Annotated in this window: 47 protein-coding genes, 4 tRNA genes and 1 riboswitch (1 of these 52 running past the window's edge); of the genes, 24 read left to right on the top strand and 27 right to left on the bottom strand. The window is 71.7% G+C overall.

Annotation, left to right across the window (positions count from 1 at the left end; genetic code table 11):
* The 3 genes from M4486_RS02300 to M4486_RS19895 form a co-directional block, all read left to right on the top strand.
* A protein-coding gene (locus M4486_RS02300) for a multifunctional oxoglutarate decarboxylase/oxoglutarate dehydrogenase thiamine pyrophosphate-binding subunit/dihydrolipoyllysine-residue succinyltransferase subunit (RefSeq protein ID WP_429798316.1) crosses the window boundary here: on the top strand, nt 1–3,709 show its 3' portion. It extends 206 nt beyond the left edge of the window; 3,709 of the gene's 3,915 nt are visible here — the last part of the coding sequence; its start codon lies off the left edge, out of view; its stop codon occupies nt 3,707–3,709.
* A 12-nt stretch (nt 3,710–3,721) separates the two neighbouring features.
* Nucleotides 3,722–4,399: a GDSL-type esterase/lipase family protein gene (locus M4486_RS02295; RefSeq protein ID WP_249479364.1), complete on the top strand. Its 678-nt coding sequence runs from the start codon at nt 3,722–3,724 to the stop codon at nt 4,397–4,399.
* A 63-nt stretch (nt 4,400–4,462) separates the two neighbouring features.
* Nucleotides 4,463–4,537 carry a 50S ribosomal protein bL37 gene (locus tag M4486_RS19895; protein WP_370645926.1) on the top strand — a complete coding sequence of 25 codons (75 nt, stop codon included), beginning with the start codon at nt 4,463–4,465 and terminating at the stop codon, nt 4,535–4,537.
* Between the two features lie 144 nt (nt 4,538–4,681).
* Here M4486_RS19895 and rsrA read toward each other — a convergent pair whose 3' ends face one another.
* Nucleotides 4,682–5,005, bottom strand: coding sequence for a mycothiol system anti-sigma-R factor (gene rsrA / locus M4486_RS02290; protein ID WP_249479363.1), 324 nt, complete (start codon nt 5,003–5,005; stop codon nt 4,682–4,684).
* Complete coding sequence (locus M4486_RS02285) at nt 5,002–5,643, bottom strand: sigma-70 family RNA polymerase sigma factor (protein ID WP_249479362.1); 642 nt, start codon at nt 5,641–5,643, stop codon at nt 5,002–5,004. The genes rsrA and M4486_RS02285 overlap by 4 nt, the downstream gene beginning before the upstream one ends.
* A 370-nt stretch (nt 5,644–6,013) precedes the next feature.
* Between M4486_RS02285 and M4486_RS02280 the strand changes: the two genes are divergently transcribed.
* From M4486_RS02280 to M4486_RS02255, 6 genes are all read left to right on the top strand, one after another.
* The gene (locus M4486_RS02280; protein WP_249479361.1) at nt 6,014–6,667 is read left to right on the top strand and encodes a hypothetical protein; all 654 of its coding nucleotides are present in this window, start codon (nt 6,014–6,016) and stop codon (nt 6,665–6,667) included.
* Nucleotides 6,668–6,670: 3 nt separating this feature from the next.
* On the top strand, nt 6,671–7,993 hold the full coding sequence (gene aroA, locus M4486_RS02275) for a 3-phosphoshikimate 1-carboxyvinyltransferase (RefSeq protein ID WP_249479360.1): 1,323 nt from the start codon (nt 6,671–6,673) through the stop codon (nt 7,991–7,993).
* Nucleotides 7,990–9,033 (top strand): ribosome small subunit-dependent GTPase A, encoded by a 1,044-nt coding sequence (gene rsgA, locus M4486_RS02270; RefSeq protein WP_249479359.1) that lies wholly within the window; start codon nt 7,990–7,992, stop codon nt 9,031–9,033. The genes aroA and rsgA overlap by 4 nt, the downstream gene beginning before the upstream one ends.
* A gap of 69 nt (nt 9,034–9,102) precedes the next feature.
* Nucleotides 9,103–9,894: an inositol monophosphatase family protein gene (locus M4486_RS02265; RefSeq protein WP_249479358.1), complete on the top strand. Its 792-nt coding sequence runs from the start codon at nt 9,103–9,105 to the stop codon at nt 9,892–9,894.
* 139 nt (nt 9,895–10,033) lie between these two features.
* Nucleotides 10,034–11,254, top strand: a complete 1,221-nt coding sequence (locus tag M4486_RS02260) for a pyrophosphate--fructose-6-phosphate 1-phosphotransferase (protein ID WP_249479357.1) — start codon at nt 10,034–10,036, stop codon at nt 11,252–11,254.
* Between the two features lie 16 nt (nt 11,255–11,270).
* The gene (locus tag M4486_RS02255; protein ID WP_249479356.1) at nt 11,271–12,077 is read left to right on the top strand and encodes a calpain family cysteine peptidase; all 807 of its coding nucleotides are present in this window, start codon (nt 11,271–11,273) and stop codon (nt 12,075–12,077) included.
* Nucleotides 12,078–12,092: 15 nt separating this feature from the next.
* On the opposite strand, the gene M4486_RS02250 is transcribed toward M4486_RS02255, so the two are convergent.
* A complete protein-coding gene (locus M4486_RS02250) occupies nt 12,093–12,734 on the bottom strand; it encodes an SGNH/GDSL hydrolase family protein (protein WP_249479355.1) in 642 nt (213 codons plus the stop codon).
* Between the two features lie 294 nt (nt 12,735–13,028).
* Here M4486_RS02250 and M4486_RS02245 point away from each other — a divergent pair, with 294 nt between their 5' ends.
* The 5 genes from M4486_RS02245 (at nt 13,029) to M4486_RS02225 (ending at nt 16,763) form a co-directional block, all read left to right on the top strand.
* Nucleotides 13,029–13,664 (top strand): peroxidase-related enzyme, encoded by a 636-nt coding sequence (locus M4486_RS02245; protein ID WP_249479354.1) that lies wholly within the window; start codon nt 13,029–13,031, stop codon nt 13,662–13,664.
* On the top strand, nt 13,661–14,275 hold the full coding sequence (locus tag M4486_RS02240; protein WP_249479353.1) for a peroxidase-related enzyme: 615 nt from the start codon (nt 13,661–13,663) through the stop codon (nt 14,273–14,275). The genes M4486_RS02245 and M4486_RS02240 overlap by 4 nt, the downstream gene beginning before the upstream one ends.
* A gap of 59 nt (nt 14,276–14,334) precedes the next feature.
* Nucleotides 14,335–15,342 carry a PLP-dependent cysteine synthase family protein gene (locus tag M4486_RS02235; protein ID WP_249479352.1) on the top strand — a complete coding sequence of 336 codons (1,008 nt, stop codon included), beginning with the start codon at nt 14,335–14,337 and terminating at the stop codon, nt 15,340–15,342.
* Nucleotides 15,339–16,199 (top strand): SDR family oxidoreductase, encoded by an 861-nt coding sequence (locus M4486_RS02230; RefSeq protein WP_249479351.1) that lies wholly within the window; start codon nt 15,339–15,341, stop codon nt 16,197–16,199. The genes M4486_RS02235 and M4486_RS02230 overlap by 4 nt, the downstream gene beginning before the upstream one ends.
* 69 nt (nt 16,200–16,268) lie before the next feature.
* Nucleotides 16,269–16,763 (top strand): nuclear transport factor 2 family protein, encoded by a 495-nt coding sequence (locus M4486_RS02225; protein WP_249479350.1) that lies wholly within the window; start codon nt 16,269–16,271, stop codon nt 16,761–16,763.
* Nucleotides 16,764–16,869: 106 nt separating this feature from the next.
* On the opposite strand, the gene M4486_RS02220 is transcribed toward M4486_RS02225, so the two are convergent.
* Nucleotides 16,870–16,943 (bottom strand) — tRNA-Met (locus M4486_RS02220).
* Nucleotides 16,944–17,131: 188 nt separating this feature from the next.
* Complete coding sequence (locus M4486_RS02215; RefSeq protein ID WP_249479349.1) at nt 17,132–20,275, bottom strand: UPF0182 family membrane protein; 3,144 nt, start codon at nt 20,273–20,275, stop codon at nt 17,132–17,134.
* Nucleotides 20,276–20,421: 146 nt separating this feature from the next.
* Here M4486_RS02215 and M4486_RS02210 point away from each other — a divergent pair, with 146 nt between their 5' ends.
* The gene (locus M4486_RS02210) at nt 20,422–20,967 is read left to right on the top strand and encodes a PPA1309 family protein (RefSeq protein WP_249479348.1); all 546 of its coding nucleotides are present in this window, start codon (nt 20,422–20,424) and stop codon (nt 20,965–20,967) included.
* Nucleotides 20,968–20,992: 25 nt separating this feature from the next.
* Here M4486_RS02210 and M4486_RS02205 read toward each other — a convergent pair whose 3' ends face one another.
* Both M4486_RS02205 and M4486_RS02200 read right to left on the bottom strand, forming a co-directional pair.
* Nucleotides 20,993–21,577 carry a single-stranded DNA-binding protein gene (locus tag M4486_RS02205; RefSeq protein WP_249479347.1) on the bottom strand — a complete coding sequence of 195 codons (585 nt, stop codon included), beginning with the start codon at nt 21,575–21,577 and terminating at the stop codon, nt 20,993–20,995.
* Nucleotides 21,578–21,932: 355 nt separating this feature from the next.
* Nucleotides 21,933–22,559 carry a superoxide dismutase gene (locus M4486_RS02200; protein WP_228359569.1) on the bottom strand — a complete coding sequence of 209 codons (627 nt, stop codon included), beginning with the start codon at nt 22,557–22,559 and terminating at the stop codon, nt 21,933–21,935.
* 303 nt (nt 22,560–22,862) lie between these two features.
* On the opposite strand from M4486_RS02200, the gene M4486_RS02195 reads away from it, so the two are divergent.
* Nucleotides 22,863–27,671 carry an ATP-dependent helicase gene (locus tag M4486_RS02195; RefSeq protein WP_249481051.1) on the top strand — a complete coding sequence of 1,603 codons (4,809 nt, stop codon included), beginning with the start codon at nt 22,863–22,865 and terminating at the stop codon, nt 27,669–27,671.
* Nucleotides 27,671–28,633, top strand: a complete 963-nt coding sequence (locus M4486_RS02190) for a DNA-formamidopyrimidine glycosylase family protein (protein WP_249479346.1) — start codon at nt 27,671–27,673, stop codon at nt 28,631–28,633. Before M4486_RS02195 ends, M4486_RS02190 begins: the two co-directional genes overlap by 1 nt.
* 62 nt (nt 28,634–28,695) lie before the next feature.
* Here M4486_RS02190 and M4486_RS02185 read toward each other — a convergent pair whose 3' ends face one another.
* The 5 genes from M4486_RS02185 to M4486_RS02165 form a co-directional block, all read right to left on the bottom strand.
* Complete coding sequence (locus tag M4486_RS02185; protein WP_249479345.1) at nt 28,696–29,667, bottom strand: nucleoside hydrolase; 972 nt, start codon at nt 29,665–29,667, stop codon at nt 28,696–28,698.
* Between the two features lie 63 nt (nt 29,668–29,730).
* Nucleotides 29,731–30,525, bottom strand: a complete 795-nt coding sequence (locus M4486_RS02180) for an energy-coupling factor ABC transporter ATP-binding protein (RefSeq protein WP_249479344.1) — start codon at nt 30,523–30,525, stop codon at nt 29,731–29,733.
* The gene (locus M4486_RS02175; RefSeq protein WP_249479343.1) at nt 30,506–31,381 is read right to left on the bottom strand and encodes an energy-coupling factor ABC transporter ATP-binding protein; all 876 of its coding nucleotides are present in this window, start codon (nt 31,379–31,381) and stop codon (nt 30,506–30,508) included. The genes M4486_RS02180 and M4486_RS02175 overlap by 20 nt, the downstream gene beginning before the upstream one ends.
* Nucleotides 31,372–32,223: an energy-coupling factor transporter transmembrane component T family protein gene (locus M4486_RS02170; protein WP_249479342.1), complete on the bottom strand. Its 852-nt coding sequence runs from the start codon at nt 32,221–32,223 to the stop codon at nt 31,372–31,374. The genes M4486_RS02175 and M4486_RS02170 overlap by 10 nt, the downstream gene beginning before the upstream one ends.
* A gap of 5 nt (nt 32,224–32,228) precedes the next feature.
* Nucleotides 32,229–32,891, bottom strand: a complete 663-nt coding sequence (locus M4486_RS02165) for a hypothetical protein (RefSeq protein ID WP_249479341.1) — start codon at nt 32,889–32,891, stop codon at nt 32,229–32,231.
* 209 nt (nt 32,892–33,100) lie between these two features.
* Between M4486_RS02165 and M4486_RS02160 the strand changes: the two genes are divergently transcribed.
* The 3 genes from M4486_RS02160 to M4486_RS02150 all read left to right on the top strand — a co-directional run bounded on the left by M4486_RS02160 (nt 33,101) and on the right by M4486_RS02150 (nt 36,087).
* Nucleotides 33,101–33,173, top strand: a tRNA-Arg gene (locus tag M4486_RS02160).
* Between the two features lie 256 nt (nt 33,174–33,429).
* On the top strand, nt 33,430–34,938 hold the full coding sequence (locus M4486_RS02155; protein WP_249479340.1) for an FAD-dependent oxidoreductase: 1,509 nt from the start codon (nt 33,430–33,432) through the stop codon (nt 34,936–34,938).
* Between the two features lie 99 nt (nt 34,939–35,037).
* Nucleotides 35,038–36,087 (top strand): SDR family NAD(P)-dependent oxidoreductase, encoded by a 1,050-nt coding sequence (locus tag M4486_RS02150; protein WP_249479339.1) that lies wholly within the window; start codon nt 35,038–35,040, stop codon nt 36,085–36,087.
* Between the two features lie 30 nt (nt 36,088–36,117).
* On the opposite strand, the gene M4486_RS02145 is transcribed toward M4486_RS02150, so the two are convergent.
* The 4 genes from M4486_RS02145 to M4486_RS02130 all read right to left on the bottom strand — a co-directional run bounded on the left by M4486_RS02145 (nt 36,118) and on the right by M4486_RS02130 (nt 39,888).
* Nucleotides 36,118–36,711 carry a DUF7010 family protein gene (locus tag M4486_RS02145; RefSeq protein WP_249479338.1) on the bottom strand — a complete coding sequence of 198 codons (594 nt, stop codon included), beginning with the start codon at nt 36,709–36,711 and terminating at the stop codon, nt 36,118–36,120.
* A 50-nt stretch (nt 36,712–36,761) separates the two neighbouring features.
* Nucleotides 36,762–37,508: a thiamine phosphate synthase gene (locus M4486_RS02140; protein ID WP_249479337.1), complete on the bottom strand. Its 747-nt coding sequence runs from the start codon at nt 37,506–37,508 to the stop codon at nt 36,762–36,764.
* Nucleotides 37,505–38,434: a hydroxyethylthiazole kinase gene (thiM, locus tag M4486_RS02135; protein WP_249479336.1), complete on the bottom strand. Its 930-nt coding sequence runs from the start codon at nt 38,432–38,434 to the stop codon at nt 37,505–37,507. Before thiM ends, M4486_RS02140 begins: the two co-directional genes overlap by 4 nt.
* Entirely contained in the window at nt 38,431–39,888 is a 1,458-nt protein-coding gene (locus M4486_RS02130) for an MFS transporter (protein ID WP_249479335.1), read from the bottom strand. The genes thiM and M4486_RS02130 overlap by 4 nt, the downstream gene beginning before the upstream one ends.
* Nucleotides 39,880–39,972: riboswitch (TPP riboswitch) on the bottom strand. (Overlaps the previous gene by 9 nt.)
* 61 nt (nt 39,973–40,033) lie before the next feature.
* Here M4486_RS02130 and orn point away from each other — a divergent pair.
* On the top strand, nt 40,034–41,956 hold the full coding sequence (orn, locus tag M4486_RS02125) for an oligoribonuclease (protein WP_249479334.1): 1,923 nt from the start codon (nt 40,034–40,036) through the stop codon (nt 41,954–41,956).
* A gap of 39 nt (nt 41,957–41,995) precedes the next feature.
* On the opposite strand, the gene M4486_RS02120 is transcribed toward orn, so the two are convergent.
* On the bottom strand, nt 41,996–42,337 hold the full coding sequence (locus M4486_RS02120; protein ID WP_249479333.1) for a thiamine-binding protein: 342 nt from the start codon (nt 42,335–42,337) through the stop codon (nt 41,996–41,998).
* A 251-nt stretch (nt 42,338–42,588) separates the two neighbouring features.
* Here M4486_RS02120 and M4486_RS02115 point away from each other — a divergent pair.
* Nucleotides 42,589–42,664, top strand: a tRNA-His gene (locus M4486_RS02115).
* 806 nt (nt 42,665–43,470) lie between these two features.
* A complete protein-coding gene (locus M4486_RS02110; RefSeq protein ID WP_249479332.1) occupies nt 43,471–46,059 on the top strand; it encodes a polysaccharide pyruvyl transferase family protein in 2,589 nt (862 codons plus the stop codon).
* A 49-nt stretch (nt 46,060–46,108) separates the two neighbouring features.
* Here the strand turns inward: M4486_RS02110 and M4486_RS02105 are convergent, their stop codons facing one another.
* Nucleotides 46,109–46,498, bottom strand: coding sequence for a MerR family transcriptional regulator (locus M4486_RS02105; protein ID WP_249479331.1), 390 nt, complete (start codon nt 46,496–46,498; stop codon nt 46,109–46,111).
* 55 nt (nt 46,499–46,553) lie between these two features.
* Between M4486_RS02105 and M4486_RS02100 the strand changes: the two genes are divergently transcribed.
* The gene (locus tag M4486_RS02100; RefSeq protein WP_249479330.1) at nt 46,554–47,258 is read left to right on the top strand and encodes an SDR family oxidoreductase; all 705 of its coding nucleotides are present in this window, start codon (nt 46,554–46,556) and stop codon (nt 47,256–47,258) included.
* A gap of 128 nt (nt 47,259–47,386) precedes the next feature.
* Here the strand turns inward: M4486_RS02100 and M4486_RS02095 are convergent, their stop codons facing one another.
* From M4486_RS02095 to M4486_RS02055, 9 genes are all read right to left on the bottom strand, one after another.
* Nucleotides 47,387–48,595: a hydroxymethylglutaryl-CoA synthase gene (locus M4486_RS02095; protein WP_249479329.1), complete on the bottom strand. Its 1,209-nt coding sequence runs from the start codon at nt 48,593–48,595 to the stop codon at nt 47,387–47,389.
* Nucleotides 48,592–49,662 carry a hydroxymethylglutaryl-CoA reductase gene (locus tag M4486_RS02090; protein ID WP_249479328.1) on the bottom strand — a complete coding sequence of 357 codons (1,071 nt, stop codon included), beginning with the start codon at nt 49,660–49,662 and terminating at the stop codon, nt 48,592–48,594. The genes M4486_RS02095 and M4486_RS02090 overlap by 4 nt, the downstream gene beginning before the upstream one ends.
* Nucleotides 49,659–50,846 (bottom strand): type 2 isopentenyl-diphosphate Delta-isomerase, encoded by a 1,188-nt coding sequence (fni, locus tag M4486_RS02085; RefSeq protein ID WP_249479327.1) that lies wholly within the window; start codon nt 50,844–50,846, stop codon nt 49,659–49,661. Before fni ends, M4486_RS02090 begins: the two co-directional genes overlap by 4 nt.
* A complete protein-coding gene (locus M4486_RS02080; protein ID WP_249479326.1) occupies nt 50,843–51,940 on the bottom strand; it encodes a phosphomevalonate kinase in 1,098 nt (365 codons plus the stop codon). Before M4486_RS02080 ends, fni begins: the two co-directional genes overlap by 4 nt.
* Nucleotides 51,937–52,932 carry a diphosphomevalonate decarboxylase gene (gene mvaD, locus M4486_RS02075; RefSeq protein WP_249479325.1) on the bottom strand — a complete coding sequence of 332 codons (996 nt, stop codon included), beginning with the start codon at nt 52,930–52,932 and terminating at the stop codon, nt 51,937–51,939. Before mvaD ends, M4486_RS02080 begins: the two co-directional genes overlap by 4 nt.
* Nucleotides 52,929–53,891, bottom strand: a complete 963-nt coding sequence (mvk, locus tag M4486_RS02070) for a mevalonate kinase (RefSeq protein WP_249479324.1) — start codon at nt 53,889–53,891, stop codon at nt 52,929–52,931. The genes mvaD and mvk overlap by 4 nt, the downstream gene beginning before the upstream one ends.
* A 242-nt stretch (nt 53,892–54,133) precedes the next feature.
* The gene (locus M4486_RS02065; protein WP_249479323.1) at nt 54,134–55,030 is read right to left on the bottom strand and encodes an NAD-dependent epimerase/dehydratase family protein; all 897 of its coding nucleotides are present in this window, start codon (nt 55,028–55,030) and stop codon (nt 54,134–54,136) included.
* Between the two features lie 222 nt (nt 55,031–55,252).
* Nucleotides 55,253–55,326 (bottom strand) — tRNA-Lys (locus tag M4486_RS02060).
* Nucleotides 55,327–55,451: 125 nt separating this feature from the next.
* Nucleotides 55,452–56,978 carry an MFS transporter gene (locus tag M4486_RS02055; RefSeq protein WP_249479322.1) on the bottom strand — a complete coding sequence of 509 codons (1,527 nt, stop codon included), beginning with the start codon at nt 56,976–56,978 and terminating at the stop codon, nt 55,452–55,454.
* Between the last annotated feature and the right edge of the window lie 147 nt (nt 56,979–57,125).

The raw sequence follows: 57,125 nt of genomic DNA, 5'->3' as shown, positions 1-57,125 counted from the left end.
GGCCTCTCCCGCTCCCGCCGAGCAGTCGGCACCCTCGGAGCAGCCCCCCGCGGCCGCGCAGGCGACGAAGCCCGCGCCCGACCCCGCGCCGGCCTCCACGGCTGCTGCTCCCGCCGCCGAGGAGCCCGCCCCCGCGGCGAAGGCCCCGAAGACCGCGCCGGCCCCGGCGCCCGAGGCGACCTCGAAGCCCGCGTCCGACGGCGCCTCCCGCTCCGCACCCGCCGATGCCTCCCCGTCCGCACCCTCTTCTGCGAAGGACTCCCCTGCCGTGAACGACGCTCCCGCCGCGAAGGTCTCCGACACCTCCGACCGGCCGATGCGGTCCACCACCCCGAGCTCGACCATCCCCGAGCGCGAGTTCACCGAGCCCGTCCCGACCAAGCTGCGCGGCCCGGCCGCCGCGGTGGTGCGGAACATGGACGAGTCGCTCACGGTGCCGACGGCGACGTCCGTGCGCGACGTGCCGGTCAAGCTGCTGTTCGACAACCGCATCGTCATCAACAACCACCTCAAGCGGAACCGCCGCGGCAAGGTCTCCTTCACCCACCTCATCGGCTGGGCCATGGTCGAGGCCATCACCGAGATGCCCGACATGAACAACGGCTTCGACGTCGACGAGAAGGGCAAGCCGCTCCTGCTCCAGCGCGAGGACGTGAACTTCGGCCTCGCGATCGACATGCCCCGTCCCGACGGCTCGCGCTCCCTCGTGGTGCCCTCGATCAAGGCCGCGCAGCAGCTGGACTTCTTCACCTTCTGGGCGAGCTACGAGGAGATCGTCAAGCGCGCCCGCGCCGGCAAGCTCACGATGGACGACTTCACCGGCACCACCGTGACCCTCACGAACCCCGGCGGCATCGGCACCGTCCACTCGATCCCGCGCCTGATGTCCGGCCAGGGCACGATCGTCGGCGTCGGCGCGATGGACTACCCGGCGCAGTTCCAGGGCGCGAGCCAGGCCACCCTGGCCGAGCTCGCGGTCTCGAAGGTCATGACGCTGACCTCGACCTACGACCACCGGATCATCCAGGGCGCCGCCTCCGGCGAGTTCCTCAAGAAGATGGCCGACAAGCTCCTGGGCAAGGATGGCTTCTACGACCGCGTCTTCGCCTCGCTGCGGATCCCCTACGAGCCCGTGCGCTGGATCGCCGACAACCCGCTGCACGACACCGAGGCCGAGAAGCTCGCGCACGTCATGGATCTCATCCATGCCTTCCGCGTGCGCGGCCATCTGATGGCCGACACGGACCCGCTGCAGTACCGCGTGCGCACCCACCCCGACCTCGACGTGCAGACCTACGGCCTCACCCTGTGGGACCTGGACCGCACCTTCCCGACCCGCGGGCTCGGTGGCCGCAAGGAGGCCACCCTCCGCGACATCCTCGGGATCCTGCGCGACGCCTACTGCCGCACCGTGGGCGTGGAGTACATGCACATCGCCGATCCGGAGGAGCGCCTCTGGATCCAGGAGCAGTTCGAGTCACCCAAGAAGCAGTACGACAAGGACCAGGTCACCCACATCATGGACCGCCTCAACGCCGCCGAGGCGTTCGAGACGTTCCTGCAGACCAAGTTCGTGGGCCAGAAGCGCTTCAGCCTCGAGGGCGGCGAGTCCGTCATCCCGCTGCTGGACTCGATCCTCTCCGACGCCGCCCATGGCGACATCGCGGAGGTCTGCATCGGCATGGCCCACCGCGGCCGCCTCAACGTGCTCTCGAACCTGGCCGGCAAGAGCTTCGGCCAGATCTTCCAGGAGTTCGACGGCTCCTCGGGCGGCCTGGGCTCGGGAGACGTCAAGTACCACCTGGGCACCGAGGGCACGTACACCGCCGAGGACGGCACCACCACCAAGGTGTACCTCGCGGCGAACCCCTCGCACCTCGAGGCCGCGAACCCCGTGCTCGAGGGCATCGTGCGCGCCAAGCAGGACCAGCTCGAGCGGGTCACCGACTTCCCGGTGCTGCCCATCCTCATCCACGGCGACGCGGCCTTCGCCGGCCAGGGCGTGGTCACCGAGACCCTGAACCTCTCGGAGCTGCGCGGCTACCGCACGGGCGGCACCGTCCACGTGATCATCAACAACCAGATCGGCTTCACCACGCTGCCGGACTCCTCGCGCTCCTCGTTCTACTCGAGCGACGCCGCGAAGACCACGCAGCTGCCGGTCTTCCACGTCAACGGCGACGACCCCGAGGCCTGCGTGCGGGTCGCCGAGATCGCCTTCGCCTACCGCGAGAAGTTCCACCGCGACGTGGTCATCGACATGATCTGCTACCGCCGGCGCGGCCACAACGAGGGCGACGACCCGGCCATGACGCAGCCGCTCATGTACAACCTCATCAAGGACCGCCCCTCCGTCCGCAAGCTCTACACCGACTCCCTCATCGAGCGCGGCGACCTCACCGAGGACGAGACCGGCGCCCTGGTGAAGAACTTCCAGCAGCACCTGGACCAGGCCTTCGCCGACGCCCGCAACGCCAGCAGCGAGGCCGACCCGAAGAACTCGGTGCAGGGGCTGGACCTGCCCAGCTCGCAGCACACCGGCGAGATCGTGGTGCCCTCGGCGACCGCCGTCTCCGCGTCTGTGCTCGAGCGCATCGGGGACGCCCACATGGCCGCACCCGAGGGCTTCACCGTGTACCCGAAGCTCACCGGCCTGCTCGAGAAGCGTCAGGAGATGTCCCGCACGGGCGGCATCGACTGGGCCTACGGCGAGCTGCTGGCCTTCGGCTCCCTGCTCATGGAGGGCACTCGCGTGCGCCTGGCGGGCCAGGACTCGCGCCGCGGCACCTTCGTGCAGCGCCACAGCGTCCTCATCGACTCCCTGAACCAGGACACGTTCACCCCGCTGCTGCACCTGAGCGAGGACCAGGCGCGCTTCAACGTCTACGACTCCTCGCTCTCCGAGTTCGCCGCGCTCGGCTTCGAGTACGGCTACTCCGTGGAGAGCCCGAACGCCCTGGTGCTGTGGGAGGCGCAGTTCGGCGACTTCGTCGACGGCGCGCAGACCATCATCGACGAGTTCGTCTCCTCCTCCGAGCAGAAGTGGGGACAGCAGTCCTCCGTGGTGATGCTCCTCCCCCACGGCTACGACGGCCAGGGCCCGGACCACTCCTCCGCCCGCATCGAGCGCTTCCTCGTGCTGTGCGCCGAGGAGAACATGCGTGTGGCGATGCCCTCGACGCCGGCGAGCTACTTCCACCTGCTGCGCCGCCAGGCCCGCACCGAGCCCCGCAAGCCGCTGATCGTCTTCACCCCGAAGTCGATGCTGCGCAACAAGGCCGCCGTGAGCTCCGTCGAGGACTTCACCTCGGGCACCTTCGAGCCCGTGCTCCCGGATCCGACCGTGGAGCCCTCGAAGGCCAAGAAGGTGCTGCTGACCAGCGGGAAGTTCTACTGGGAGCTCGTGGCCGCGCGGGAGAAGCAGGGCATCGACGACGTCGCGATCGTGCGCCTCGAGCAGTACTACCCGCTGCCGGAGGAGGAGCTGCGCGAGACGCTCTCCGCCTACCCGGACGCCGACCTCGTCTGGGTGCAGGAGGAGCCTCTGAACCAGGGCGCCTGGGGCTTCATGGCCCTCAACTTCCCGGCCGCCGTGGGGCGTACCCTGCAGGTCGTGGCGCGACCGGCCTCCGCCTCGCCGGCCACCGGGTCCGCCAAGACCCACAAGGCCGAGCAGGAGACCCTGGTCGCGCAGGCACTGCAGAACTGACGAGGAGACGACGTGGAACAGCCCGCCCCCCGCTCGGTCCCGGTCCAGCGGACCGTCCCGGCCAGCCCCGCCCCCGCGAGCGACAGGCCGATCCGCCTGGTGGCCCTCGGCGAGGAGCTCCTCGCCGGCGTGGGCGACGCCCGGGCGCTCGGCTGGCTCGGCCGGGCCGTCGCCAAGGAGCAGGGACCGAGACCGCGGGTCGAGCTGTACACGAGCGCGGTCCCCTCGGAGACCTCGGCCGACCTCTCCGAGCGCTGGGACGAGGAGGTGCGTCTGCGCACCGACGCCGAGGGCCTCGCCCAGGGCACCGTGGAGCATCGCGTGGTGCTGGGCCTGGGCGGCGGGGACGTCGATGCCGGCATCTCGCTGGCCCGTTCCCGTCTGAACCTCGCCAAGGTCCTCGACGGTCTCGAGCGGCTGCGGATCCCGGCGTTCGTCGTCGGCCCGCCGCCCAGCGCCGACCGCGCGCGCACCGACGCCCTCGTCGAGCTCTCCGGGGCCTTCGACGACGTCTGCGCGCGGCGCCGCGTGCCCTACGTGGACACCGTGCGCTCCCTCGAAGGCCACGAGCAGTGGACCTCGGACCTCGCCCGCAGCGGCGGCGACCACCCCGGGCAGACCGGCTACGGCCTCATGGCCTGGCTGGTCCTGCATGGTGGCTTCGGTCGCTTCCTGGGCACCTCCGACTGAACCAGCCGATCCCCTGTGACAGAATGCTGAGGTTGTCTGTCCGGGCGAAGGAAGGAGAGCGTGATGAGCAAGCGCGGTCGCAAGCGCCGGTCCCGTCGCAAGAACGGCGCCAATCACGGCAAGCGTCCCAACACCTGAGGCGCGCTCGCGCAGCGTGAGGGCGAGCCGATCCGTCGGCCCCGACGCGCAGCACCCCGAGCATCGACGAGGCCCCCTCCATCCGGAGGGGGCCTCGTCGCGTCAGGGGCCGGACCCGCCGGGGCAGGCCCAGGTCAGCCCGGGTCAGCCCAGGGTGTCGCGGCGCACCGTGGTGGAGCGGAAGGTGGCGCCGTCGGGCCCGTGCTCGACCTCGAGACGCTGGTACTGCACGCTGCGGTACTGCACGCTGATGCGCTCGCGCAGGGTCTGCGGGGCGGTGTCGTTCGCGCAGCAGCGCCGCACCAGGTCCTTCATGGCGCGCAGGCGCTCGAGCTCGTCGGCGCACTCGGGGCAGTCCTCGGCGTGGCGCGTCATGCGCTCGACCACGTCGCGCGGGAGCTCGCCATCCAGCGCCTCCTCGAGCCCGAACCGCAGGTCGCGGCGGGTCTCGTCATGCTCCTCGGTCATCGTCCCTCCTCCCCGTCGTCTGCTCCGTCCCGCAGGAACCCGCTGCTGCGCGCGTAGTCGCTCAGCGCTTCGCGCAGCTGGCGGCGTCCGCGGTGCAGCCGGGACATGACGGTGCCGATCGGCGTGTCCATGATCTCGGCGATCTCCTTGTAAGCGAAGCCCTCGACGTCGGCGAGGTAGACCGCCATGCGGTAGTCCTCGCGCAGGTCCTGCAGGGCCGTCTTCACCGCGGTGTCGGGCAGGCGGTCCAGCGCCTCGGCCTCGGCCGAGCGTAGACCGCGGCTCGAATGGGACTCGACCTCTGCGAGCTGCCAGTCCTCGACCTCGTCGGTCCACGACTCCCGCGGCCGACGCTGCTTCTGCCGGTACGTCGAGATGTACGAGTTGGTCATGATGCGGTACAGCCAGGCGCGCAGGTTCGTGCCCGGCGTGAAGCGATCGCGCGCCCGCAGCGCCTTGAGGTAGGTCTCCTGGACCAGGTCCTCGGCGTCCTGCGGATTGCGGGTCATGCGCAGCGCGCCGCCGTAGAGCGAGTCGAGGTGCGCGAGCGCCTCCGCCTCGAAGTCGAAGTCCTCGGGAGCCGTGTCCTCGGGGGCGGCGCCGGGGGCTCGGTCGCCGTCGTGATCAGTGGTGGTCATCAGGCTCCACGGTACGGCACCGGTCGGTGCGAGGACGGTCGTGCACGAGGTCCCGCGCAGGGACGAGCGGCGCGAGGGGAGGGCCGACGGGGGCCGCGTCCGCAGGCACGTGGTCATCGGCTCTCTCCTCTCCCTGCGCCGCAGGGCGCGCTGGTGCGAACGGTGGGGACGGTCCGCGCGGCGGCGGATGCTCATCGGCGACGAGGCCGGTCCGCTCCTGCGCTTCCCGTCAGGGTCCGCTCGGTGCAACGCGCACGACCCCTCGGCTGTTCCCCGGCGGCCGGACGCACGGGGCGGGGTGCGCGATAGGCTGATCACAACGCCGGGCCCCGCCCGGCAGAGTCCATCGAACCCGAGACGTGAGGACACCATGTCGCTCATCCGCCGCATCGCCCGCCCTGCTCTCGCCGCCCCCTTCATCTTCGAGGGCGTGCGCACCGCGATCTCCCCCGAGCGTGAGATCGAGGTCGCGCCCTCCGCCTTCGCCCAGGTCGACAAGGCCCTCGAGAGCACGTCGGCCCCCTCCTTCGTCGACTCCCGCACCGTGCTGCGCGCCACCGGCGCCGTCGCCGCCGTCGCGGGCCTCTCCTACGCAACCGGCCGCGCGCCCCGCACCGCCGCCGGTGTGCTGCTCGTGACCACGAGCGTGGGCCTGGCCGGGCGCAAGAAGGTCTGGCAGCTGCGCGGCGAGGAGCGCATGGACGAGATCAAGTCGATCCTCGCCGACGTCGGCCTGCTGGGCGGCGTGATGATCGCGGTGCTGGACCGCGAGGGCCGCCCGTCGCTGGGCTACCAGTGGGGCCAGTTCGTCGAGCGCAGCCAGAAGAAGGCCGCCGCCACCCAGCGCGACCTCGAGAAGAAGGCCGATCGGCTGACCAAGAAGGCCGGCAGCTCCTCGGGCTCGCTCTCGAAGAAGGCGAGCAAGAAGGCCGACGAGCTCAGCAAGAAGGCCTCGAAGAAGGCCGACGAGGTCGCCAAGCAGGCCAGGAAGTCCAGCGAGAAGCTCGCGGACCAGCTCGGCTGATCGATGTCGGAGGTCACCTGGACCGCCCTCGTCGCGGGCGGTCCCGTGGACGCGCTCGTGCGCGTCCCCGGCTCGAAATCGCTCACGGCGCGCTGGATGATGCTCTCGGCGATCGCCGATGCGCCCACGGCGCTGACGGGGGTGCTGGTCTCGCGTGACACGCGCCTGATGCGCGATGCCCTCGAGCGCCTGGGGGCGACGCTGAGCGTGGAGGGCGAGGCGCTGCGGGTCACGCCGCTCCCGCCGCCCGCGGAGCATGCCGAGGGGCCGATCGAGATCCACACGGGACTCGCCGGCACCGTCATGCGCTTCGTGCCGCTGCTCGCGGCCCTGCACCACGGCGATGTCTCCTTCACCGGGGACGAGTCGGCGCTGCTGCGGCCCATGGGACCGGCGATCCAGGCGCTGCGATCGCTCGGCGTCGAGGTCACAGAGACGGGCGAGCCCGGACATCTGCCGTTCGTCGTGCACGGACGCGGGCGCCTGGCCGGCGGGAGCATCGACGTGGACGCGTCGGCCTCGAGCCAGTTCATCTCGAACCTGCTGCTGGTCGGCGCGCGCTGCGATCAGGACCTGCGGGTGCGGCACGTCGGCGACTCCCTGCCCTCGCTCCCCCACATCGAGATGACGATGACGGAGATGCGCCGCGCGGGCATCGACGTCTCCCACAGCCAAGAGCCCGACGGCACCCATGTCTGGACCGTCCGCTCCGGACCGATCGCCTTCGGCGACGTGCGCATCGAGCCGGACCTCTCCAACGCGGGTCCGTTCCTGGCCGCCGCGCTGGTCGCCGGCGGGGAGATCGAGATCGCCGACTGGCCCCGCCGCACCGACCAGCCGGGTGACGCCTTCCGCACCCTGCTCGCGCGCATGGGCGGGGAGTTCTGGCGCGAGGACGAGGACGTGTGCGTGCGCGGCACCGGCGTCATCCACGGGATCGACGCGGACCTCTCGGCGACCGGCGAGCTGACGCCCACGATCGCCGCCCTCGCCGCCCTCGCGGACTCCCCCAGCCACCTGCGCGGCATCAAGCATCTGCGCGGCCACGAGACCGACCGCATCCATGCCCTCGCCACGGAGCTCTCGAAGCTGGGCTGCCGCACCGTCGAGCACGAGGGATCCCTCGAGATCCATCCCGGGCCCCTCACCGGCTGCGAGTTCGAGACCTACCAGGACCATCGCATGGCGACCGCGGGCGCGATCATCGGCCTCCGCGTGCCCGACGTGCGCGTGGTCGACGTCGCCACCACGCAGAAGACCCTCCCGGACTTCGTGGGCATGTGGCTGGCCATGCTGCACACGGACGAGGCGGGCGAGGCGCGGTGAGTCGCCGGATCCGCGACCTGGACGAGTCCGACGTCCGGATCCGGCCCAACCGCCGCGGCTCGCGGCCGCGCACGAAGATCCGCCCGAGCCACGACGACGCGATCCCGGCGTTCGTCACCGCCGTCGACCGCGGGCGCTGGCGCACCGTCGTCGGCTCCGGGACGCCCGGCGAGCACGTGGTCACCGCGATGCGGGCCCGCGAACTGGGCCGCACCCCGATCGTCCCCGGCGACGTGGTGGGTCTGGTCGGCGACACCAGCGGGACGGAGGGATCGCTCGCGCGCATCGTGAAGGTGCACGAGCGCTCCTCCTTCCTGAGGCGCAGCGCCGACGACGACGATCCGACGGAGCGCCCGCTGGTCGCGAACGCCGACCTCATGGTCATCGTCACGGCGCTCGCGGACCCCGAGCCGCGCGGCGGCATGATCGACCGCTGCCTGGTCGCGGCCTGGGTCGCCGGGATCGACGCCCTGCTCTGCCTGACGAAGTCCGACCTGCGCGATCCCGTCGACTTCCTCGCCCAGTACGCGCCGTTGGGCGTCGAGCACGTGGTCACGCAGCTGGACGCGGAGGGGGAGGTCGTCGGCGTCGAGGAGCTCGACGCGCATCTCCACGGCCGCACGAGCGTGCTCATCGGCCATTCCGGCGTGGGCAAGTCGACGCTGCTGAACGCGCTGGTTCCCGGTGCCGACAGGGCGACGGGACACGTCAACGACGTCACCGGCCGCGGTCGCCACACCTCGTCCTCGGCGCTCGCCCTGCGCCTTCCCGACCAGTCGGGCTGGGTGATCGACACCCCGGGCGTGCGGTCCTTCGGACTCGGGCACGTCTCCCCCGAGGAGCTGCTCGAGGCCTTCGCCGATCTCGCCCCGCTCGCCGAGGAGTGCCCGCGCGGCTGCACCCACGCCGCTGACGCCCCCGACTGCGCGCTCGACGCCGCGGTCGAGGAGGGGCGCGCGGGCTCGGCCGGTCCTGAGCGCCTGGCCTCGTACCGCCGTCTCGACGAGGCGCTGCGCCGCAACGACCCGTGGGAGGCGTGAGGGCGGCGGACCTGCGCGCGGCGTGGGAGGTGCCGGGAATCGGGGCGCCCAGGCCGTAGGGTTGGGCGCATGTCCTCTCGATTCGCCGACGATCTGCGGCTCGCCCATGTCCTCGCCGATGCGGTCGATCAGCTCACCATGTCCCGCTTCAAGGCCCAGGACCTCACGGTCGAGACCAAGCCGGATCTGACGGAGGTCACCGACGCGGACACCGCGGCGGAGGAGCTCGTGCGGGCCCAGCTCGCCCGCTCCCGCTCGCGCGATCAGGTGATCGGCGAGGAGTTCGGCTCCACCGGCCACTCCCCGCGCCAGTGGATCATCGACCCGATCGACGGCACCTCGAACTTCGTGCGCGGAGTGCCCGTGTGGGCGACGCTCATCGGACTCGTCGAGGACGGCGAGACGGTGGTCGGCCTGGTCTCCGCGCCCGGGCTCTCGCGCCGCTGGTGGGCGGGCTCCGGGACCGGCGCGTGGACGGGCACGCGCCTGAACGCGGCGACGAAGATGCAGGTCTCGGACGTGCGGACCATCGAGGACGCCTCGCTGTCCTACTCGTCGCTGCACGGGTGGGCGGACCTGGACAGGCTCCCCCAGATGCTCAACTTCATGCAGCGCTTCTGGCGCACCCGCGCCTACGGCGACTTCTGGTCGTACATGCTGCTGGCCGAGGGCGCTGTCGACGTCGCGACCGAGCCCGAGCTCAAGCTCCACGACATGGCCGCGCTCGTCCCGATCGTCACGGAGGCGGGCGGCCGGTTCACCTCTCTCGACGGCGAGGACGGCCCCTTCGGCGGCAATGCGGTGGCCACCAACGGCCACCTGCACGAGGAGACGCTCGAGGCCCTCGCACCGCGCGACTGACGCGCCGCGCCGAGGGGTCCGACGCGCGGGCCGCCGGCGCGTGTCCGCGCACCCGGCCGATACGATGGCCGTGTTGTCCACGCGCTGCGCGGTCCGCATCCGTGCGCGCACGTCACGTACACCGCGAAGGACCTGACCCATGACGATCAAGCGCGTCGCACTGCTCACCGCCGGCGGCTACGCCCCCTGCCTCTCCTCCGCCGTGGGAGGACTGATCGAGCGCTACACCGAGCTCGTGCCCGACGTCGAGATCATCGCCTACAAGCACGGCTACTGGGGCCTGCTCTCCGGCGAGAAGATCGTCGTGGACGACGAGGTGCGCAAGCACGCCGGGATCCTGCACAACTACGGCGGCTCCCCCATCGGCAACTCCCGCGTGAAGCTCACCAACACCGCCGACCTCGTGAAGCGCGGCCTCATCCAGGAGGGCGAGGACGCGCTCGAGGTCGCCGCGAACAAGCTCAAGGCCGACGGCGTGGACGTGCTCCACACGATCGGCGGCGACGACACCAACACCACCGCCGCGGACCTGGCCAAGCATCTCCACGAGAACGGCTTCGACCTGCAGGTCGTGGGACTGCCCAAGACGATCGACAACGACATCGTGCCGATCCGCCAGTCCCTGGGCGCGAAGACCGCCGCGGAGCAGACCAGCGTCTTCGCCCAGAACGTCCTCGCGGAGCACGGCTCGAACCCGCGCATGCTGATCATCCACGAGATCATGGGCCGCTCCTGCGGATACCTCACGGCGCAGGCCGCCGAGTACTACCAGCAGTGGCACGCCCAGCAGCAGTGGCTGCCCGGCATCGGTCACACGCCCGAGCGCTGGGACGTGCACGCCGTGTTCCTGCCCGAGATGAAGCTCGACATCGAGGGCGAGGCCGAGCGCCTCAAGGCCGTCATGGACGAGGCCGGCTGCGTGAACATCTTCCTCTCGGAGGGCGCGGGTATCCCCGAGATCGTCGCCGAGATGCAGGCGCGCGGCGAGGAGCCCGAGAAGGACCCCTTCGGCCACGTCAAGCTCGACACCATCAACCCCGGCCAGTGGTTCGCGAAGCAGTTCGCGGAGCGCCTGGGCGCGGAGAAGGTCATGGTGCAGAAGTCCGGCTACTTCTCGCGCTCGGCCAAGGCGAACGCGGAGGACCTGCGCCTCATCAAGTCCATGACGGACCTCGCCGTGCAGGTCGCCCTCGAGGGCGGCACCGGCGTGATCGGGCACGACGAGGAGCGGGGCGATCTGCTGCGCGCGATCGAGTTCGAGCGCATCGCCGGCCACAAGGCCTTCGACATCTCCCAGCCCTGGTTCGGCGAGGTGATGGCGCGCATCGGCCAGGACGTCGAGCCCGTCGAAGCCCACTGATCAGTCACTCCCGCCCATGAGCTGGCGCCGCCGGCTGCGCGCGCTCGTCGTCCCTGTACGGCGGGCGCGCGTCCTGTCCGCGGGCCCCGCGGGCGTCGGCTTCCGCGTCGACGGCTCCGCGCTCGACCTCGATGCCCGTCCCCGCCAGGGCGCGTTCGGCGACTGCTGGGTGGCGGCGGCGATGCTCGCGATCCACGAGGCGGCGCCCGCGCGCGTCGCAGAGATGATCAGGGCGCACGACGGGTCGAGCAGCGTCGGAGTCCTGCTGCGCGGGGGCCGCGTGCGCATCGCGGTCGATCGGGCGATGCCGGTCGACGCGCGGGGCCGCTGGGTGGGCGCACTCCAGTCCCGGTCCGGGGCCGAGACTGAGTCTGGGTCTGGGTCTGGGTCTGGGTCCGGATCCGCACCCGGGAGCGCCGCCGACGCACCGGGATGGCCGGGCCTCGTGGAGAAGGCCGCCGCGATCCATGTCGCCGGGTCCTACCGGATGCTCGGTCGGGGGCTCGGGCGGTTCGGCCTCCAGCTGCTCGCGGGGATCCCCGCGCGCACGCACGTGCTGCTCCCCCGCCCCGACCGCCTGCGGGGATGGCTCGACGAGGGGCGCGCCGTGCTCGCCTCCACCCACCCGCTCTCGCCCCGCGTGATGACCGCGGGCGGGCCGCTGCCGGCGAACCACGTGATGGCGATCGTGGGATGCGACCCGGCGACGGGCGAGATCTCCCTGCGGAACCCGTGGACGCCCGACGAGCTGCTCGTCGTCGACCGCCGGACGTTCCGCCGCGGCTTCCTCTCGATCGACGTCACCGCCCGCCCGCTGCGCTGAGGCGGCCGGGCCGCGTCAGCGTCGCGGGTCCACCGTCGCGAAGGCCTCGAGCCAGGCGTCGGCCAGCAGGCGGTGCCCCGCGATCGTCGGGTGCACGCCGTCCTCGGCGATGGTCGCCGGGGTGTGGCCCGCGGCGTAGGCGCGCTCCAGCAGGTGCTCGGAGTCCACGACGGGGTGGCCGAACTCGCGGGCGAGCGCCCGGATGCGAGCGACCTTGGGAGCGAGGTCCTCGTGAAAGCGGGCCTTCTCCTCGTCGATATCGGCGACGAACGGGAGGATCAGCAGCACGGGCACGCCCGGCCGCGCGCCCGAGAGCTGGTCGAGCAGATAGCGGTACCCGGCCTCGAAGTCCTCCACGGAGGTGGGGTCGTCGCTGTCGTAGCGGCGCCAGGTGTCGTTCACGCCCACGTAGAGGGTGACGACGTCGGGGGCGAGGTCCACGCAGTCCGGACCGAACCGCGCCACCAGGTCCGGCACGCGGTTCCCACCGATCCCCGTGTTCAGCACCCTCGCATCCGGCTCATGGGCCGCGAAGTGCTCGGCGATCAGCCGCACGTATCCGAACCCGAGGTGCTCCGGATCCTCGCGACGGCCGGCGTCGGTGATTGAGTCCCCGATGAAGACGAGGGTGCGGGCGGGGACGGCGGTGTCGTTCATGGGCTGATCTTCTCAGAACGCGAGGGCGCGCGTGCGGGGTCCGGACGTCTCGTGACGGCCGCGGGCCCCGGCCGCCCGGACACGCTCTCCGAGGCGAACCCGGTGTGCGAAGAGATCCTCATGACCATCGGGCGGCGCGGGGAGGACGAGGACGTCCACGCAGATGTCCGCGTGAGTCGCCGTATCTCCTACCCCTTGCTCCGCTTATGCACCCCATCTAGTGTGCTTATGTGCGTGCGAGTCGCGGAGCTGCCGCGCGCACGACCGATCCACACCCCACGGGACGGAGGACCCATGACCACCACCGCCACGCAGGCGCCCACGGCGACGACTGCCCGGGACACGGCCGCATCGAGCCCTGCCGAGCAGCGCTCCGAGATCTCCCGGCTCCCCCTCGCCCGACGCGAGGATCTGCCGACCGCTCTCCGGGAGCAGCTCGACGGCCTCGAGTCCCAGCTCGGCTACCTCCCGAACTGGGCCGCCGCCTCCGCCCTCGCCGGCGAGCACGCACAGCACCTCAACACCCTGCTGCTGGGCCTGCTCGGACGGAAGGGGGCGCTCAGCCAGGAGGACAGGGACTTCCTGGCCCTCGTCTCCTCGGCCGCCAACGGCTGCAGCTACTGCCGCCTGAACCACATCCAGTCCTACGGGAGGGCGATCCACGACCACGCGCTCGCCACCCGGATCGGCCTGGACGACCGCGAGGTGGCAGAGCTCGACGAGCGTCGCCGCGCGCTGGCCGATTTCGCGCGCACGGTCTCGCTCGACGTGCACGCCCTCGGGGATGCCGACATCGCGGGGCTCCGCGCGCAGGGCCTGAGCAGCGAGCAGATCATCGAGGCACTCTTCGTGGTCATCGCGTTCGCCGCCGGCAACAGGCTCACCGTCGCTCTGAACGTGCTGCCCGACGCGCAGTTCTTCGACGCATGAGCGCGCCCGCCTCCACCGCCGCCGCCGTCTCCCGCCTGCACGTGCCCTCCTCCGAGGAGCTCACGGATCGCACCCGCAGGCTGTTCGAGGCGACCGAGCGCACGGGAGGCTTCGTCCCGAACTGGCTGCGCGCCTTCGCCCTCGGAGGCGCCGACAACGACCGACTCAACGCCTACCTCTTCCCGCTCCTGGAAGGGTCCGACGGCAGGAGGAGCACCCTCACCGCCAGGGAGCGCGAGATCATCGCGACCGTCGTCTCCGTGGAGAACCGCTGCCCGTACTGCCACACCCTGCACATCGACGGCCTCGCACGCCACCTCGGCGACCACCACCTGGCCACTCGCATCGGGCTCGACCACCGCGAGGTCGACGAGCTCACGGAGCGGGAGCACGCTCTCGCCGAGCTCGCCACGACGATCACGCGCGCCCCGCGCGAGGTGACGCGGGAGCATCTCGATCACCTCCGGGAACTCGGCCTGGACGACGCCGGCATCTACGAGGCGATCCAGATCGCCTCCGTCATCAACGCCACCAACAGGATCTCGATCGCCCTGGCCGTGCTGCCGGACCCCGAGACCTTCGACGCCCAGAACGCCGCACTCAACAGCTGAACACCCCGCGCTTCCCGCACCGTCCCGGGCAGCGCGGACCGTCAGGAAGGAACGACGCCTTGTCGCGCATCCACCAGTCCATCGCCGAGCTCGTCGGCAACACGCCCCTGGTCGAGCTGAGCAACTACCAGAAGAAGCACGGGATCGCCGCGCACGTGATCGGCAAGCTCGAGTACCTCAACCCTTCGGGCAGCGTGAAAGATCGACTCGCGCTGGCCCTCATCGAGGACGCCCGGGCGAAGGGACAGATCTCCGAGGGCAGCACGCTGATCGACGTGACCAGCGGGAACACCGGAATCTCCCTCGCCTCGATCGGTCACGCGCTGGGGCTCGAGTTCATCCCCTACCTGGAGCCGGGCACCACCCAGGAGAGGCTGGACATCTTCAACGGCTTCGGCCTGGACACCCACTCCTTCACCGACATCGAGGAGATCGCCGACTTCGAGGAGAAGGGCCTCGTCATCGACGACCTCATCCGCGGCATCACCCGCATCGCCGAGGAGCAGGGCTTCCACTACGCCGGTCAGACCGTGAACGAGGCGAATCAGGAGTTCCACTACCGCACCACCGGCCCGGAGATCTGGGAGGACACCGACGGGCGGGTGGACTACTTCGTGGCGGCCGCCGGCACCGCCGGGACGATCGTCGGCACCGGGCGCTACCTGCGCGAGCAGAACCCCGACGTCACGATCGTCGGCGTCCAGGCGGCCGACTCCTCCCGGCCCGACAGCGAGGACTTCACGGGGAACATCATCGACGGCACCCTGCCCGTGCACGACGTCCCCGACGAGTTCGTGCCCACTCTGATCCGCTCGAACCTCGAGAACGGATTCGCCTTCGACGAGGTCATCGACGTGCAGGCGGAGGAGGCGTACCGCACCGCGCAGGAGACGGCCAAGACCGACGGACTGTTCCTCGGGACCTCCGCGGCCGCCGCGCTGACCGCGGCCCTGCGCATCGCCCGGCGACCGGAGGCCGAGGGAAGGAACATCGTGGTGATCTACCCGGACAACGGATTCAAGTACCTCTCCACAGGCCTGTACAAGCCGCTGGGGGACGCCGCGTGACTTCCCCGCCGCCCGATGCCCACTCCCCCGAGCACGTCCCGACGGGAGGCGGCGGGCGCGTCGCCGGCCGCACCGCGTTCATCACCGGTGCGGCCGGCGGCATCGGCTCTGCGACCGCGCTGCGGCTGATCGAGGAGGGCGCCCGGGTGATCGCGGTCGACCTGGACTCCCAGCAGGAGACCCTGCGCCGGCTGCGCGACGGCCTGTCCGATCCCGACGCCCTGCTCCCGCTCGCGGCCGACGTCACCGACCGCGACTCGCTCGCCGACGCCGCGGACCGCGGCGTCCGTGCCCTCGGCCCGCTCGACATCGTCTTCGCCAACGCCGGCGTGCTCCGTCCCGAGGGGCCGGTCGAGGACATCGACCAGGCCACCTGGGACGGCGTGGTCTCCATCAACCTCACCGGCGTGTTCCACACCGCTCAGGCCACGTTCCCGCACCTGAAGCGGAACCCGAGGGGGTCGAGCGTCATCCTCGCGTCCTCCACCGCGGGCGTGCGCGGTGGCGCGAACTCCTCCGCCTACACCGCGACGAAGACGGCCCTGGTCGGCCTCGCGGAGACCTGGGCGCACGAGCTCGGCCCCTATCGCGGGCGCGTGAACACGACACATCCCACCGCCGTGGGCACCGATCTGGTGCTGAACCGCCAGAACCTGCGCCGCTACCGTCCCGACATCCCCGATCCCCGGCCCGAGGACGTCATCGAGGCCTTCTCGCGAGGAAAGCTCCTGGACACACCGTGGATCGACCCGATCGACGTCGCCCACGCGGTGCTCTTCCTCGCCTCGGACGAGGCGCGCTTCATCACCGGTGCCCATCTCACGATCGACGCCGGATCGACCATCCGGTGGGGCTGAGCGGGAACGCTCCTCGCACTCGGTCCGTCCGGGCCCCGAGCACCACACCTCTGTGAAAGGAACTCACCCATGACCGACCCGAGACTGCAGCACCTCGTGGATCGCGCCGGCATCGACGACGCGATCAACGCCTACTCCCACGCGCTGGATCAGCGCGCATGGGAGCTCCTCGAGGACGCCTTCCTGCCGGACGCGGAGATCGTGCTCATCGACCGGGCGGTGACGCACACCCCGCAGAGTCTGGTCACCGCGCTCTCGGCGAACGATCGCACGCGCCTGAGCGGCCAGCACCTGGTGGGCAAGACTCGCGCCCGCATCGCGGACGGCGTCGCCCACGCGGTGACCGAGGCGTCGTGGACGACGCTGCAGAGCACGGAGGATCCGACCTCGTTCCTGCTGATCCGCGGCACCGGCGTCTACGTCGATGATCTGCGCCGGGTCGAGGCGGGATGGAGGATCGCGCGGCGCGAGCTGGCGCTGAAGTCGATCACCCGCGATCTCGTGCCTCTCGAGGACGACGACCTCGAGAACATCCGTCGGACGCTCGCACAGGAGTGGCTGTAGGCCGGACGGGGTGAGGCGGTCAGGGCCCTGCGGGGTCCGACGGGGCATCACCAGGGCATAAGTCGAAGGCCCCCGATCCGTTTCCGGATCGGGGGCCTTCTCTTCGTAGCGGGGGCAGGATTTGAACCTACGACCTCCGGGTTATGAGCCCGGCGAGCTACCGAACTGCTCCACCCCGCGGCGACATGTTCAACTCTAGGACACCCCCGATTCGGAGTCCAGCCGGGAGGGCGGGAACGTGTGCCATGACACGTCGCCGCCCTCCGACGGCCCTGGTCAGACGGGACTCCGAGCGGCCGCGGGCATCCGCGCGGGCGTCGGCCGGACCCACGAGCACGGGTCCGGCCGGCGCAGTCACGGTCGGCGGGTCAGTCCCCGCCGTCGCTCGCGCCCCCGCCGTCGCTCGCCGCGCCGCCGGAGCCGGAGCCGGAGCCCTCGATCTCGCTGTTGGCGTCGACCGCCCGCTGCAGAGCGTCGGAGAGCTCGTCCTGCGCCTTGCCGTAGGCGTTCCAGTCGCCCTTCTTCATCGCGGCGTCGGCATCCTTGGTGGCCTGGTCCATGTCCTTCAGTGCCTGATCCAGACGCTGCTGGGCGGTGCCGCCGGCCGTGTCCGACCCCGCGTCGCCTGAGTCGCCCGAGTCCTTCGAGGCGCCCGACGCGTCGCTCTTGTCGGCCTCCCCGCTCTCGGTGTCCACGGAGCCGGAGACCGCGCCGCTCTGGTCGCTCTCGACCTTCGCGTCGCCCGCGTTGGCCCCCGAGTCGCCCTCGAAGACCTTGTCGAGGGCCTCGTCGAGCGTCGGCGCGAAGCCGATCTTGTCCCCGAAGGACACCAGCACCATCTGCAGCAGCGGGTACTGGGTGCCGCCGCCGGCGGAGGAGGACTGGATGTAGACGGGCTGGACGTACAGCAGGCCGCCGCCCACGGGGACCGTGAGCAGGTTGCCGTTGATGACCTCGGAGTTCCCCGACTTCAGCAGGTTCAGCGCCTGCGAGACGTTGGGCTCGGCGTTGAAGGTGGCCTGGACCTGCCCGGGGCCGTTGACGGGGTTCGTCGTGGGCAGCACCAGGAGGTTCATCTTGCCGAAGGTCTTGGCCGGGTTCCCGGCCTTGTCCCCCGTCTCCGAGTCCACGGCGAGCAGGCCCGTCATCACGTTCTGCCCGCTCTGCCCCTGATAGGGGATGTAGTTCGAGGACAGGGTGAAGCGCGGGGACTCCTCCCCCGGCATCTGCATCGTGAGGTAGTACGGCGGCTGCGGGGCCTGCGTGCCCTTGGAGCCGTCGGCGTTGGTCGATGCCTTCGCCGTCGGGTCCGGCGAGACCTGCCAGAAGTCCTGCTGGCCGAAGAACTCGTCGGCCTCCGTCACGTGGTACTTCGCGAGGATCTCGCGCTGGGCCTTGAAGTAGTCGGCCGGGTAGCGCAGGTGGCTCATGAGGTCGCCGGAGATCTCCGAGGCGGGCTTCAGCGAGTCGGGGAACACCTGCTGCCACGACCTGAGGATCGGGTCGTCCGTGTCCCAGGTGTACAGGTTCACGCTGCCGTCGAAGGCGTTGACGGTGGCCTTCACGGAATTGCGCATGTAGTTGGCGTGCGCGTCCCTGTAGTTGTCGCTCGCGTCCTCCTCGGCGGTCTTGGAGTCGACCGTGGCGGAGTCCAGGTTCTGGCTCGTCGAGTACGGGTAGGCGTCGGTGGTCGTGTATCCGTCGATCACCCACACCATCTGCCCGTCCACGACCGCCGGGTACATCTCGGAGTCCAGCTGCAGGAACGGCGCGACCTCCTTCACGCGCTCCTGCGGCTGGCGGTCGTAGAGGATCTGCGAGTCGGAGTTCACGTAGCTGGAGATGACGATGTTGGGATCGCGGAACTTGATCGCGTACAGCAGGCGGTTGAAGAAGCTGCCGACCTTCGGGCCGCCGTCACCGGTGAAGGTGTTGTTGTGCTGGGCGCCCTCGTTCTTCTCGTCGGTTCCCGTCTGGTAGTCGAACTCCTCCGGCTCCGACCCTTCGGGCGCGCCGACGATCGAGTAGTCCGGCGAATGGCGGCCGAAGTAGACGCGCTCCTCGAAATCGCCCAGCTCGCCCTTGCCGGGGACTCCGGACTGCAGGAAGTCGGGCTCGCCGTCCGAGTTGCGCTGGTTGCCGAAGGCGGCCGCGAGGCCGTAGCCGTGCGTGTAGACGATGTGCCGGTTGACCCAGCCGCGGCTGTCGAGGTTGAACTTGTCGGGGCGCAGCTCGCGCACGCCGATCACGGTGTCCTGGAGGCGGTCGTCGATCGTGTAGCGGTCCACGCTGAGCACCTGGTCGAAACCCCAGTACTGGCGGTTCGCCTCGCGCTGCTCGAACGTCGGGGAGACGATCGAGGGGTCCAGCAGGCGGATCTGCGCGGTGGTGTCGGCGTCCTCGCGCAGCGCGCCCGCCTCGGCCGTGGTCGACGCGGAGTACGAGGTCTCGGTGACGTCGTCGACGTTCCACGCGGTGCGCGTCGCCTCGATGTTGCGCTGGATGTACGGCTGCTCGAGGGCGCGCTCGTTCGGGGTCACCTTGAACTGCTGGATGGCCCACGGGTAGGCGGTGCCCACCACGAGGGTGGAGAGCACCATGAGACCGGCGCCGACGGCGGGGATCCGCCAGTCGGCCCGCCAGATCCACAGCACGAACAGGGCCGCGACGATGACCGCGGCGATCGCGAGGATCGTCTGGGCGGGCAGGATCGCGTGGACGTCCGTGTAGGAGGCGCCGTCGAAGCGGTCGTGCTCGCCGGTGAGCATGCCGTAGCGGTGGAACCAGTGGCCCACGCCCAGCAGCAGCACGTAGGCGGCGGCGACGATCCCGAGGTGGCGCCGCGCGGTCGTGGTGACCTCGAGGCCGCTCTCCTGCGTCCAGCTGATCCCGCCGTACACGAAGTGCCCGGCGACCGCCGCGACCGCCGCGACCAGCACCATGAACTGCAGGAACGAGATGATCATCGTGATCACCGGCAGCGTGAACACGTAGAAGCCGACGTCGAGGCCGAACACCGCGTCGGTGCTGCCGTAGGACTGGGGGTGCAGGAACAGCTGGACATCCTGCCAGCGCCGAGTCGCGGCGAGCCCGGCGAAGGCGCCGATGACGATGGGCGCGACGATCGTGATGCCGCGGCGCAGCGGGTCCACGGCCGCGCGGAACTGCTCCATGGCCTCCTGCTCCCGCGTCACCGGCGGGTAGACCGGCCGATGTGTGTACGTCAGGCGCAGCGAGAAGAACAGCGGCACCGCGAACACCAGGAAGCCGCTCAGGAACAGGAGCCCCTGCGTCAGCCAGCGCGTGGTGAGGACGTCGGTGAAGCCGATCTGGTCGAACCAGAGGAATCTGGTCCACACCGCGGAGGCGATCAGCAGGAGGATCACGAGGAGCGCGAGCACGCCGATCGTGATCGAGAGCGGGGAGAGGCGGCGGCGCCTCCCCGACGAACCGGCACCGGCCGGCTGTGGTCGGGGTCGGGGCTGGTCACCGAGGGGTGCGGAGAAGCTCACGGGGTCCTCTGGGAGAGTCGTGGGATGAACACCGCACCGGGGCTTCATCGCCGGGTGGAGGAGACGCCGCTCCGGATACAGTGTGGGGCCGACCGCGTGCAACGGTGGCCCTCCCATCTTGCCAGGTCTCCCCTGGAAGGATTGTGATGAGTGAGACTCCCCGCGGGGCCGATGCCCCGCACGACGATCTCGACCCCGCGCAGGCGGCCCTGGCCGGCGTGCTCCTGGAGGTGCTCCGTCACCTCGAGGAGCCTGCGCTCGAGCGCGTCCACTGGTTCGCCCTCCTGCGCAGCGCTCAGCTGCTCGCCGAGCAGCCGGGGCTCGCGGCGCTCCTGGGCGATGACGTGGCGCTCAGCCTGGCTCAGGACTCCCGGCACCTCACTCCCGTCGAGCTCGACGACGTGCCCTCGGACTCCGACCCCCTCTCCTCCCTCTCCGCGCTCGCGTGGCCCGAGGGCATCACCGGCCTGGCCGCGTGCTTCGACCTGAGCGCCGCGCAGCGCGAGGAGCGCGCACCCGAGGACTCGCTCCCCACGGGAGCCGGCAGCATGCGGGCCGCGGTCGCCGCCCTCGAGGACGGCACCATGTTCTGCGCGGTGCGCCGCGAGGGCCACAAGGAGGTCACGCTCGGCGCGCAGCTCCTCCCCGATGTCGTCGCGGCGATCCGCGAGGCCGTCACCGGGGAGGAGTGAGCCCGGTCCGGAGCGGCGGTCCGGTTCAGAACGGCGCGTCGGCGCCGCCCGCTCCCTGACCGGCGAGCTGCCTGCTCTCGTCCTCGTCGGCCCCGGGGCCGTCCGAGGCGCCCTCGGGCGGCATGGCGGCGGGCGCACCGTCCCCGTCGTCGCCCACGACCCCGCTGAGGGGCCGCACCATGGAGGGCTGTCCGCCGGGGAAGACCTCTCCGGTGTTGATGTCGACGGGCGGATCGTCGTGGCGCTGGGCGCGCGCCATGTGCGTGGTGCCGAACACGAGATCGTGGCCCACCGCATCCGCCCGCACCTGCATGCTCCGACCCTCGGAGCCGTCCTCCCACGTCCACTCGGAGTAGCTGAGGCGGCCGGTCGCGATGACCGGATCGCCCTTCTTCACCGAGCGCAGCATGTTCCTGCCCAGCGCCTTCGTGCCGTAGATGTTGAAGAAGTCCGGAGTGGCAGCGTCCTTGAAGTCGTCGGTCCCCTTGTCGTAGTAGCGGCGGTTCACGGCGATCCGCACTATGACGGTCGGCTCGCTCTGGTTGTTCGTGGTGTGGGCGTCGCTCGTCGCGTTGCCGCGGACGGTGACGTAGACATCCCTCATGCTCATGGCGGGTTCCTTCCTCAGAGGCGGGGCTCGGCCCGCCGTCGGCCCTCTGCCGACTCCCCCAGAGTCCCCAGCGGCGACGCCGTCCGCCACGGTCGCTGCCGGAATGGGGATAACCCGGCGTTGGGGAGGACCCACGGGGACAAGCCGCGAACGCCGTGCCGTGAGCGGGGGGGGGGGACGGCCGGCGCATCGGTGCCTCCGCCCGGCCCCGCCGAGCCCACGAGACATGAAGAGACCGGCGGCCGGCTCCTCATCAGGAGCAGACCGCCGGTCGAGCTGATCGCTCGCCCCCGCAGGCGGCGCCGGTGCTCGGGCGCCCACGCAGGGGTCAGCGGATCAGGTGGGTCATGGCGTCTCAGGCGCCGGGGTTGACCAGGCCCTTCGTGCTGCGGGCGTTCTCGAACCGCGCCTGGACATCCGCCCAGTTCACGATGTTCCAGATCGCCTTCACGTAATCGGCCTTCACGTTCTGGTAGTCCAGGTAGAACGCGTGCTCCCACATGTCCAGCTGGAACAGCGGCACCGTCGCGACCGGGATCCCGTTCTGCTGATCGTAGAACTGCTCGATCACCAGGTTCCCCTCGATCGGCTCGTACGCCAGGATCGCCCAGCCCGACCCCTGGATCCCCAGAGCCGCCGCCGTGAACTGCGCCTGGAACGCATCGAACGACCCGAAGTACTCGTCGATCGCGCTCGCCAGCTCACCGGTGGGCTTGTCCCCGCCCTCGGGCGAGAGGTTCTTCCAGAAGATCGAGTGGTTCGTGTGACCACCCAGGTTGAACGCCAGATCCTTCGACAGCTGGTTGATCGAACCGAAATCGTTCGCCTCGCGCGCCGCCGCCAGCTTCTCCAGCGCCGTGTTCGCACCCTTCACATAGGTCGCATGGTGCTTGTCATGGTGCAGCTCCATGATCCGGCCCGAGATATGGGGCTCCAGCGCCGCGTAGTCATAATCGAGATCGGGAAGCGTGTACTCCGCCATGAGGTTCATCCCTTCCATTCGAGGTCGCGGGGACCGCAGACGGGTCCCGCCGTGTCCTCCATCCTGCCACGTCGGTCCTGCATGCGGGCAGGGCGCGTTCACACAGGATCCGCAGTTGACACGGCCACCGCCACAGGTCGGCCGTGCGCGGCCCGGACCGTCCCCGGCGCCCCGGCCCCGTTCGTCGGACCGCCTTGCGAGAATGGTCCGATGGCGAGCGCACGAGGTGCTGACCGGGGCAGCGGCTCCGGCACGGAAGCCGATGCCGGGGCGGCCCTCGCCCCGGCACCGGCCGCCCGTGCGATGCCGGAGCGGTTCTCCCCCGCCACCCGCGCGTGGTTCACCGAGGCCTTCGCCGCGCCCACGGCCGCGCAGCAGGGGGCATGGGAGGCGATCGGCCGCGGCGAGGACACGCTCGTGGTCGCCCCGACCGGATCGGGCAAGACCCTCGCCGCCTTCCTCACCGCGATCGACGACCTCGCCTTCGGCGGCGACGAGAGTCCCGGGACCACGTCCGTCCTCTACATCTCGCCGCTCAAGGCGCTGGGCGTCGACGTCGAGCGGAACCTCACTTCCCCGCTGGTCGGGACGATGCGCGCGGCCCAGCGCCTCGGGCTCGACCACCGCGAGCTGCGGGTGGGCGTGCGCACGGGCGACACCCCGCCTGCCGACCGGCGCCGTCTCCTCACCCGTCCGCCGGACATCCTCATCACGACCCCCGAGTCGCTGTTCCTCATGCTGTCCTCGTCCGCGCGCGAGACCCTCGCCGGCGTGCGCACCGTGATCGTCGACGAGGTCCACGCGGTCGCGGGCACCAAGCGCGGCGTGCACCTCGCGCTCTCCCTCGCCCGGCTCGACGCGATGCTCGACCAGCCTGCGCAGAGGATCGGGCTCTCGGCGACCGTGGAGCCGGTCGACGAGGTCGCCGCGTTCCTCGGCGGGGCGGACCGACAGGGAGGGGCGACCCGACCGGGCGGGGCGGGCCGTGGAGACGGCGCACCGGTTCGAGGAGGTGCGGTGCAGGTGGTGCGCCCGCCGTCGGCCAAGACCTGGGACATCGGCGTGCGCCTGCCCGTGCCGGACCTGTCCGCGATCGACCCGCCCGCCGACGCGGTCGACGAGGACGACGTCTCCGGGACGATCTGGCCGCACGTCGAGCGAGCCGTGCTCGCGGAGGTCCTCGCCCATCGCTCGACGATCGTGTTCACGAACTCCCGTCGCCAGGCCGAGCGCCTCACCTCGAAGCTCAACACCCTCCACCGCAGGCAGGTCGTCGGGGACGAGGCGGCCCGCGTGCTCGGAGCGGACGCGGACTCCGATCTCGTGGCCCGCTCGCCCGACGACCTCGCCGTCTCCCCCGACGAGATCGAGGACGTGGCCCGGGCGCACCACGGCTCGATGTCCAAGGAGATCCGCGCGAGCATCGAGGACCAGCTGAAGTCCGGCGCGCTGCGCTGCGTGGTCGCGACCTCCTCCCTCGAGCTCGGCATCGACATGGGCTCGGTGGACCTCGTGATCCAGGTGGAGACGCCGTTCAGCGTCTCGAGCCTGCTGCAGCGCATCGGCCGGGCCGGGCACGACGTCGGCGCGACCTCGCAGGGCGTCCTCCATCCTCTGCACGCCTCCGACGTGCTGCGCGCCGCCGTGACCGTGCACGAGGCCGTCGAGGGCCGCATCGAGCCCCTCGCGGTGCCCCGCAACGCCCTGGACGTGCTCGCCCAGCACACCCTCTCGGCGGCGCTCGCGGAGGACCTGGACGTCGAGGACTGGTTCGACCTGGTCCGCGAGGCCCACCCCTACCGCTCGCTGCCCCGCTCGGCCTTCGACCAGACGGTCGACCTGCTCGCCGGCCGGTATCCCTCGACCGCTTTCTCCGAGCTGCGCCCGCGGCTCGTGCACGACCACGAGTCGGGCACCCTGCAGGCGCGCCCCGGCGCGCAGCGGCTCGTCGTCACCAGCGGCGGCACCATCCCCGACCGCGGCCTCTACCCCGTGCACCTGGTCGCCGCCGAGGGGGACACACAGCCGCGCCGGGTGGGCGAGCTCGACGAGGAGATGGTCTACGAGTCCCGCCGCGGGGACGTCATCACGCTGGGCACCTCGAGCTGGCGGATCGAGGAGATCACCGCCGATCGCGTCACCGTCTCCCCTGCCTTCGGCCTCACCGGTCGCATCCCCTTCTGGCACGGCGAGGGAGCCGGGCGGCCGGCGACCCTGGGCCGCGCGATCGCGAGCATGCAGGCGGAGCTCGCGGCCCTCCCGGAAGAGACCGCCCGCGAGCGCCTGGGCTCCCTCGGCCTCGACGAGAACGCGCGCGGCGCCGTCGTCGACCACCTCGCCGAGCAGCAGCAGGCGACCGGAGTCGTCCCCGGCCCGGACCAGCTGGTGATCGAGCGCTTCCTCGACGAGCTCGGCGACTGGCGCGTCGTCCTGCACTGCGCGCTCGGCCAGCGGATCACCGGGCCGTGGGCCCTCGCCGTCGGCGCCCGCGTCGAGGAGAGGTACGGGCTGGACGGCCAGGTGATGGCGGCCGACGACGGCATCGTCCTGCGCATCCCCCACGGCGAGGAGCCTCCCGGGGCGGACCTGTTCGTGTTCACGCCCGAGGAGATCGAGGAGGAGGTGCAGCGGCTCGTCGGCACCTCCGCTCTGTTCGCCGCCAGGTTCCGGGAGTGCGCGGCCCGGGCCCTGCTGCTGCCGCGCCGCGACCCGCGCTCCCGGGCGCCGCTGTGGCAGCAGCGCCAGAGGGCCGGTCACCTGCTCGAGGTGGCCCGCCCCTATCCGCAGTTCCCGATCATGCTCGAGGCGGCGCGGGAGTGCCTGCAGGACGTCTACGACCTCCCCGCCCTGGTCGAGCTCATGCGCGGGGTCGCCGGACGCCGCGTGCAGGTGCGGGAGGTCGAGACGGACTCCCCCTCGCCCTTCGCGCGGTCCCTGCTGTTCGGCTACCTCGCCCAGTTCATCTACGACACCGATGCCCCGCTCGCCGAGCGCCGCACCGCCGCCCTCGCCCTGGACCAGTCGCTGCTCGCGGAGCTGCTGGGCAGCGTGAGCCTGCGGGAGCTGCTGGACGCGCGCGTGATCGAGGACGTCGAGCGCCGCGCGCAGGGCCTCGACGGGGAACGCCCACTGCGCGGCGCCGAGGATGCGGCCGACGCCCTGCGCCGCCTCGGCCCGCTCACGCTCGACCAGATCTCCGCGCGGCTCGGGGAGACGGACGAGCGCGCGGACGCTCACGCTGAGGACAGCGCCGCCGAGATCGGCCGCGAGCTCGTCGACGCGCGCCGCGCCGTCGCCGTGCGCATCGGCGGCGTCGAGCACCTGGCCGCGATCGAGGACGCGGGGCTCCTGCGTGACGCGCTCGGGGCTGCGCTGCCGCCCGGGATCCCCGAGGCGCACCTGGCGCCCGTGACGCGCGCGGTCGCGGATCTCGTCTCGCGATGGGCGCGCAGCCGCGGCCCCTTCGCCCCGTCGGACCTCGTCGACGCCTTCGACCTGGCCCCCGGCGTCGCGCGCACGGCGCTCGAGCAGCTCACCGCCGAGCGGGTCCTCCAGCAGGGCGAGTTCACGCCCGGGCGCGAGGGCGAGGAGTGGGTGGATGCCCAGATGCTGCGGCGGATCCGCCGCGCCTCCCTGGCCGCCTCGCGCAAGGACATCGCCCCCGTCCCCCATCCCGTCTACGCGCGCTTCCTCTCCGACTGGCAGCACCTGCCGGCGCGGCGACCCGACGGCCGCCGGGCCCGGGCCGACTGGCGCGGGGCCGACGGCCTGCTCTCGGTGATCGACCAGCTCGCGGGGGTGTCGCTGCCGCTGAGCGCCTGGGAGACCCAGATCCTTCCCGCACGCCTCCCGGACTTCTCCCCCGCCGCGCTCGACGCGGCCTTCGCCTCCGGCGAGGTGGTCTGGTCCGGGCACGGCCGGCTCGGGGCGGCCGACGGATGGGTGCGCCTCCATCTGGCCGATGCGCTCCCCCTGGGGCTCGATGCGGGCGCGCTCGAGGAGTCCGCGGCCGCGCTCACCGAGGGATCGCTGAGCGCCCGCATCCTCTCTCTGCTGCGCGACACCCCGGGCGCCCTGCGCCACGGCGAGATCCTCACCGCGCTCGCGAGCGGCACAGGGGAACAGGACGGCGAGGCCGCCCGCCCGCGGGACGTGCACGAGGCCCTCTGGGACCTGGCCTTCGCCGGACTCGTCACCAACGACTCCTTCGAGGCGCTGCGGACCTATGCCCTGGGCCCCGCACCCTCCCGCGGCGCGAGCCGTACGGGCGGCGCCGGGCGCTCGGGCCGCTCGCGTCCCCTCACCCGGCGCGGCGCGGCGCGACTCTCGGCGGCCATGATGCGACAGGGCGCCTCGGAGCCGTCGCAGCTGGTCACAGGGCCTGTCGGCGCGGGGCGGTGGTCGGCGCTGCGGGTCGAGGCGGTGGAGCCGTCGGCACGCTCCGCGGCACTCGCGACGCTGCTGCTGGACCGCCACGGCGTCCTCACCCGCGGTGCGATGGACGTCGAGGACGTGCCGGGCTCCTTCGCGGGCGTCTACCGGGTGCTCTCGACGCTCGAGGAGGCCGGCAGTTGCCGGCGCGGCTACTTCGTGGACGGCCTCGGGGCCTCGCAGTTCGCGCCCGTGGAGGCCGTGGACCTGCTGCGCGACCGCGAGCACGAAGCGCAGTCGCGGCGGGACGCAGGAGCGGATGCCCGCGAGGGCGGCGCCGGGCCGTCGACGCTCGTGATCGCCGCGACCGACCCGGCCAACCCCTATGGCGCCGCGCTGCCCTGGCCGGCCCTGCCCATCGCCCCGCCCGAGGGCACGACGGCACGGCCCGCACGCCGCGCCGGGACTCTCGTCGTCCTCGTCGACGGCGAGGTCGCCGCCTTCGTCGAGCGCGGTGGCAAGAGCCTGCTGTGGTGGGCCGACGAGGACGCCACGCCGCTCGTGGCCGAGCAGCTCGCCCGCGCGATCCGCGAGGACGCCCTGCTGCCGCAGCTGCAGGTCGAGCGGATCGTCGGGCACGGGCTCGAGGACGCCGAGGTCGCCCACGTGGTCCGGGCGCTCGTCGACGCCGGCTGCTACCGCTCCCCGCGGTCGCTGCGCCTGCGCGCGGGAGGCCGCTGATGCCCGAGGGCGACACCGTCTTCCGCCAGTGCCGGATCCTCCACGAGGCCCTCGCCGGCGCCGAGATCACCCGCAGCGACCTGCGGGTGCCGAGCGCCGCGACCGCGGGCCTGCGCGGCTGGAGGGTGCAGGAGGTGGTCCCGCGCGGCAAGCACCTGCTGCTGCGGCTGCTCCCGCCCAGCGGCCCTGGCGCGCCCGGCGGTCAGGTCACGTCCACCCGAACGGCCGAGCCTCTCACCCTCCACAGCCACCTGATGATGGACGGGATCTGGCACGTCGACGGCAACTCCCTGCGCTCGAGCGACACGAGCGCCGGCCCTCGTCCCCCGCACACCGCCCGCGTGGTGCTCGAGGCACTCCGCGACGACGGCCGCGAGGTCCGGGCGGTCGGATACGACGTGAAGCAGGTGCGGCTGCTGCGCACAGCCGACGAGGACGAGCTCATCGGCCACCTGGGTCCCGACCTCCTGGACCCCGACTGGACCGACCGGCATCGTGCGCAGGCGCTCGAGAACCTGCGTGCACGGCCCGAGCGGCCCGTGGGCCTCGCCCTGCTGGATCAGCGGAACCTCGCAGGGATCGGCAACATCTATCGCTGCGAGCTGTGCTTCCTGCACCGGATCCACCCGTCGGCCCCGCTGCGCGAGGTCGCGGACCTGCCCGGCATGGTCGACCTCGCCCAGCGCCTGCTCACGGTGAACACGGGCCGCGCGGTGCGGATGACGACCGGCGGGATGATGGGCCGACGCGGCGACCTGTGGGTCTACGGACGCGCCGGGGAGCCCTGCCGCCGCTGCGGCGCCCGCATCCAGCGCGGCGAGCTGCTCGAACCGGAGATCGAGGGCTCCGAGGGACGCGTGATCTTCGTGTGCCCGCGCTGCCAGGCCGGTGGCCCTGAGGACGGAGCGCCGCGAGCCGCCGCGGGGACACGAGGATCCCGGCGGCGCGGGTTCAGGACCTGACCCCCCGCAGAGATCGTGCGTCGCCCGGCCTCGACGCCGGCTCCGGCAGGGGACTCGAGAGGTCACGCGCCGTCCGGGACGACGGTCTCGAGGAAGAGTCGGGCGACAGCATCCTCCTGCGCCCCGAGAACGACCTGCACGTTCTTCCCGGTGTCCGCGAGCCCGTGCTCGGCGTCCTCTCCGGGTCCGCGCCGACGGTCCACGATGGTCTGGCCGCGTGCGGGACCAACCGCCGTCTCGACGCGCACCGGCAGGGTGCGGATGTCCATGAGGTCCGGGGCGACCAGCGAGCAGACGGCGCCGGCGTCGCCGATCCGCGCCGCCTCCGGACCGCCGGGCAGACCGTCCTCGTCGCGGAGCCAGAAGGCGAGCAGCTCTCCGAGCGCAGTGGTCAGGGGGTCGGTGCTCGCCGCGAGCCGCGCCACGGACTCCTCGTCGAGCCCCACCCGGTCGAAGACGTCGAGGCCGTACATGCGCACGGGCAGCTCGCTCTCGAAGACGATGCGCGCGGCCTCCGGGTCGTGCCACACGTTGAACTCGGCGACCGCGGTCGCGTTCCCGACCGACGCGGAGCCGCCCATCAGCACGATGCCCTGCAGCCGGGCCGCGGTCTCGGGGTACATGCGCAGCAGCAGCGCGACGTTCGTGAGCGGCGCGAGGGCGACCAGGGTGACCGGCTCGACGGAGTCCTCGATCGTCCGGCGCATGAGCTCGACGGCGTGGAGGTCGGAGACGGGACGATCACTGTGCGGGAGCGAGATCCCGCCCAGTCCGTCTGCCCCGTGGGCCTGCGCCGCATCGCGGGGCGGCTCGACGAGCGGCCGGGAAGCTCCGGCCGCGACGGGCAGATCCTCGGGAGCATCGAGCGCGTCGAGCACGCGGCACGTGTTCTCGAGGACGCGCGCGAGGGGCACATTGCCGTCGACGCAGGTCACGGCACGCACGTCGATGTCCGGGTGGCGGACCGCGAACATGATCGCCATCGCGTCGTCCACTCCGGTGTCGACGTCGAGCAGGATGTGTTGGACGGGCATGGGTGCCTCCTGGGTTCGTGGCGGTGGTCGAGGTGTTTCCGGGAGCGGACGGAGTCCGACGGCTCAGGGGATCAGAGCCGCGATCTCGTCGATCGAGAGCGCGCGCGGATCGAGTCCGAGGTCCTGGGACAGCAGCGCCGCCTCGGGGCGTCGCAGCCTCGCCTCGTGCATGACGGCGCGGTCGGCGAAGACGTCATGGACGTCCCCGTTGGCGATGACCTGACGATGCGCCATGGCGACCACGCGCTCGAACCGGTCTGCGACGAAGCGCATGTCGTGCGTGATGGTGATGATGCCGATGCCCTCCTGCTGGAGCAGGTCGATCATGCGCGTCAGCAGGCGCCGCCCTCGGCCGTCGAGCCCCGCCGTGGGCTCGTCGAGGATCAGGTAGCGGCAGCGGCCGACGAGGATCGCTCCGATCGCCACGAACTTCTTCACCGCGAACGGCAGGTCGTTGGGGTTCAGCTCCATGACGTTCCCGAGGCCCGCGAGGACGGCGGCACGGCGCACGCGCTCGTCGCGGGTCCCCTCATCCCAGCCGGAGCGCTTGGCGACGAACTCGAGCTCGCCCTGCACGTCGCTGCCGAAGATCTGGTCGTCGGGGTTCTGGAAGACGTAGCCGACGTCCCGCGAGACCTGCGCCGTGGTCCTCTTCGCCGTGGACTCGCCGTCCACCCGCACCTCTCCGGAGGTGGGGCGCAGCAGGCCGTTCATCATCTTGACGGCGGTGGTCTTCCCGGCGCCGTTCTGGCCGACGATCGCGACCCGCTCCCCCGCCGCGATCTCGAGATCCACAGAGTCCACGGCGAGCGTCCCGTCCGGGTAGCGGTAGGAGACGTCAGAGAGGCTGATCGCCATGGGCGGCACCTTCCAGTCGTGAGGAGATCAGGGTCCGGGCATCCTCGCGGGTGACCGGGATGCGGGCGAGGCCCCGCCCGTCGCGCTCCAGAGCGAGGGCGAGCTCGGTGACGTCGGGACGGCGCAGTTCGGCCCTCGGCAGCAGGTCTGACGTGAGGACGTCGGCAGCGGGGCCCGCACCGAGGACCTCGCCCCTGCACATGACGATGATGTCGTCCGCGTGCTCGGCGAGCAGGTCGATCGCGTGCTCGACGAGGATGATGGTGCGTCCGGCGTCCTGCAGGCCGGAGATGATCTCGAAGATCAGTTCCGTGGTCTCCGGGTCGAGCTGGCTGGTGGGCTCGTCGATAACGATGACCTCGCTGTCCATCGCGATGATCGAGGCGAAGGCGACCAGCTGGCGCTGCCCTCCGGAGAGCTCGTTGGGGTTCTTGCGGATCAGGCGGCGGATCCCGACCTGGTCGATGACGCGCCGGACCCGGTCGATGATCTCCTCCCGCGGCCGACCCTGGTTCTCGAGTCCGAAGGCGATCTCCTCGAAGACCGTCTCCTTGATCCCGCTGATCTGCGTGAACGGATTCTGGAAGACGTACCCCACGGTGTTGGACAGCTCCACGGGGTCCCAGTCCTCGAGGCGCCTGCCCTGGATGGTGACGGTGCCGGTGAGATCTCCAGGCTGGTAGTTCGGGATGGTGCCCCGCAGGATGCTGCACAGCGTGGTCTTCCCGCTGCCGTTGGGGCCGACGACGCCGTACAGCCGACCCGGCTCGATGTCGATGTCGACACCGCGGATCGCCGGCTTGGCGCCGAAGGCGTAGGTGAAGGAGACGTCCCGGAGGCTCGCGGTCAGCGCCACAGCAGCACACCTCCCAGGATCAGGACGATGGTCACCAGCACCGCGATCACGGTGAGCACGATCGCGAACGGTCCGACGCGACGGAGCTGCGCGAGGTTCGTGTGGGTCCCCCGGGCGTTGAACGCGCGGGCGTCCAGAGCCAGGGCCCGCTCCTCGGTCTGGTTCATGGCGGCGAGGAACACCGGCGCCAGCACGGGCCCGAAGGCCCTGATACGGGTGATGGGGCCGCCCTCGGTCTCGATCCCGCGCGAACGCTGGGCGTCCATCACGGTGCGGGCGTTGCGGCCCAGATCGGTGATCGACTGGAAGGACGCGAGCACCACATAGGTCGCCCTGGGCGTGACGCCGCGGGACTCGAGCGCCAGCATGAGGGTCTTCATCGGCGTGAGCGCGAAGTACAGGACCACGGCCCCGCACAGCGCCATCACCACGAGCGCGAAGCGGAGGCCGAAGAGGATCCCACCGGTGCTGACCACCAGAGGGCCGAGCGACCAGAGCACGGTGCCCTCGTCCACGAAGATCGCGCGCAGCACGAACAGGATGAGACCGACGACGGCGAAAAGCTTCAGATAGTTCGGGATGAAGCTGCGGGCGACACCGGCGGCGATCGAGATCAGGGCGAAGACCACGCAGACGGAGGCGGGGGCGATCACGCCGGGCAGGGCGACGGCGATGATCGCGAGGCAGGCCAGGATGACGGCCATGCAGATCGGGTCGAGGTCGAGCACCGCATTGCCGCGGTGGATGGGCTGCTGCAGCTCGCGAGCCATCTGCTCGAGGTCGCCCTCATCCGTGCCCTCTCCCGTGGGCACCGGGGAGGCGGGATTCTGCGGGATGCTCATGGCGCTCACACCTCCAGGGCAAGCTCGTCGTCGGGGACCTCGATCACGCGGCGTCTGCGCCGCCCCAGGTAGACGGCCCCCAGGGGAACCTTGACGAGGAGCCGGGTGGGCACGCGCGAGAGCACGAAGAACACGATGAGCACGGTGACGACCTTGTCGAGCACATCGGCCGGGAAGCTCGAGATGTAGACCGCCGGGACGAGGCCGAAGCCCAGGGCGCGCAGGGCGCCGGTGATGAGGGCGACGCCGTTGCCGCCCAGGCCCCCGAAGACGATGATCGTGATCAGGCCGCCCAGGCCGGCGCCGATCAGGCTGAAGCCCAGCGAGGAGAGCAGGGTCTTCCACAGCGAGCGGAACACGCCCAGCCGTGAGAGCCATCCGGCGAGAAGACCCACCAGGATGTTGATCAGGGCGAAAGGCAGCAGCGTGGGCGAGGTGATCGAGTTCAGCAGGTTCGAGATGAGGCCCACGAGCGCCCCGGGCAGCCCTCCGCACAGCGCGCCCACCAGGATCGTGCCGATGCAGTCGAGGTACATCGGCAGCTTCAGGAGCGTGGCGATCTGACCGCCGACGAAGTTCGTGGCGATCCCGATCGGTATCAGGAAGATGGTCAGCTGGCCGTAGCCGTGCACACCGCTGGGGGCACGGCCCCCGAACCTGCTGGACATCGCTGTCCCTCCGCTCGTCGACGCTCGACCGACGCGACGCACCTCGTCGGCGTCGGCACAAGGGCACTGTAGCCAAGTCGGACGATCCGCCGGACGGCGGTCAGTGCGTGGACCCCGCCACGGCCGACGGGCGTCAGAGCCACCTGCCGTTCTCGCTAGACTGTGCGGCGCACGCACGCTGCGCCGCTGCCCGGACGGCGGCCGTGTCCGCCCCCATAGCTCAATGGATAGAGCAACGGCCTTCTAAACCGCAGGTTGCAGGTTCGAGTCCTGCTGGGGGCACCCCGTCCGCTTCGCAGGGAACTCGGCCCCGGGGCACTGAGTCCCCGGATCCGGATCGGCACCGCTCCCCTGCTGCAGGTGAACTCCCTCGGACCAGGGCGGGCCGGGCGAGACCATCGTCCAGGCCGTCTGCGGCACCCCGTCCCCGCCGTGACCAGGATATCTCCCCCACCGGGGCTTGCGGCAAGGCCCCCTCGGCCCGCCAGAATGCTCGCTCGCGGCCGGATGCTCCGGCCGCAGAGGGGCGGAGGCGCGCATGGTGGACGCATGGATGGACGAGGACGTGCACGACGTGATCGTCGTCGGCGGAGGCCCGACGGGCATGATGCTCGCGGCCGAGCTGCGACTGCGCGGCATCGACGTGGTGGTGCTCGAGAAGGAGGAGGAGCCGAGCCGTCTGGTGCGCTCGCTGGGCCTGCACGCCCGCAGCATCGAGATCCTGGATCAGCGGGGGATCCTCGAGCTCTTCCTCGCCGAGGGGACGACGTATCCGGGCGTCGGCCGCTTCGCCGGGATCCCGTCGAGCAGCTCCCCCGAGCTCGACACTGCTCACGAGTTCACGCTCGGCATCCCGCAGCCCGTGACCGACCGTCTGCTCGAGGAGAGAGCGCGCGAGCTCGGGGCCGACGTGCGCCGCGGGCGCGAGGTCGTCGGCCTCGCCCAGGACGCGGAGTCCGTCGATCTCATCCTCGCCGACGGCGAGCACGTGCGCGGACGCTGGGCCGTCGCATGCGACGGCGGACGCAGCCGCGTGAGGGGCCTTCTCGGGATCGGCTTCCCGGGTGAGGCGGCCGAGCACGAGTGGCTGCTCGGGGAGATGGAGGTGACGGCCCCGGCCGAGGAGGTCGCCGCCGTCTCCGAGCGCGTGCGGCGCGAGCACCGCGGCTTCGGCATCGGCCCATCCTCGAACCCTGGGCTCCACCGGGCCGTCGTCCCCGCGGCGAACGTCGCCGAGGACCGCACCGAAGGGCCGTCGTTCGAGGAGTTCCTCGAACGTCTGCGCACCTTCGCGGGCACCGACTTCGGCGCCCACTCCCCCGTCTCGCTCACCCGCTTCACCGACGCCACGCGGCTCGCCGAGCACTTCCGCAGCGGCCGTGTCCTGCTCACGGGAGACGCCGCGCACGTGCACCCGCCGCTGGGCGGTCAGGGGCTGAACCTCGGTATCCAGGACGCCTTCAACCTCGGCTGGAAGCTCGCGGCCCTGATCTCGGGGCAGGCCCCTCCCGCACTGCTCGACAGCTACGAGGCGGAGCGTCGACCGGTCGCCGCCGACGTCCTGACCACCACACGCGCGCAGAGCGTGCTGATCTCCGGCGAGCCCGGCGCTCTCGCCCTGCGGCGCGTCCTCGGCGAGCTGATGGAGCTGCCGGAGGTCGACCGGCTCCTGAGCGAGAAGATCGCGTCGCTCTCGATCCGCTACGACCTCTGGCCCGGGGACGAGGCGCCCGGCGGCATCGTCGGCCGCAGACTGCGGGACATGCCCGTGGGGCCCGGTAGACTCTACGAACGGATGCGCGAGGGCAGGTGGCTGCTGCTCGATCCGACCGGCTCCTTCGACGCCGAACAGCGGTCGGATGCGGTGGACCAGCTGGTCGAGCCCGCCGAGGGCCTCCCGGCGCGAGCCGTGCTGCTGAGACCGGACGGGCACATCGCCTGGGCCGCCACGGAACCGGCGGCCGACGGTGCCGGGGCCCCCGTCGCGCACCCCTCTCCCGACCAGCAGGGCCTGGAGTCGGTGATCGAGCACTGGCTCCCACAGTGACCTCGAGGCGCCCGGATCCGCAACCCGTCGCCTAGCGTGGGGGCGAGGGCCGCATCGCTGCGCCCTCGCCCATCCACGAGGACGTCGGAGGTCCAGGCCATGAGCGATGCATCCACCCCCATCACCGCGAGCGCGACGATCGCGACATGGCTCGAGCACCCCCGCGGCGGCCCCGTGCTGCGTGCCTTCCTCGAGCGCACCGGCACCAGCCCGGACTCCCTCGGCCCCGCACTCGACATGCCGCTGCAGCAGCTCGTGCCGCTCAGCCGCGGGGAACTCCCCCAGAGCGCCGTCGACGACATGGTGCGTGCCGCGAACGACGGGGAGATCCCCGCGGACGCGACCGCGGGCGGCCGGGCGGACGGAGCCGGGCGGACCGACCGCTCGGATGCGCCCGCGGGGCGCTTCGCCGGTCGCACGGTCGTGGTCACCGGCGCCGCCGGCGGCATCGGCCGGGCCACGGCCGAACGCCTGCTCGCCGAGGGCGCGCGCGTGGTCGCGACGGACATCTCCGCCGAGCGCCTCGAGGCGCTCGCGAACGAGACCTCTGAGGACCACGTGGACCGGCTGGTCACGGTCGTCGGCGATCTCGGCTCCGCGCAGACGATCGACGCGATCCTCGCAGCGGCCGGCGAGCGCGTCGACGCGCTCGCGAACGTCGCCGGGATCAACGATGACTTCTCCGCGATCCACGAGGTCAGCGACGAGATGTGGACGAAGGTTCTCGCGGTGAACGTGGGCGGTCTCGTCGCCCTCACGCGGGCCGTCACCACCCGGATGCTCGAGACCGGGGGCGGTGCGATCGTGCACGTGGCGAGCGAGGCGGGGCTGCGCGGCTCGGCCTCGGGCGTCGCCTACACGGCATCGAAGCATGCGGTCATCGGGATCACCCGGTCGATGGCCTTCATGTACGCGAAGCAGGGGATCCGCACGAACGCCGTGGCGCCGGGCGCGGTCGCGACGGGCATCCCGATGCAGCCCGAGATCGCGCCCTTCGGCAGTGCCCGGCTCGAGGAGGCGCGCGGGAACATCCCGTCCCTCGCCACGGCCGAGCAGCTCGCCTCCTCGATCCTGTACCTGCTCTCCGAGGACGCCTCGAACATCAACGGCGCGGTGCTCGCCTCCGACGGGGGCTGGTCAGCGGTGTGACCGGGCGCGGCATCAGGGCGTCCTCCCGGCTCACAGCAGGAGGGCGATGATCGCCCCGATCACGAGGACGGCTCCCGTGAAGGCCGGGATCATCCAGTCGCCCGGCGTCGCAGATCCACCGGCACCGGTGGGCACGGCAGCGGAGTCGTCGGTGCGCGTCGCGGCGAGCGCGTCGGCCCGCCGGTCCGCGAGGCGGCACACGATGAACAGCCCGATCGCGAGCACCCCGGCGAGGACCATGTACAGCGGGGTGCGGTAGAGCCACGAGTACGGGGAGAAGTGCACGATCGTCACCGCCGCGAGGACGATCGGGACCTGCCGGTGCGCGCGGCGCAGGATCAGGTAGATGAGGATCGGCAGCGCGAACACCTGGGAAATGGCGAGCGCCGTGGACAGCTCGTCGAGCAGGGGGTTCTGCGGACGCGGCCCGGCGGAGGTCACGGCCATGAGACCGAAGGCGATCGGCAGGGCGACCACTCCCTGCAGGAGCACCGCGTAGGCGCCCGCGCGCTGTCCGCGCCATCGCCAGACGGCCGCCGCCAGCAGCCAGGTGAGGCCGTAGGCGAGGAGGAAGGCGAAGCCGTGGTGGTTGACGGTCGCGAGCTGGTTCAGATCCGTGTCCATGCCGACGGTCTACCAGGGCCGGCACCCGCCGTCCCCGGGCCCGGGCGAGGTCATGACATCTGTCGAGGGGCGCCCCGTGACGCCGGTCCCTGATCGCTCCCGAACCCGCTCAGCACCTCGCGGACCACGGCCGCGGGGTCGCTCGCGCCCATGATCGCGCGCACCAGAGCGACCCCGGCGACGCCGGCCGCGGCAAGCGCGGGCACGTCGGCGGGCGTGACGTCGCCGATCGCGACGATCGGCAGACGCGTGGCCCCGACCAGCGTCCGGTACCCGTCGATGCCCAGGGGCGTGCGGCCCGACTCCTTCGTGGGAGTGGGCCGGAAGGGGCCGGCGCCGACGTAGTCGAGCAGCTCCGCCTGGGTCTCGGCGGACCTCACGAGGTCGAGGGTCCCCGTGGTCAGCCCGATGATCGCGTCCGGGCCCAGCAGGGCGCGGGCCCCGGCGACGGGCAGATCGTCCTGGCCGAGGTGGACGCCGTGCACGTGCGCGCCGCGCGCCCGGGCGGCGAAGGCCACGTCCGCCCGGTCGTCGACGAGGACCCGGCAGGTGGGCGCGGTGGAGCCGACGGCACGCGCCACCGCGGTCACGAGACCGAGCAGCTCGCGGGCCTCGAGCCCCTTCGCACGGACTTGGACGACGCCCGCGCCGGCAGCGGCGGCGGCCGCCGCGGTCTCCACGGTGCGGCGATCGGTCCCGGAGGTGACGAGATAGCAGCGCAGGTCGAGGGGCGCCGGGGCAGCCCCGTCCCCGTCCAGGCCCGGGTGGTCGTGGTCGTGGTCGTGATCCAGGGTCATCGGTCCTCCGTGGTGGTCTCCAGGGCGTGCTCGCCGATCTCGTCGAGGGCGTCGAGCAGGGCGGTGCGGAAGGCACCGGGCCGCGGCGCGCGGCGTGCTGCGCACTCCCCCGCGACGTCGAGCCACACCGTCGCGGCGTGAGCGGCGCGGGCGGCGTGGCCGGTGAGGTCCGAGGGCCCGACGGGTGAGACGTCAGGCCCGCTCCTCTCGACCGCGACGAGGCACGCGGCGGTGAGCGCCCCGAGCAGACAGCCGGTGCCGGTGACGCGCGTGAGAAGGGGATGCCCGCGTCGGACCTCGATCCCTGGTGTGCGATCCCCATCGGCCATGACTGCACCCGCACCGACGATCCAGTCGACGGGCCCCGAGACGGCCACGGCTCCGCCGGTGAGTGCGACGATCTCGCGGGCGGAACCATGGGCGCTCTCGGCTCCGTCGCTCGCGTCGGCGCCGCGTCCGCCGGTCCCGCCGCGCAGCGCGAGGATCTCCGAGGCGTTCCCGCGCACCACGTCCGGCCGCAGGCCCACGAGCTCGCGGGCGAGGGGCGTGCGCACGGGCGCGCGCCCGATCGCGGTCGGATCGAGCACCCAGGGGTGACCGGCCGCGATGCTCGCGGCCACGGTCGCGGGGATGCCCGACATCGCATCGGTGCTGAGGGTCCCGAGGTTCACGAGCAGCGCGTCGGCCGCCCCTGTGACCACGGGCGCCTCGGCCTCGGTCTCGGTCATCATCGGGCGGGCGCCCGCGGCGAGCAGACCGGCGGCCACGATGCCCATCGACACCGTCGCGGTGAGGCAGTGGACGAGCGGCGGATGCCGGCGCACCTCGGCGAGCACCAGGGCGACCGCGCGCAGGTCCGGGTCGTCACCGAGCGCGGCGTCATCGTCGACGTCGTGGTCTTCGCGAGGGTGCGGATCAGTTCTCATCGCCCGCTCCCCCGGCTGCCCCGGTCGGCGACAACGTCGAGGTCCCTGTCGATCTCCGCCGCCGACAGCCGGGGCCCGAGCGCCGCGCCGACGATGAGGAGGACACCGCCCAGCACGAGCAGTCCGAGCACCGCGGCGTGCGCCCCGAGCAGCGCCGAGAGCCCGGGCAGGTAGAACGGGTAGAGCGCGGGCAGGATCAGCGAGAGGCTGTAGCCCATTCCGTACCCGGTGGAGCGCACCGACGTCGGGAAGCGCTCGGAGAGGTAGGCGGAGACCGGTCCGTACGCGGCGACGGTGACGACCTGCAGCGCGGCGGCGAGCACGGCGGCACCGGCCAGCGTGCTCGAGCCGACCGACATCCACCACAGGACCGGGCCCAGCACGGTCGCCGCGATCCCCCACAGGACGAACAGTCGGCGCCTGCCAGTGCTGGTGGAGAGATGCCCGGCGAGCGCCATCGCGAGCGCCTGCGCGCACGAGGCGATGCCCATCGCGATCGAGACGCTGGTCGCCGACAGACCCGTGTCCTGGCCGAGCTGGGCGGTGAGCAAGATGACGGTCGTGTTCGTGAGCAGCCACAGGCCCGTCATCAGGGTGAACACCTGCCAGAAGGCGCGCGCCCAGCGTCCGCGGAGCATGGCCGCGATGCCCGAGGCGGCGGGCCCCTCGTCCGCCAGAGATTCGTCGGCCAGGAGCGGGCCGTCGTCCGTCGAGGGCTCCTGGCCCTCGCGCTCCTCGATCACTCGTCGTGTCGTCGGCGCATCGACCACGCGCCGCCGGTAGTAGGCGAGCATGCCGAGCGAGGCGAGCGCCCCGAGCACGAACAGCGCCCGCCAGCCCCACGCGGCATAGGCGTCGGGTCCAAGGATCAGCAGCAGCACAGCGGTCGCGAAGGCGATCGCGGCCTGCGCCCAGGGCGCCATCGAGAGGATGAGCCCGCTCATGAGGCCGCGCCGGCGCGGGGCCGACCATTCCATGGCCAGGGGGATCGCGGCCGAGTACTCGCCGGCCACGAAGATCCCGCCGAGGAACCGCAGGGCGAGGATCAGGCCGATCGTTCCCACGCCCAGCAGCTCGTGGGTGGGCATGGCGGCGATCAGGAGGGCGCAGGCGGCGGTGCCGGTGATCGCGACCTTCGTGGTGCGGGTGCGCCCCAGGCGGTCCGAGATCCTGCCGAAGACCATTCCGCCGACGGGCCTGCCGAGCATCATCGCGATCACCACGATCGCTCCGGTGGTGGCGGCGATCCCCGGTCCGGCGACGACGGCGAGCGCCGGGGTCAGCGCGGTGAGCGGCAGGAACACGTGGACGTTGTCGATGAAGTTGCCGACCACCCCGGCGCGCAGGGCGGCGCGGCCCTCGGGCGGCAGCTGCGGCTTCGGCGTCGGCCCGGCCGACGGCGTGTGGACCGCGGCGGCGGTCGTGGGCGGGCTCTCGGGCAGACGTGACCGCATGGCGGACATCCCTTCGTCAGTGCGAACTGCATCAGGTTCCACGGGTCTGATCTCAGCGCGCGCGGCGCACCCCGTGTCCGGCGCGCCAGTATTCCAGAGCCGTCGGCGGCGACGCGGCGCCGTCCGCGGCGACTACCCTTGCCACGTGAGCACTTCGAACCGTGGAACTGCCGACCGCATCGTCTGGGTCGACTGCGAGATGACCGGACTGGACAAGGAGAAGGACGCGCTCGTCGAGATCGCCGTCCTGGTCACCGACGGTGACCTGAACATCCTCGGGGAGGGCGTGGACGTCGTCGTCAAACCCCCGGCCGAGGCGCTGGAGCAGATGGGCGATTTCGTGCGCACCATGCACACGAACTCAGGGCTGCTGGAGGAGCTGGACGCGGGCATCACCCTCGAGGCCGCGCAGGAGCAGTGCCTGGCCTACGTGCGCGAGCACTGCCCGGAGGCCGGCAAGGCGCCGCTCGCGGGCAACTCCGTGGGCACCGACCGCGTGTTCCTCGACAAGGACGTGCCGGAGTTCGCCGCCTGGCTCTCCTACCGCACGATCGACGTCTCGAGCCTCAAGGAGCTCGCCAAGCGCTGGTTCCCCCGCGTCTTCTACAACACGCCCGCCAAGCACGGCGGCCACCGCGCCCTCGCCGACATCCGCGAGTCCATCCAGGAGCTCAAGTACTACCGCGAGGTGCTGTTCGTGGCCGATCCCGGGCCGACGACCGCGCAGGCCCAGGCCGCCGCGCGCACCTTCGAGCTCGCCGTCGACGGCGAGAGCGCCGACGGGTCCGACGACGCGGCCGCCGGCGCCGCGGGATCCTCCGCGCCATCGGTGCCGTGGCTGCAGCGCGCCACCCATCGCACCTGGCTGGACTCCGAGGGCGAGGAGCTGCTCGTCTTCGGCTCCGAGTCGCTGCGGGAGGACGGCGGCTTCGGCTGGCTCGACGAGAACGGGGAGCTCGACGGCGACAAGCCGGCAGAGCTCTGGGTGACCTGCCGCATGACCCACTGCTTCGCGCTCGCCACGATGCTGGGCAGCCCCGAGTACGGGCGCTTCGTGGACCACGGCATCGAGTCCCTGCGCACCGTCTTCAAGGACGAGAAGCACGGCGGCTGGTTCTCGAAGATCGCCGGCGAGACCGTCATCGACGACGCCAAGGAGGCCTATGCCCACGCGTTCGTGGTGCTCGCGGCCGCCTCGGCGACCGCCGCCGGACGCCCGCACGCCGCGGAGCTGCTCGAGGAGGCCCTGGGCGTCCTCGACGAGAAGTTCTACGACGAGGAGGCGGGGATGAGCGTGGACACCTTCGACCGCGCCTTCGCCGTCTGCGAGGAGTACCGGGGCATCAACGCGAACATGCACACGACCGAGGCCCTGCTCGCCGCGGCCGACGTCACCGGGGAGCGCCGCTGGCTGGACCGCGCCGTGGGCATCATGACCCGGGCGATCGACGAGTTCGCGCGCGAGCAGGACTGGCTGCTGCCCGAGCACTTCGACACCTCGTGGAACCCGATCCTCGAGTACAACGAGGACAAGCCGGCCGATCCGTTCCGCCCGTACGGGGCGACCGTCGGCCACTGGCTCGAGTGGTCCCGCCTGGTCCTGCACGGCCGCGCCGCACTGCTCGCGAAGGACGGCGACGCCCCCGAGTGGATGCTCGAGGCCGCGAACGCTCTCATGGCACGGGCCGACGACGCCTTCGGCATGGACGGGGAGCCCGGGTTCCCCTACACGGTGGACTGGGACGGGACGCCCGTGGTGCACGAGCGCATGCACTGGGTCGCCGCCGAGGCGACCGCCGCCGCGGCCGCGATGTTCCAGGTGACGGGTGATCGGAAGTGGGCCGACCGCTACCAGGCCTGGTGGGAGTACGTCAGCGAGTTCCTGCTGGATCCCGAGCGGGGCAGCTGGCACCACGAGCTGGACCGGCGCAACCAGCCCCAGGCACGCACCTGGGAGGGCAAGCCGGACATCTACCACGCCTACCAGGCCACGCTCATCCCGCGACTGCCCGTCACCCCGACCATGGCCGCCGCCGTCCGCGACGGCCTGGTCGACGAGATCGGCTGAGTCAGCCGGGCGGCACCGCCCTCACTTGCGGCGCCGCCCTCAGTTCCGGTCGAGGGCGGCGTCGAGGCGCTCGATCTTCCCGTCGAGCTCGCCCTCGTGCCCGGGGCGGATGTCGGCCTTGAGCACGAGGGAGACGCGCGACCCAAAGCGACCGGCCTCGGCCGTCGCGCGCCGCACCACGTCCATCACCTCGTCCCAGTCGCCCTCGATCTCGGTGAACATCGAGCTTGTGCGGTTCGGGAGCCCGGACTCCCGGACCACCCGGACGGCGGCGGCGACGGCGTCGTGGACGCTCGCGGCGTCGGACCCCTCGGCGAGGTCGCGGGTGAGGCCGGGATCGGAGGGCTCACCGGTGGGCTGGACGGAGAAGGCGATGATCATGCCCCCACTGTTCTCCCCCATCGGCCCGCGGGCAAGCGGATCATGCGCCCAGGAGCATGCGGCGAGCCTGTCATGACGAGGCAGGATCCGGCTCCTGCTTTTCCGGCCCGGAGTCCTCCAGGGCTGATGCCCCAGTCTGCCGTGCCGACGAAGTGCAAGGCGTCTCACAGCGAGAACCCCCGTTCGAGGGTGCGGAGCAGGGCCGACGCCCGGTATGCTTGCTTCTCGTTGCGGTCCTCGGAGCGCACATGGTGGTCGTAGCTCAGTAGGTAGAGCTCCTGGTTGTGGTCCAGGCGGTCGCGGGTTCAAATCCCGTCGATCACCCCAAGAAACGCCCTGGTGACAGGGCGTTTTTTCTGTCTGAGCCGGTGTCTGGACACCCACGCGGACGACGGCGGCACGAGCGCACCGATCCACCTGCCGCCTCTCGCCCCACACCCATGCGAAGCGCCCGGCCCGCCACGTTCGCCCCTGACGTCCACCACTGTCTGAAATTCATTCGATCGCCGCCGCATCGAATACGTGATCGATATTCAAGAAGCTGCCCGCGGAGAATCTCCGAACCCGTCGACCTGCGCATGCACCACGAGGCGCTGCCACACGGCCTCCATTCTTCCTCCTCACCTCTCTTCAATTCACTTACCGTTCGTCCGCACCCCGTTCACCGCCCGTACACCTGACGTACCGCGTCCGTTCCCTCGGGCGGTGAAGTCGACCACGGAGCCCCGTCCGAGACCGTTCCGCTCACCTCGCCGAGCAAGCAGGCGACACCTGTCGGAGCCGGTCCCCGCCGCCACGACCTGCACGCCATGGCCACCAGCGCCCCTCACCTGGGGCGATGCCCCGCCCGTGGCGAGCACCCGAAGATGCGCCGCCCCGCGCTCCCACGTCCAGCGCCCCGCCCTCCACGTCCGGCCGCCGCGGCGGCCCCGGCCGGCCTGCGGGATCTCCCCGTGACACCGACGCGACACGACCGATTTCCCCCAGCGGTGCTGGGCTAGACTCGCCGCAAGCATTTCGATCGCCCGCCCGGAAGAGCTCACACAGTGAATTCACGGGCACATGCACGAAATGCACCCCAGACTCCAGGCGTCACCTCCTGCAGCAAGCGATGAGAGGCAAGGATTCACCAGATGACCGATCCGAAGCAGACATTCGACGTCGCCGTGTGCGGTTGGTGGTACGGGAAGAACTACGGGTCGATCCTCACGTACTACGGCCTGAACCGCGCGATCCAGAACCTCGGCCACTCGGTGCTCATGGTCCACGAGCCCCTGGGCTACAACGGCTTCCGCGTCGAGTGGCCGGACGACATCGTCTCGATGCAGTTCGCCGAGCGCGTCGGCTACCACACCACCCAGCAGATGCACTTCACCGAGCTGCCGCGCCTGAACGAGCGCGCGCGCACCTTCGTGGTGGGCAGCGACCAGCTGTGGAACCCGCTCATCGGCCGCGTGAACAGCGACCTCTTCCTGGACTTCGTCTCCGAGAAGAACAACCGCGTCGCCTACGGCACGTCCTTCGGCAACCGCGGCACGAAGAAGTTCACGCCCGACTTCATCGCCACCCACGCCGCGCAGCTGCAGCGCTTCAAGGCGATCTCCGTGCGCGAGGGCTACGCGGTCGACACCGCGCGCGACATCTTCGGCGCCAAGGCCTCCCTGGTCGTCGACCCCGTCTTCCTGCTCCCCCGCGAGCACTACGACGAGCTCGCCGCGAAGGCCACCGTCGCCCCGGAGGGCGAGTACCTCAGCGTGTTCTTCCTCGATCCGACCGAGGAGAAGAAGGCCGTCGCGCAGGGCATCGCGGACAAGCTCGGCCTCGAGATCATCCGTGTGATCCCCAACCCCGACGACGGCATCGAGCACTGCCGGACCCTGTGGGCCGACGAGCCGCGCGCCCAGATCCTCGACGAGGACCGGCCCGAGAACTTCCTGCGCACGTACAAGGACGCGGAGTACGTCGTCACCGACAGCTTCCACGGCTCCGCCTTCGCGGCGATCTTCGAGAAGCCCTTCTCCTCGATCTTCAACACCAAGCGCGGAGCGGACCGCTTCAAGAACCTCATGAGCTCGCTCGGCTTCGACGAGACGCGGCGCGTGCGCGAGACCGACTCCCACGAGGACATCGCCGCGAACCCGCACGTCACCCGCGAGATCGACTACTCGACCGCCCGCGACTACATCAGCTCCGGCCGCGAGTCGTCGATGGCTTGGCTGAAGGAGGCGCTGGACCCGAGCACCACCGGCTCCGCCGCGCTCTACCCGCGCCAGAAGCTCACGCTCACGGCGCCGGAGTTCGCGACCGGGGGCTCCGGCTGGAAGATCGCCCGTCGCGGCAAGCAGACCCGCCTGCGCGTGGCGCGAGACGGCGCCGTGCTGGGCAACCTGGTGTGGACCGACCTGCCGGAGCCGCTCGTGGCCGGCTCCGCCTACCAGCTGCGCATCGACTGGACGCCGACGACGGACGCCAAGAAGGTCAACATCCACGTGCGCAATCCCGAGACGACCCGGTTCCGCGTCGTCGGCGCCGTGAACGTCGAGGGCGCGCGCGGCCAGGCCCGCACGGACACGCTCACCTTCACGGTCTCCGAGCCCGGGTTCACTCAGTTCATGCTCGGCGGCGTGCACTTCACCGGTCGCCGTGCCGGGGCAGACATCCGCAGCATCGAGATCGAGCGGATCCCCACCGGTGCGCTCGCCGCGCAGGCCCCGGCCAAGCGCAAGGGCGGAGCGCCCGCGGGCGGCTTCTCCTCCCAGGCGAAGGCTCTCGCGCTCAAGGACTCCGAGCGCCAGGTGCGCTCCTTCAGCCACGCCCGTTCGGCCGACGGCGTCTCCGGCGCCCAGGCGCGGATGATCTTCCACGCCCACGCCATCGAGAAGGGGCTGAGCCGCAGCAACTTCCGACCCGGCTTCGGCGGGCGCGCGGTCCCGGGCCTGTCCAAGGAGATGAACGCCTGGCTCGCGGCGGATCGCGACATCTCGGACGAGTTCCTGCAGAGCTCGGCCGCCGTGATGAAGGCCTACTTCGACCGCCACGACCAGCTCGGCACCGACGTCTCGCACTTCCGCCAGCTGTTCTCCGAGGCCGCCCAGGACCTCATCGACGGCACCACCCACTCCGAGGGCGGCGTGCTGCCGGCCGGGCAGGTCCGGGAGCTCGTCGGCGAGGTGGAGAACGAGGACGAGGAGCGCAGCTTCCTCGACGTGGTCTACGGCCGCCGCAGCGTGCGCGAGTACACCTCCGAGCCCGTGAAGGACGAGGAGATCGCGCGTGCGGTGCAGATCGCGATGCAGTCGCCCTCGGTCTGCAACCGCCAGGGCGCGAGGGTCCACCAGTTCGAGGACCCCGACGTCATCAAGAAGGTGCTGGACATCCAGGGCGGCTTCGCCGGCTACGAGATGCCGCCCAGGCTGCTGCTGGTCTCCGCGGACCTGGACGCGTTCCTCTTCGCGCCCGAGCGCAACCAGCCGTTCGTGGACGGCGGGCTGTTCATGATGTCGCTGCTGCTGGGCCTCACGCAGGTGGGCCTGGGCTCGGTGCCGCTGAACACGGCGATGGGCACGGAGAAGGAGACCAAGATCCGCGAGCTCATCGACATCCCGGACCACGAGGTCTTCATCTCGTTCATCGGCGTGGGCCACTTCGACGAGAGCGTGCTGGTGCCCCGTTCGAAGCGCACCGGCGTGGAGCGCGCGCTGGTCCAGCACAAGGACGCCTGAGTCCCGGAGCTCCGGCGGCCTCTCGCCCGCCCGGTCACGACGAGCGCGCTCACCCTCGGGTGGGCGTGCTCGTCGCGTTCCTGCTCCGCGCGTCCGCGAGCACGCCGTCGAGCCGGTCGCGCGCCGCGTGGAGCTGCTCGATCTGGTCCTCCATCCGGGCCCGCTCGCGCTCCAGCCGCTCGACCATCGCGGCCGTGGTGCGACCGCTGCGCATGCACGGCAGCAGCTCGGCGATGTCGCCGCTGCTGAGCCCCGCGGCGAACAGCTGCTGGATGAGCAGCACGCGATCCACGGCCTCCTCCTGGTAGGAGCGCTGACCGCCGCCCGTGCGCTCCGCCGCGAGCAGGCCTCTCGACTCGTAGTACCGCAGGGAGCGCACGCTCACCCCGGTGCGCCTCGCGAGCTCGCCGATCCTCAGCATCCCGGTGCCCTCCTGCATCGTGCCTCCCCGTCGCTTGCACCTGACATGGGTGTCAGGTCCTAGTGTCGCGCACATGGACATCGCACACAGCACCGCACTCGTCACCGGAGCCAACCGGGGCATCGGCCGCATCGTCGTCGAGCAGCTGCTCGAGCGGGGCGCCCGACGTATCTACGCCACCGCGCGACGCCCGGAATCGCTCCCCTTCGACGACCCGCGGGTCGTCCCGCTGCGCCTGGACGTGACCGACGCGGCGCACGCCGCCTCCGCCGCCGAGCACGCCCACGACGTCGACCTCCTCGTGAACAACGCCGGCATCGCCTCGGCCCAAAACCTGCTCACGGGCGACCTCGAGCGCATCCGCGCCGAGATGGAGACCAACTTCTTCGGCGCCCTGCACGTCTCGCGGGCGTTCGCCCCGGTGCTCGCCGCGCACGGCGGCGGCGCGATCATCAACATCATGTCGCTGCTGTCCTTCCGCACCTTCCCCGGCAACGGCTCGTACGCCGCCTCGAAGGCCGCCGAGTGGCAGCTGACCAACAGCACCCGGCTCGAGCTCGCCGCCCAGGGGACGCAGGTGCTGGGCGTCCATCTCGCCTCGACCGACACCGACATGATGGCCGGCTGGGACATCCCGAAGAACGACCCCCGGCAGGTCGTGGCGATGACCCTCGACGCCCTCGAGGCCGGCCGCAGCGAGGTGCTCGACACGGACTCCGCCGCGATCAAGGCGCGCCTCGCGAGCCGTCCCGAGGAGCTCTACGCGGAGCTCGGCTGATCCTCCAGGCCGCTCGAGCCCCGCTGGTACCGCACGGGAGCCCAGGAGGCGGGTGTCGTGCAGTTCCTGGTCCAGGATCCCGACGGCTACCTGCTGCGCTTCCAGTCGTCCCTGGGCAGGCGACCGGTCTAGGCGGTCGCCTCGTACTTCCGCGCACCCTCCTGGACGCCCGCGAAGCGGAACGGCGCCGTGGTCACGCGCGGGGTCTCGACGTCCTCGTCGCTGCCCAGCAGGCGCTCGTGCAGCTCCTCGTACTCCTCGACGGTCACGGGGACGCGCGCGTCCAGGGCCGCTCGGGTCGCCGCGGCGCGCTCGGGTCGCGCGTACCCGGGCTGGACGGTGCCGGTGAGCATCTCCCCCGCGCTGCCGGATCCGTAGCTGAACAGGCCGATCCGTCGGCCCTCGAGCCCCTCGCGATGGTCCAGCAGTGCGGCGAGGCCCGCCCACAGCGAGGCCGTGTAGGTGTTGCCGAGCCGGCGGTCGTAGACAGCGCCCTGCTCGAGCGCCTCGGGATCGAGGCGGCCCCCGGTGTGCTGGTCGAGGAAGCGCTGCGCCTTGACGGCCATCTTCGTGAAGGGCTGGTGGTAGACCACGGCCTCGAGCTCGTCGACGCCGGGGCCGCCCTGCGCCTGCAGGTCGTCCCATGCCCCCAGCAGGGCGTTCTTGTAGGCGCTGATCGAGAGCCTGCCGTTCACGAGCGCGGTCGTGGAGTCGTTCGGGCGCCAGAAGTCGTCGACGTCGGCCGAGTACACGCCGGAGACGGGGTCGATCGCGAGGAGCGCCGGGTCGGCGGCGATCAGCAGCGCGACGGCGCCGGCGCCCTGGGTGGGCTCTCCGGAGGTGCCCAGGCCGTAGCGGGCTACGTCGGCCGCGATCACGAGGACCTTCTCCTGGGGCCGACGGGCCACGATGCCGATGGCCGTCTGCACGGCGGCCGCGCCCGCGTAGCAGGCCTGCTTGAGCTCGACGGAGCGCACGGAGCTCGGCAGCCCCAGCAGTCCGTGGACGATCACCGCACCGGACTTGGACTGGTCCACGCCGGACTCGGTCGCGAACAGCACGGTGCGCAGCCCCTCGGTCCCGGTGCGCTCGAGCAGGCGCGCGGCGGCGGAGGCGCCCAGCGTGACCACGTCCTCGTCGGCCGCGACCACGCCCATCTCGTCCAGCCCGATGCCGCGCGTGTACTTCGCGGGGTCGACGCCGCGGGCCTCGGCGAGCCGGCCGAGGTCCAGGACGTGGTGGGACGCGGCGAGCTCGAGGTCCTCGATGCCGATGCTCGCGCTGGAACTGGTGCTGGAACTGGTGCTGGTGGATTCTCCGGTGCGGTTGCTGGTCATGAGCGCGGTGCCTTCCTCCGCTCGAGGCGACGATGGGCCGTCATCAGCTCACCCTGGTTGGTCTGGGCGGCCAGCAGCGAGAGCTCGCCGCAGAGCACGCTCGCGGCGATCAGCGCGGCCAGCCGGCGCGAGTTCGCGCCGGGCTCGCGCTCCTCGCGGCAGCCGAGGCGCTCCATCGCGTAGTCGACGTGCGGGAGGTCCTTGCCGTTGCCCACGGTGCCGACGATCAGGTGCGGGAGGGTGCACGAGAAGTACAGCCCGTCCTCGCGGACCTCGGCGTGGGTGAAGCCCTGGGAGCCCTCGACGATGTTCGCGGCGTCCTGCCCGGTCGCGAGGTAGAAGGCGAGCAGCATGTTCGCGTAGTGGGCGTTGGCGGAGCGCAGGGCGCCGGCGATCGTGGAGCCGATCCAGTCCTTGCGCACCACCAGGTCGGTGATCCGCTCGGCGGTCGAGCGCAGCTGCTTCTCGACGACGTCGTGCGGGATGAGGATCTCGGCGACGACGCTGCGGCCCCGGCCCAGGACGCCGTTGACGGCGGTGGCCTTCTTGTCCGAGCAGAAGTTCCCGGAGATCGAGCCGTACTCGATCCCCAGGTCCCAGGAGAGGATCCGCTCCATGAGCTGCTCGGAGGCCTGCGTGACCATGTTGTGGCCGGAGGCGTCGCCCGTGGTGAGCGCGAAGCGCGTGAACAGCAGGTTCCCGACGATCTCGGGGTGGATCTCCTCGAGGCGGGCGAAGCGGGACCCGGTGGAGACGACTTCGCGCAGCTCGTCGACGCGCTCGGCGATGACCTTCGACGCCTCGAAGGCGGTGGCCGCGTCGGGGGCGACGAACAGCGTGGAGCGGGTCATCCGCTCCCCCAGCACGGTCGCGCGGATGCCGCCCTCGACCAGACGGGAGATGCGCGCTCCGCGGCCGACGGAGGGCCACAGCGGCGTCTCGTAGGTCGCGAGCGGCACCTCGATCTCCCCCTCGACGGCGTTGCCGCTCATCCGCAGGGGCCCCACCCAGCGGGTGGGGATCTGCGTGGTGGGCGCGGGCGCGGAGGGATCGGGTGCGGTGCTCATCGCTGCTCCTGGGGGTCTGCGGGGAGGTCGACGGGATGGAACATGGGTGCGGGCGCGGGCCGCGGCGAGACGGCCTGCTTCCGCCGCGCGCAGGCGCCCGCGTCGATGCCGCGCAGCGTGCAGAACTCGCGCAGTCGCCCGCGCACGAGCAGGTCGGTGCTCTCGAGGTCGGCGGCCGTGCGGGCTCCGAGCAGTGCCGCGAGCTCGCGGGTGTGCCGCTGCCAGGAGCCGATGAGCTCGACGAGCCCTTCGGGCCCGCCCTCGACGACGGCCTTGAGGAAGGAGCCGGCGACGCCGACGGCGCGGGCGCCGAGCGCGAGGGCCTTGACGACGTCGAGGGGGTCGCGGACCCCGCCGGAGGCGAGCAGCGTCATCCCGCCCAGCTCGCCCTGGTGGGCGCGGGCGTCCAGCAGCGCGGCGGGGGCGGACTGGCCGAAGCCGGTGAGATAGGAGTAATCGCGGCCGGGGCGGCGGTCGTTCTCGATCGCGAGGAAGTCCGTGCCGCCGCGCCCGGAGACGTCGGCCCAGGCGACGCCGATGGAGGCGAGGTCGGCGAGGGTGCGGGCGCTGAGCCCGAAGCCGACCTCCTTGACGAGCACGGGCACCTCGAGCGCCGCCACGATCTGCTCGATGCCCCGCAGCCACGAGGAGAAGTCGGGGCTGCCCTCGGGCATGACGGTCTCCTGCACGGCGTTGACGTGCACCTGGAGGGCGTCGGCCCCCACGAGGTCGACGGCGCGGCGGGCGTCCTCGACGCTGCGGCCCACGCCGATGTTCGCCATCACGAGGCCGTCGGGGTTCTCGCGGCGGATCACGCGGAAGGCGTCCGCGGCGGACTCGTCCTCGAGGGCGATGGAGACGGATCCGCAGCCCATGGCGGTGCCGGTCTCGCGCGCGGCGATCGCGAGCTGCTGGTTGATGCGCCCGGTGGACTCCGTGCCGCCGGTCATGCCGTTGATGTAGAAGGGTGCGGCCACGGTGCGGTCGAACAGCTCGACGCCGAGGTCGACCTCGGGCAGGCTCACCCCGCCGAGGGCGTGGTGGACGAACTCGAGGTCGTCGAACTCGGTGGTGCGCGTCCCGCCCTTCCACTGCGCGGTGGCGAGGCGCACGTGGTCCTCCTTGCGCTCGCGGCGTCCCGCGGCGTCGGCGTCGGGCCTCGCCCCGTCGGTCCCCGCGCTCATCGCACGGCCCCCGCGGTGTCGGCGGTCTGCGGGAGGTGGGGTCGCAGGTCCAGGCGGAGGATGTCGTGCTCGCGCCAGGTGGCGAGCACCGCGTCGTCGCTCACGTCGCCGGGCAGGAGCATGATGCCGCAGTCGCCGCCGCCGGCCCCGGAGGGCTTGCCGGCGGCGCCGCTCGCCTCGGCGAGATCGCACAGGGTGCGCAGCTGGTCGGTCTCGATGGTGGTACCGCGCAGGCGTCCGAGCTGCTGGAGCAGGCGGCGGCAGCGGCGGATGATCTCGAGCATCGTCCCGGGGTCGCTGTCCCAGGCGGCGACGAGCTCCTCGACGGCGGCGCGGGAGTCGTCGAGGAACCGGGCGTAGTGCGCGTCGAGGTCGTCCTCGCTCATGCGCACGCGGTCCACGAGCCGCTCGGTCGAGGCGGGAGAGCCGGTCCAGCCCACGAGCAGGCGCAGCGTGGTGAGGTCCGGCAGCGCACGCACCGTGCACACGTCCCATTCGGGGGCGGTGAGCACCTCGGCCACAGGGAGGGCGTCGCTGAGGGCGAGCAGCCGCGCCCGGTCCGGCGCGGTGTAGGCGATCCAGCCGCCGAAGGTCGATGCCGCGAGGTCGCCGCCCGAGGCCTTCGGGGCGACGTGGATGGTCGCGAGCAGCGCGAGACGGAAGCGCTCCATCGCGGTGAGCCCGAGCCCGTAGAACCGGTCGAGCGCATCGACGACGGCTACCGTCACGGCGGCCGAGGATCCCAGCCCGAACTTGCGGCCGCTGGAGTCATCCAGCTCGGAGTCGATGTGCAGGTCGAAGTAGCGCGGGTCGAGGCCCCGCTCGGAGCGCAGGCGCTCGAGGATCGTGATCGCGGCCGTGACGTAGTCGAAGGGGCTGTGGTCCACGACGATCGTGTCGCCGTCGGCGTCGCGCACCCAGGTCACGGGTCCGTGCCCGTAGCGGCTGGAGTGGACGCGCCCCATCCCGATCGCCTCGGTGAGGCGCACGGTGAGGTAGCGGTCCACCGCCACGAGGATCGCGGGGTGGCCGGGCTCGACGACGGCGTACTCGCCGGCGATGTAGAGCTTGCCGGGGGCGCGGGTCTCGATCATCGCGCCACCCCGTCCGTCTCGCCCGCGTCGACGGTCTCGTCCACGAGGTGCGCGCCGGGTCCGGGGCCGACGATCCGGACGCTGCCGTGCGCGGACACGGCCTCGGCGACCCGCTCGGCGTCCGCGGGCGTGGTCAGCACGCACACGTTGGGGCCGGCATCGGCCGTCGTGTGGGCGAAGACGCCCTGGGCACGCAGCGCCGCGGCGGTGTCGAAGACGGCCACGCTCGCGGGCGCGAGGTAGCGCACGGGCGGCTCGCTCGAGGCGATGACGGCGTGCATGCGCAGGGCGTGGGACTCGGTGATCTCGCCGATCCGGGTGGGGTCGCCGGCGGCGCACGCGCGCACCATCTCCTCGAGGGTGCGGGCGGTCGAGGTGATCCAGGCGTCGTAGAACGGCGAGGTCGCGGCCGTGCGGCGCATGCCCTCGCGGCTCGAGACGGCCTTCTGGGCGCCGTCGACCGTGACGATCACCAGACGCAGATCGGGTGCGTCGATCTGCTCGGCGTACGAGGTCTCGTCGTCGGTCCCCGCATGCCAGACCGCATAGCGGTCGACGACCGAGCGGCAGGCCGAACCGGAGCCGCGGCGGGCCAGGCGGCTGAGCGCGCGCTCGTCGAGGGCGAGCCCGAAGGCGCGGGAGGCGGCGAGGGCGAGGGCCGCGAAGCCCGAGGCGGAGGAGGCGAGGCCCGCGGCGGTCGGGGCCTCGTTCATCGAGTCCACGTGCGCGCGCTCGCGCGAGCCGGCGAGCTCTCGCACGTGGTCGAGGAAGCGCGTGGTCCGCGCGAGGGCGGTGCCGGTCGCCGGGGAGCCGTTCAGGACGAAGGAGTCCTCGTCGGCCTCCGGATCCAGGGTCACCGTGGTCGTCGTCGCGAAGGCGTCGAGGGTCATGGACATGCTGCCGGCGACGGGGAGGATGAGCTCCTCGTCGGCCTTGCCCCAGTACTTCACGAGCGCGATGTTCGGGTGCGCGCGTGCTGTCGCCGTTCTCATGCGGTCTCCACCGTGGTCTGCCAGGTGCGGGTCGCGCCGGCGTCCCGCAGCATCGTCTCGAGGTGCGCGGCGCGGGCCGCATCGGGCGCGAGGGCGAGCACGCAGCCTCCGCGCCCTCCCCCGGTGAGCTTCGCGCCCGCCGCGCCGGCCTCGCGGGCCGCGCCGACGAGGCGGTCGAGGGTCGCATCGGACACCTCGAGCTCGGTGAGCAGGCCGTGCGCCTCGTCCATGAGCGCGCCGAGCGCGGGGACGTCGCCGGTGGCGAAGCGGTCGAGGGACTCCTCGACGATGGCGCCCAGGCGGCCGATGACCCCGTCGACCCGGCTCGGGAAGGTCTCGCGCAGCTCGCGGACCGCCCCGACGGCCTCCGCGGTCGAGCCCTCGTGGCCGCTGTCGGCGAGCACGAAGGTGAGGGGGGCGCCGACGGGCACAGGAGTGACCTCGCCGGCGCGGAAGCGGATGGGCACGTCGGACGCGACGGCCCGCCCGTCCAGTCCGCTCGAGCGGCCGTGGGCGATGGTCTCGGCGGCCATCACGACGTCGTGCACGGCCTCGGGGTCCAGGGGCGTCTCGGTGAGGTCGCCGATCGCGCGGGCGATGCCGGCGGCCACGGCCGCGCTCGAGCCGAGCCCGCGCTCGAAGGGGATCGCCGAGTCGATCTCGACGTCCAGGCCGAGCGGCGCCGAGGTGGTGAGGGCGAGGGCCGCGTGGATCGCGGTCACCAGGGGGTGCAGGCGCTGCGGGGCGTCGGCCGCGAAGCCGGTGAACAGGGCGCTGCGCAGGTGGAGCTGCTCGTCTGCGCGCTCGGAGACGCGCACGGTGAGGTCGAGCGCGTGCAGAGGGACGGCGATCGCGGGGGCGCCGTAGACGACGGCGTGCTCGCCCAGCAGGATCGATTTCGCGTGGGCCCGACCGATGCCGGTGCGCGCACCGTGCACGCTCGTGCGCGCTGGGTTCATCCTCGTCTCTCCCCGCTGCCTGGTGGATTGCCGGCCGACCTCCGGCCGTGCGCCAGGATACGGCGCGCCGCCCCGGGGCCGCCCGCCGCGGTGGGCCTGCTCACCTGCACGCTCACCTGCACGGACGTCGAGGGAGGACATGCGTCGATTCTGGCACGCGCCGGGCGGTCCCGAGCGGGGTTCCTGGGCCGGGCGTGCGAAGGTTCTGTGAACACCCCGGCGGAGCCGCCGGAGGGTCCGCCTCACATGCGCGACCAGCCGGGGGTCGAGGGGCCGATGAGTGGGCGCCAGCCCGTCTCGGACATGAAGCGCACGGAGCTCACGCGCAGGCTGCGGCGCTGGACCTCGAGCCGGGTGCCGACGACGGCCTGCGCGATCTCGGGGTAGAACTTCGCGGGTCCCTTGGCCTTGGCCTCCGTGCCGAGGTCCTTGGCCCAGCGCCCGCGGGTGATCGGCTCCCCGCCCACGTTGTAGAAGCCGCTGCGCGCGCCGAGGGTGGCGACGAAGGCGCGGCCCGCGTCGCGGTGGTGCAGCAGGGTGATGTAGCTCTCGGGCCTGCCCAGCAGGATCTGGTCGCCTCCGCGGGTGGCCTTGAGCGTGTGGGTGGTCTGCGGGTCCCGGCCGAAGAGCTGGCCGAGGCGCAGGATCACGGCGCTGCGGCCGCCGGTCGCGAAGTCGACGGCCGCGCGCATCTCGCGCACCCGAGGGCGGAAGGCCTGGTTGCGCACAGACAGCGGCTCGTCCTCGCCGATCCACTCGTCGCCGTTGTCCGGGTAGAGGAACATCGTCGACTCCTGGACGAGGCGCTGCACGCCGGCCTTCTGCGCGGCGGAGGCGATCGCGACGGAGGCCTCCATGTGCAGCTTGTCGTCCTCGCGCCAGGCCAGCGGGCGCATGGCCGCCATGCCGATCGGCACGTGGGCGAGGGTGTTCACGACCACGTCGTGGCCCGCGAAGACGTCCTCGAGGGCGGCGGCGTCGAAGACGTCGGCGACGACCGCGGAGGCGCCGCGGCCCTCGACCACGGGGATGCCGCGCTCACGGCGGGTCACCCCGGTGACCTCGTGGCCCGCGGAGACGAGCGCCTCGACCGCCTCCTGCCCCAGAACGCCGGTGGCACCGGTGACGGCGATCTTCACAGCCGATCTCCTTCCGCAGGTCGCATGTCGCGTCGTGCGCGGATCGTCCGGATCGAGAGCCCTCGAGCGGTCCGAGCCCGCGCAGGTCGAGTCTAAGTGATCCTGCACCGCTCTCCCGATCCGCGGCTGGGAGCGGCGTGCACGCGGACCGGACACGGGGCGAACGGTCGATGGGAACGACGAAGCCCCCGCCGCTTCCGCGACGGGGGCTTCTCGATCGGGTGCGCCATCAGGGACTCGAACCCCGGACCCGCTGATTAAGAGTCAGCTGCTCTAACCAACTGAGCTAATGGCGCCGACGAACGAAAACATTACCCCGCTCCGGTCCGAGTGCAAAACCGGAGGCCACACCCTGTGAGCGAGCAAACAGGAAGCGGCCCGCACCGGGCGCATCGCGTCGGCCGGGCCGCCCCGCCGGGGATCAGTGGGCGCCGGCCCGCTGGGCGAGGACGAAGGCCTCGGCCTCCTCGCTGAGCTCCTTCGCGTGCGCCGTGGCCTCCTTGCGGTCGCTCGCGGCAGGCTTCGAGCCCCACAGCGGCCGGCCGTTGCTCTCGGGCACGATGTGCACGCAGATCAGGCCGATCACGCCGGCGGCCATCAGGTAGATCGCGGGCCACATGAGGAAGTGGGTCCACGTCACCAGGGAGGTCATCACCGTGGAGGTGGTGCCGCCGAACAGCGAGATGGCGACGTTGAAGGAGATCGACAGGGCGCCCGCGCGCACGGCCGTCGGGAACAGCGACGGCAGCGTGGAGGGCATGGTGGCGCTGAAGCAGATCAGGCTCAGCCCCATGATGAGGAGGCCGAACATCACCGTGACATCGCTGTTCCCGCGGATCAGCAGCACCGAGGGGATCGAGAGCACGATGAGCGCGATCGAGCCGGCGCGCACCACGGCCTTGCGGCCCACGCGGTCGCTCAGGCGGCCGACCACGGGGATCAGGATCAGGCACATGACCATGACGATGATCTGCAGGATCGAGGAGGCGAGGTCGGAGACGCCGCCGCTGCCCTGGTACTCGCGGATCATCGGGAAGAACTGCGGCATGAACGCCGTCAGCATGTAGTTGGTGACGTTCCAGGCGAGCACGAGGCCCATGCACGCCAGCAGGTTCGGCCACAGGCGCAGGATGCCCTTGATCTCCCCGCGACCCTTCTTCGTGTCCTCGGTCTCGGTGCTCGCCGGGGCGCCGGCCTTCTTCGCGGCCTTCTTCTCCTCGACCTTGGCCTTGGCCTCGGCGTCCTGCTGCTTCTCGAGCTCGCGGTAGGCGGGGGTGTCCTCGAGCTTGGAGCGCAGGTAGACGCCGACGAGGCCCAGCGGCAGGGCGACGAAGAACGGCAGGCGCCAGCCCCAGCTGAGCAGCTGGTCCTGGGTGAGGATCGCGGTCATGATGGTCGCGACCGAGGCGCCCAGCACGTAGCCGCCGAAGGTGCCCACCTCGAGCAGGCTCCCGAAGAAGCCGCGGCGGCGGTCCGGGGCGTACTCGGCGATGAACGCCATCGCGTTGCCGTACTCGCCACCGGTCGAGAAGCCCTGGATCAGCCGGCAGGCCAGCAGCAGGAACGGAGCGGCGAGGCCGATCGTCGCGTAGTCGGGCAGGACGCCGATGAGGAAGGTGCCCAGCGCCATCATGATCATCGTGGTGGCGAGGACCGACTTGCGTCCGATGCGGTCCGCGAGCGGGCCGAAGAACATGCCGCCCAGGGGGCGCACGAGGAAGGCGACGGCGAACAGTGCGGCCACGATGATCGCGCCGGCGGCTCCCGCGTTCTTCGGGAGGAAGACTCCCTCGATGGTGACCTGCAGATATCCGTAGACGCCGAAGTCGTACCACTCGGTGATGTTGCCGATGGCCGCGGCGCCGATCGCGCGACGGATCACCGAGGGTTCGGTGATGGTGACCTGCTCGGGACGCCACTTCTGCGGCGTATAGCTGATCGTGCTCAAAGAACTCCTCCTGCGTGCTCGATGTCCGGGTGCGCTGGGCGCCGTCGTCCAGGAACCGCTCGTGCACCGTACTCCTGTGATCTCCCCGACACCGACGGGAAGACGCGCACGGGGGGACCGTCGGGCCCTCGCCCCCTCACGCCCTCG

Source organism: Brachybacterium kimchii (genome assembly GCF_023373525.1).
Taxonomy (GTDB): Bacteria; Actinomycetota; Actinomycetes; order Actinomycetales; family Dermabacteraceae; genus Brachybacterium; species Brachybacterium kimchii.
This window is presented reverse-complemented; position numbering and strand designations above follow the sequence as displayed.

Bases quoted from the DNA above. Each gene is read 5' to 3' on its own strand.
- M4486_RS02240 (WP_249479353.1), top strand. From the start codon at position 13,661: ATGAGCGCGCCCGCCTCCACCGCCGCCGCCGTCTCCCGCCTGCACGTG.
- M4486_RS02105 (WP_249479331.1), bottom strand. From the start codon at position 46,498: ATGCAGGAGGGCACCGGGATGCTGAGGATCGGCGAGCTCGCGAGGCGC.
- M4486_RS02090 (WP_249479328.1), bottom strand. From the start codon at position 49,662: ATGAGCACCGCACCCGATCCCTCCGCGCCCGCGCCCACCACGCAGATC.
- M4486_RS02165 (WP_249479341.1), bottom strand. From the start codon at position 32,891: ATGTCCAGCAGGTTCGGGGGCCGTGCCCCCAGCGGTGTGCACGGCTAC.
- M4486_RS02285 (WP_249479362.1), bottom strand. From the start codon at position 5,643: ATGACCACCACTGATCACGACGGCGACCGAGCCCCCGGCGCCGCCCCC.
- M4486_RS02210 (WP_249479348.1), top strand. From the start codon at position 20,422: ATGAGTGAGACTCCCCGCGGGGCCGATGCCCCGCACGACGATCTCGAC.
- M4486_RS02080 (WP_249479326.1), bottom strand. From the start codon at position 51,940: ATGATCGAGACCCGCGCCCCCGGCAAGCTCTACATCGCCGGCGAGTAC.
- M4486_RS02140 (WP_249479337.1), bottom strand. From the start codon at position 37,508: ATGACCCTGGATCACGACCACGACCACGACCACCCGGGCCTGGACGGG.
- M4486_RS02145 (WP_249479338.1), bottom strand. From the start codon at position 36,711: ATGGACACGGATCTGAACCAGCTCGCGACCGTCAACCACCACGGCTTC.
- aroA (WP_249479360.1), top strand. From the start codon at position 6,671: ATGTCGGAGGTCACCTGGACCGCCCTCGTCGCGGGCGGTCCCGTGGAC.
- M4486_RS02130 (WP_249479335.1), bottom strand. From the start codon at position 39,888: ATGCGGTCACGTCTGCCCGAGAGCCCGCCCACGACCGCCGCCGCGGTC.
- M4486_RS02190 (WP_249479346.1), top strand. From the start codon at position 27,671: ATGCCCGAGGGCGACACCGTCTTCCGCCAGTGCCGGATCCTCCACGAG.
- M4486_RS02150 (WP_249479339.1), top strand. From the start codon at position 35,038: ATGAGCGATGCATCCACCCCCATCACCGCGAGCGCGACGATCGCGACA.
- rsrA (WP_249479363.1), bottom strand. From the start codon at position 5,005: ATGACCGAGGAGCATGACGAGACCCGCCGCGACCTGCGGTTCGGGCTC.
- M4486_RS02185 (WP_249479345.1), bottom strand. From the start codon at position 29,667: ATGCCCGTCCAACACATCCTGCTCGACGTCGACACCGGAGTGGACGAC.
- M4486_RS02120 (WP_249479333.1), bottom strand. From the start codon at position 42,337: ATGATCATCGCCTTCTCCGTCCAGCCCACCGGTGAGCCCTCCGATCCC.
- M4486_RS02100 (WP_249479330.1), top strand. From the start codon at position 46,554: ATGGACATCGCACACAGCACCGCACTCGTCACCGGAGCCAACCGGGGC.
- mvaD (WP_249479325.1), bottom strand. From the start codon at position 52,932: ATGAGAACGGCGACAGCACGCGCGCACCCGAACATCGCGCTCGTGAAG.
- M4486_RS02250 (WP_249479355.1), bottom strand. From the start codon at position 12,734: ATGAACGACACCGCCGTCCCCGCCCGCACCCTCGTCTTCATCGGGGAC.
- M4486_RS02170 (WP_249479342.1), bottom strand. From the start codon at position 32,223: ATGAGCATCCCGCAGAATCCCGCCTCCCCGGTGCCCACGGGAGAGGGC.
- M4486_RS02205 (WP_249479347.1), bottom strand. From the start codon at position 21,577: ATGAGCATGAGGGATGTCTACGTCACCGTCCGCGGCAACGCGACGAGC.
- mvk (WP_249479324.1), bottom strand. From the start codon at position 53,891: ATGAACCCAGCGCGCACGAGCGTGCACGGTGCGCGCACCGGCATCGGT.
- M4486_RS02095 (WP_249479329.1), bottom strand. From the start codon at position 48,595: ATGACCAGCAACCGCACCGGAGAATCCACCAGCACCAGTTCCAGCACC.
- M4486_RS02265 (WP_249479358.1), top strand. From the start codon at position 9,103: ATGTCCTCTCGATTCGCCGACGATCTGCGGCTCGCCCATGTCCTCGCC.
- thiM (WP_249479336.1), bottom strand. From the start codon at position 38,434: ATGAGAACTGATCCGCACCCTCGCGAAGACCACGACGTCGACGATGAC.
- M4486_RS02255 (WP_249479356.1), top strand. From the start codon at position 11,271: ATGAGCTGGCGCCGCCGGCTGCGCGCGCTCGTCGTCCCTGTACGGCGG.
- M4486_RS02280 (WP_249479361.1), top strand. From the start codon at position 6,014: ATGTCGCTCATCCGCCGCATCGCCCGCCCTGCTCTCGCCGCCCCCTTC.
- fni (WP_249479327.1), bottom strand. From the start codon at position 50,846: ATGAGCGCGGGGACCGACGGGGCGAGGCCCGACGCCGACGCCGCGGGA.
- M4486_RS02155 (WP_249479340.1), top strand. From the start codon at position 33,430: ATGGTGGACGCATGGATGGACGAGGACGTGCACGACGTGATCGTCGTC.
- M4486_RS02110 (WP_249479332.1), top strand. From the start codon at position 43,471: ATGACCGATCCGAAGCAGACATTCGACGTCGCCGTGTGCGGTTGGTGG.
- M4486_RS02200 (WP_228359569.1), bottom strand. From the start codon at position 22,559: ATGGCGGAGTACACGCTTCCCGATCTCGATTATGACTACGCGGCGCTG.
- M4486_RS02225 (WP_249479350.1), top strand. From the start codon at position 16,269: ATGACCGACCCGAGACTGCAGCACCTCGTGGATCGCGCCGGCATCGAC.
- M4486_RS02260 (WP_249479357.1), top strand. From the start codon at position 10,034: ATGACGATCAAGCGCGTCGCACTGCTCACCGCCGGCGGCTACGCCCCC.
- M4486_RS02245 (WP_249479354.1), top strand. From the start codon at position 13,029: ATGACCACCACCGCCACGCAGGCGCCCACGGCGACGACTGCCCGGGAC.
- M4486_RS02195 (WP_249481051.1), top strand. From the start codon at position 22,863: ATGCCGGAGCGGTTCTCCCCCGCCACCCGCGCGTGGTTCACCGAGGCC.
- M4486_RS02180 (WP_249479344.1), bottom strand. From the start codon at position 30,525: ATGGCGATCAGCCTCTCTGACGTCTCCTACCGCTACCCGGACGGGACG.